Below are 57,671 nucleotides of genomic sequence, written 5' to 3'. Positions count from 1 at the left end.
GCCTGAAGGTGGCCGGCGGCGCTTACCTGACCTATGTCGCGTGGAAGATCTGGCGCGGCGCCAAGCACCCCATCGCCATGGATGAGCGTGTTGCACCGCAGGCCGGCAGCACGCGCAAGTCGTTCTGGACGGGCATCACCACGCAGATGAGCAACCCGAAGACTGCCATCTGGTACGGCAGTATCTTTGCCGCGCTGCTGCCGCAGCATCCGCCGATGTGGTGCTATTTCGTGCTGCCGCCGCTGGTGTTCCTGGTGGAGTTTGGCTGGTACACGGTCGTTGCGCTGTGCTTTTCGAGCCGTGTGCCGCGCGAGATGTATCTGCGTGCCAAGGCCTGGGTGGACCGCGTGGCCGCTGTTGCGATTGCCGCGCTCGGACTGCGCCTGATCCTGACCGCACCCAAGGCGGGGCTGTAACGGCGGGTCTGATTGGCCTCGGGGCGGATTACACCGCCCTCGCTATCATGTCTCGCAGCCATTGATGCCCGGGGTCTCGGTGCACCCGCTCATGCCACAGCATCGACATCTCATACCCCGGCACGTCCACCGGCGGCTCGACCACCTGTAGCGCACCGGCGCCACGCACGAGCCGCTCGGGCAGCATCGCCACCATGTCGGTGCTTGCCACCGCCGTCATCACAAACAGGAAGTGCGGCACCGACAGCACCACGCGCCGCGTGGCACCAGCTGCCTTGAGCGCTTCGTCCGTCACACCGAAGAACCCCCCGCCATCCGGCGACACGATCACGTGATCGAGCGTGCAGAACTGCGTCAGTGTCGGCTTGCGTTTCAGGCGCGGGTGTCCGGCGCGGCCAACCAACACATAGCGCTCGGCAAACAGCGCACGACGGCGCAAGCCGGGTGGGGCGCCGTCGGTGGTGTGGAAGGCGAGATCGATCTCGCCTTGCTCGGCCTGCTTTTCGATACGCGGCGGCGCCAGTTCGAGAATGGCCAGCCGTGCGCCCGGCGCAGCGCTACGCAGTGCGTTGAGCGCCGGTAGCACGATGGTCGACTCACCGTAGTCGGTGGCAGCCACGCGCCAGGTGTTGGCAGCGTGTGCCGGATCAAACGGGCTGGCGGGCGCGACCGCCAGTTCCAGCGCTTCCAGTGCCTGGCGCAACGGCTCGCGCAGCGCTTCGGCACGCGCGGTGGGTCGCATGCCGCGTGGGCCGGGCAGCAGCAGCGGATCACCAAAGATGTCGCGCAGCTTGGCCAGATGCACGCTCACCGACGGCTGCGAAAAGTTCAGCCGCTCCGCTGCCCGTGTGACGTTGTGCTCGGTCAGCAGCACGTCCAGCGTGACCAGCAGGTTGAGGTCCAACCGCCGGAGATTATTCATGGCTATGCCTGGAATACGGATTATTCATTTCCAATATACCTTGGCGACCGCCATTCTGAGGTTCTCTCAGTTTGGATTTGCTGCCATGAATGTCCTGATCGTCTACGCCCACCCCGAACCCAAGTCGCTCAACGGTGCTCTCAAGAACTTTGCTGTCCAGCGCCTGGAGGCCGCCGGCCACACCGTGCAGGTGTCCGACCTGTATGCCATGCAATGGAAAGCACAGCTCGATGTCAACGACAGTACCGTCGCGCCGATCGGCACGCATTTTGATGCGTCGCTCGATTCCAGGCACGCTTTCCAGAATGGTTTTCAGACTGCCGACATTGCTGCTGAACAGGCCAAGCTGCGCTGGGCCGATGCCGTGATCCTGCAATTCCCGATGTGGTGGTTCTCGATGCCGGCCATCCTCAAGGGCTGGGTCGAGCGCGTCTACGCCAATACGTTTGCCTATGGCGTGGGCGAGCACTCCGATACCCACTGGGGTGACCGCTATGGCGAAGGCACACTGGCCGGCAAGCGCGCCATGCTGATGGTCACCACGGGCGGCTGGGAGTCGCACTACAGCCGGCGCGGCATCAATGGCCCGATCAATGACGTCCTGTTCCCGATCCAGCACGGCATCCTGTACTACCCCGGCTTTGACGTGGTGCCACCGTTCGTGACCTTCCGCGCCGGTCGCATGGACGACGCGCGTTTTGCGCAGACCACTCAAGCGCTCGGCGAGCGGCTCGACACGCTGTTCACCGTCGAGCCAATTCCATTCCGCCGGCAGAATGCGGGGGACTACGAGATCCCCGCCCTCACGCTGCGCGCGGAAATTGCGCCTGATCAAGCAGGCTTTGCCGCACACTTCGCTTAGACGGCCGGCGCTACAATTTGCGGCTGGTACTTCCGGCGGCGCGCTGTGTTCTGCATGGCGCGTCGCCGCGTTTGTTTTTCCGCCCCCCTTTTTCTTCGCACGCATGACGTCTCACGCTGTTCTTACAGGCCTGTTCAATCTCCTGCTCGGTATGGGCCTGGGCGTGGCGGGCGGGCTGCTGGGCATCGGCGGCGGACTGATCGCCATTCCCGTTCTCGGGTATCTGTACGGGATGGATCAGCACCTGGCGCAAGGCACTGCGCTGGTGATGATTGCGCCCAACGTGCTGATCGGCTTCCTGCGGTATCACCAGCGGCATCCGGTGCATCTGCGCTCCGTGGCGTTGATCTGCGTGTTCTCCATGGCGGCGACGTACGTGGCGGCGCGCTTCGCGGCGGGGTTGGATGCGCACGATCTGCACACGGCGTTTGCGGTGTTCCTGATCGTGCTGGCGGTGTACTTTGCTTCGCAGCTCAAGGACAAATCAGACGCAACGAAGGATGCTGAGCACGCTGCCCCGCACGCCCTACCTGCTGCTGCCATGCCGTTGATGGGGATTGCCAGTGGTGCGATGTCGGGCATCTTCACCGTGGGCGGCGGGCTCGTGGTCGTGCCAGCACTGGTGACCTTCTTCGGCATGCCGCAGACGCGCGCGCAAGGCATGGCATTGGCGCTGGTCGTGCCGGGTACGCTCATCGCGCTGGCCACGTATGCCCACGCCGAGCATGTGAGCTGGGGCACGGGCATTCCGCTGGCGGTTGGCGGCATGGTCAGCGTGTCGTGGGGTGTGACGCTCGCACACAAGTTCTCGCCGCTGCGCTTGCGGTTGGCGTTCTGCGCGGTGTTGCTGGGTACCGCGTTGATGATGTTGCTGGTCAAGCCGGCTTGATCGGCCTGACACGGGTGTTCAAAACGGAGGACGAATCGTGGCAGAACAGGACAAGGAAGCCGGACGCGCACGCCGCGCACAGGTGATGGGCGAGGCGTTTGTGGAGCGGGCGATGAGCGGGCTCGATGCATTCTCTGCGCCGCTGCAGGATTGGCTCAACGAGCACGCCTGGGGCAGCACGTGGCAGCGCGATGGCATCGACCTCAAGACACGCAGCCTGTGCACCTGCGCCATGCTGGCGGCGCTGGGCCGCAGTACGGAGCTCAAGGGCCACGTGCGTGGCGCCATCAACAACGGCGCAACGGCCGTGGAGATTCGCGAAGTGCTGTTGCACAGCGCCATCTATGCGGGGGCGCCCGCGGCCATTGAGGCCTTCCGCTCCGCGCGCGAGGTGCTCAGCGAACTGGGCATCAGCGTCGAAGACGGCCGCTAGTGTTAACGCGCTTAACACAACTTGCGTGACGAGGGTGGCCTCCCTATGCTCGCGGAGTCTTGCTACAGGGAGCCTGACGTGGACATTTCCGACGACGACCTGACGCGCTTTGCAGCGCAGGGCGCGGCGCATTTGCCGGCAGCCGCAGAGCAAGGCCATGTCGAACATGATGGCGCCCGCATCTGGTACGCGACGTTTGGTGCGGGCACACCGGTGATCCTGCTGCATGGCGGGCTCGGTCATGGCGGCAATTGGGGCCATCAGGTGCCGGCGTTGGTGGCTGCGGGCTATCGCGTCATCGCTATCGACAGCCGTGGACATGGCCGCAGCACGCGCGATGCTCGGCCTTATACGTACGCGTGCATGGCGTCGGACGTGCGCGCCATCATGGATGCGCTAGGCATTGGGTGCGCGGCTTTCGTCGGCTGGAGCGATGGCGCCTGCATTGCACTTATCCTCGCCATGCAAACGCCCGAGCGCGTGGCGGGCGTATTCTTCTTTGGCTGCAACATGGACCCGAGCGGCGCCAAGCCTTTCCAGCCCACGCCCGTGATCGATCGCTGCTTCAGCCGCCACCGGCAGGATTACGCCGCGCTGTCAGCCACCCCTGGCGATTTCGACGCATTCGTCGCCGCCGTCACCGAAATGATGCAGACACAGCCGAACGCCACGGCTGAGGAACTGGCTGCGATTCGCGTGCCTGTAACCATTGCGCAGAGCGAGCATGACGAATTCATCCAGCCCGAGCACGCACAGTACCTCGCGCGGACGATTCCTGGCGCGCGGCTGGTGATGCTGCCGGGCGTGAGCCATTTCGCGCCGTTGCAGCGGCCGGCGGTGTTCAATGAAGCGGTGCTGGATTTTCTGGCGCCGCTTTCCCAACGACCGATTTAGAACCGCATGACGACCGCCCTGATCGTAATTGACGTGCAGACCGGTTTGTTTACGCCGCCGCCGGCCCAGGCCGAGAGCGTGTTGACAGCCATTAACCAACTGATTATCCGCGCGCGTGAAGAGAAGGTGCCGGTGATCTTCGTGCAGCACGAGACGGCAGACGATGAGCTGCCCTACGGCACGCCCGCATGGGGCCTCGTCCAGACCTTGCAGGTGCTTCCCACCGATCCGGTTGTGCGCAAGACCACGCCGAATTCCTTTCTACGCACTCAGTTGACAGAATTGCTTGCGGGCCTCGGTATCGAGCATCTGGTCGTCTGCGGGTACGCCACCGAGTTCTGCGTGGACACCACCGTTCGCCAGGCGGCCGCGCTGGGCTACACCATTACGCTGGTGGCCGATGCCCACACGACGCACGACAAACCGCATGCCAGCGGCGAGTTGATCCGGCGCCATCACAACGCGACGCTGTCGTCGATTTCCAGCTTTGGGAAGCGGATTCTGACGCCATCTGCCGAGATGATGATGTCGGCAGGGTGGGCGCGCAGCTGAGCGCATTTGCGCAAGCCCGATCGGGCGCCGGGTGTTATCCACAGAAACAGTGGGTAAGCCTGTGGATAACGATGGGAGTGCCCGGCGCCATGCGGTTTGCAGTCCATTGCTGACTGCGTAGGCAGACAGCCGCGGCGATGTTGTCTTAGCTGACCGCGTCTGACGTACCCGGCGTGCCGTAGGCGGCCTTGATCGCCTTGTGCCGTGCTTCCATTTCCTGGCGCAGCGCACGACGCTGCTGAGCGGCTTCAAAGCGCTCCTTTTCTTCTGCATTGACGGGCGTAAGCGGTGGCACATCTGCCGGTTTGCCGTCGTCGTCCACCGCCACCATCGTGAAGTAGCAGCTATTGGTATGGCGCACGACCTGGTTGCGGATGTTCTCCGTGATCACCTTGATGCCGATCTCCATGGACGTGCGGCCCGTGTAGTTGACCGACGCCAGGAACGTCACCAGCTCGCCCACGTGGATCGGCTGGCGAAACACTACCTGATCGACCGAGAGCGTGACGACGTAGCGGCCGGCGTAGCGGCTGGCGCACGCGTAAGCCACCTGATCGAGCAGCTTGAGGATGTGGCCGCCGTGCACGTTGCCGGAGAAGTTGGCCATATCGGGCGTCATCAGCACGGTCATGCTGAGCTGGTGGGATTGCGTGTTCATGGGGCGTTGAAACCGGAAGGATGAGGAAAAACGGTGCGCAGAAATGGGTACGCAGTGGCGTGCCATTGTGCCGCGCTCGGGCCATTTTGTGCGGCATCGGGCGAAAATTGATGGTGTCACGCTACAACATGCGCTGCCATGATCGCAATTTCGGCTGCCGTGCCGCGCGCGCTGTCCGTCACCTTCCGCTGCTTCTTGGTACCAGCGGGCGCCGCAGATCAGCGATAAGCCTGATACACGGTCGATTGACCATCGGCGCTGATCAGCAACACGTCGTAGGGCATGCGGCGGCCACCGTAGGCGGGCCCGTCCATCCCGGGCGAGCCAAGCGGCATGCTCGGTACGGCCAGGCCAACTGCTTTTGGCCGCTCGCGCAGCAGCCGTTTGATTTCGCGTGCCGGCACATGGCCTTCCAACGCGTACCCTTGCACCATGCCGGTGTGGCAAGAGGCGTAGCGCTCGGGCATCCGCGTCGCTTTTCTGGCCTCAACAGTGTCTTCAACATCATGCGCAACCACGTCGAAACCGTTGTCGTGCAGGTGTGTGAGCCAATCCTTGCAACAACCGCAGGTGGGGGTTTTCCAAACCTCGACGACAGGTTTGGATGCCGCTTTCTGTGCGATTGCCATGGCAGGCAGGAGCGCCAGCCCGAAGGCGAAAGCGCGTCGGGTTCGAGACAGTGGTTGGGTTGGCAATGTCGTGGGCATGGTGTTGTCGAGCAAGAAGGTCGTCAGGCCCCGGGGGGTGAAAGCACGCCCAGCCAGGACACCAAGGCGAGGACGGCTAAGGCGAGGCTGGTTTCTGTCGTCAGACTTCGGCGCAGCGTTGTCACGGCCGCGGCGTGATCCCCGTTTTGCAATGCGAGCGCCAGGCGTGGGCTCAATCGATACCGGTTGGCGGCGGCCAGCGCCAGCATCCCCGCAAACAGCGCCAGCTTCGCGACCAATAAGCGACCGTAGGCTGTGGTCAGCAAACCGTCTACGGTGGGGCCGACGATCAGCCCGTAGTTGAGCGGCCCTGTTACGACCAACGTCACGACGATTACCGTGCCGACGCGGGCAAAGCCGTCAGCCGTACGGCCAAGCAGTGCAGCGTGCGTGGCAGTGGCGGGCGAGGGCCCTCGCGCGTGTATTGAAAGAACGACGAACGCAAACAACGCACCCACCCATGCACCGGCGGCCAGCAGGTGGGCGATGTCAGACGCGAGATGCAGTGCGCCCAGTGCACCGTCGCTCATCGCCCCGTGCCCCGTCCAGGCGAGCGTTGCCAACGCAATGGCGCCCAGGATGGACAGCGCGCCAAAGCGCAACGCAGGATGTGTGCGCAGCAAGGCGATGGCGGCGAGCACGGCAAACAAGGCCACCACGCGTACCGTCCAGGACAGTCCTACCGGGGTGGCAGTCAAGATCATGTCGAAGACATGGGCCGTCAGCTCGGCGTACGTGTCCACGCCCGCCATCGCCTTGGCCATCACAACCATGCTCGCCAGCGACAGCACGATGCCGAGAGCGGTAGCGAAGCCAACTACGCAAACGTACCGCCGTGCCAACGTTGAGTTGCGATCGTCTGGCTGCATGGCATGGATGCCGAAGAAGGCCACGCCAAACGGGACCGTCAACGCGACGTAAAGCCCAAACCGCAACGCGACAACGAGCCAATCTTCCGGCACGGCTTACTTCACCTGAAACGAGAAAGCGCCCTTCACGTTGTGGGTGTCCGCCGACACGGCACGCCAATCCACGCGGTAGGTGCCAGCAGGCAGCGGCTGCACGGGCGTGATGACCATGGTCTTGTCGTCCTCACCCCTCGACACTTTCGTCTCGACCTTCATCGGTGCGTGGTCTGCCATGCCGGGCATGCCGGTCATCAGCAGATTCGCGCCCGAGAACTGCGGCATGAGGGTCTCGGAGAAATGCAGCTCGATCTTGGCGGGCGCGGCAACTTCTGCGTTGTCCGCCGGTGTGGAAGAGACCAGCTTCGGATGCGCAACCGCCGCCGAAGCCATGACGGCGAAAGCGGCGCCGATGATGGCGCGGCTAGCGAAACGAGACGTGAACATGGGGGCACTCACAAGGTTGGTAGGTAAAAACGTTAGAACCAGAATCGCACACCCGCAACAACGCGGGTTTCGCCACGGCGGCCGCCGGCGGCTTCAATCATGTTGGCCGTCGCACCAAACGACTGGCTGCGCTCAACGCCGATGTACGGGGCAAACTGTCGGCTGAACTCGTAACGCAGCCGCAGGCCTGCCGTTGCGGTGGACAGCCCTGCACCGATTGCCAGATCCGGATCACGCTTGCCGTAGAAGTTGGCTTCAATGCGCGGCTGCAGGATCAGCCGCTGGGTCAGCAGCAGTTCGTATTCGCTGGACAAGCGCAAGGCCGTGCGGCCGTTGGTGCCTACATAGGCGGTTGCTTCCACGTCAAACCAGTATGGCGCCAGACCTTGCACGCCGAACGCTACCCAGTTGCGCGCCGGGCGGCCAAAGCCTGCATCGTTTCGAACGCCGAGCTGCGTATCCCAGAACGTCGATACAGCATGGCTCCATAGCAGCTCGGTGCGCGCCTCTTCAAAGCGCCCCTTTTCGATGTCGCCCTCTGCCTTGAGCACGGCCTTGTCGTACGTCGTGCCGTAGCGAGCCTGCATTTCGTAGGCGGTTGCGTTTGCGTTGTTGGCATGCACCCACTCCAGCCGATCTACCAGCACAGAACCAAACAGGTGTTGATCCGCCATCTTCATCATGTGGTGGCTATCGTCGAGTGCGTATGTGCCAACGCCGACGCGGTACCCGCCTGAATACGCATCAGGATCACGGGCGTCGGGCGGCGCTGAACCGCCTTGCATCTTCATGCTGCCGTGGTCCATGCCCTGCATTGCGCTGTGGTCCATGCCCTGCATTGAACCACCGTCCATGCTCTGCATGGAGCTGTCATCCATGCCCTGCATCGAGCCATGGTCCATGCCCTGCATCGAGCCATGGTCCATGCCCTGCATCGAGCCATGGTCCATGCCCTGCATCGAGCCATGGTCCATGCCCTGCATTGAGCCGTGATCTATCTCATGCGATGGGCGACTGCTTGATGAGGACGCCGGGGCTGGCTCCGCGCTCATCGGTTGATATTCCTGGGCCGAGGCTGTACTGATGCCGGCGGCGGCCAGCGCGACCGTCAGAAGTGTTCGTGCGTGCTTGCGCATGTGTGTTCCGCTATGAAAGTCGAGCATCAGGCCACCACCACTTCGCGGAACATGCCCGCGTCCATGTGCAACATCAGGTGGCAGTGCCATGCCCAGCGGCCTAGCGCGTCTGCGGTGACAAGAAAGCTGATCCGTTGCGCCGGTTGAACTGGGAGCGTATGCCGGCGTGCCAGGAACGTGCCGTCGGGTGCCTCGAGATCGCTCCACATCCCGTGCAGGTGCATGGGGTGCGTCATCATCGTGTCGTTGTGGAGGATGACCCGCAGCCGTTCGCCATAGCGGAAATGCACGGGCGTTGACTTGCCGAACTCCACGCCGTCGATCGACCACGTGTAGCGTTCCATGTTGCCGGTGAGGTGCAGCTCCACTTCACGCTCTGGACCACGTTTGTCGATCGGGCCGCCGACGGTGTGCATATCGGCAAGCACCAGGACGCGCCGTCCGTTGTTGCGCAAGCCGATGCCCGGATCGTCCAGGTTGGTACGCGCCATGTCGACACGCATGTCGGTGCTGGGCCCGTACTCCGTGCGCGCATGCCGTGCGACCTTGCTCGGCACTTTCAGGTCGTCCGGCGAGCCACCGTGCGCGGCATGCTGGCCATGGTCCATACCCGGCATGCTGCCGTGGTCCATACCGCTGTGCCCCATGGCACCCATGTCTCCCATCATGTCCGACATGGAAAGCCACTGCACCTTGTCGAGCGCCGGCACCGCTGCCTGCAAGCCTTGGCGTACCGCCAGCGTGCCGCGCGCATAGCCGCTGCGGTCCATCGACTGCGAGAAGATCGTATAGGCGTCGTCCTTGGGCGCGACCAGCACATCGCAGGTCTCGCCGGGACCGAAGCGGAACTCATCCACCGTCACCGGATCGATGTTCTGGCCATCCACCTGAACGACCTTGAGCTTGAGCCCCGGGATGCGGACGTCATAGAAGGTATTGCCTGACCCGTTGATGAAGCGCAGTCGCACCGTCTCGCCCGGCGAGAACAGGCCCGTCCAGTTGCCGGCGGGCGTGACGCCGTTGGTCAGATAGGTGAGCGTGGCACCGGAGACGTCGGCCAGATCGGTCGGGCTCATGCGCATCTCGTTCCACATCTTCCGTTTGCTCATGGCGGCCTTCCAACCATCGTTGGAGACATCGCGGAAGAAGTCCACCACCGTGGGCTGGTGGTAGTTGTAGTAGTCACCCTGCGTCTTGAGCTTGGCGATCATCCGCATCGGGTCTTCATCCGTCCAGTCCGACAGCAGGACGGTGTGATCACGGTCCGATCGGATCGGGTCGCCGGCGGCGGCGTCAATGATGAGGCCGCCATAGACGCCGGTCATCTCCTGAAAGCCCGAGTGCGAGTGGTACCAGTAGCTGCCGCTTTGCTGCACCTTGAAGCGGTAGGTAAAGGTCTCGCCGGGTGGGATGCCGTTGAAGCTGATGCCGGGTACGCCGTCCATCTGGAACGGCAGGATGATGCCGTGCCAGTGGATCGATGTGTGCTCGCGCAGGCGGTTGGTCACGCGCACGGTGACCGTGTCGCCTTCGCGCCAGCGCAACGTCGGGCCCGGCAGCATGCCGTTGATGGTGGTGGCCATCATCGGCTTGCCGGTGTAGTTCACGGGCGTCTCGTCGATGACCAGATCGAATTCGGTGCCACGCAGCACCGGCGCAGACCCCAGCACAGTGGATGCGGCCGATGTGCCGGATGCCGCCAGCGACGAAGTGAAGCCACCCAGCCCCAGTCCGGTGATCACCCCACCGGCGGCCAGGCCCTGCACGAATCGCCTGCGCGGCAGGTTCGGTAGCACGATGCCTGATGGACCGGATGGACGGTGACTGCGCATGGTCGGGTTTTCCTTTTGTAATGTCCGGTGCAGGTTACTTAGGTGCGGGCTACCCAGACCTGACCAACACATTACAAATCGGTCATGTTCGCGTCAGGTTGCCTCGGGCGGGGTACTCTACCGCCCATGGATAAACCACAGCGCGTGGCATGTGATTTGGGTGCGATATGAAGCTGCTAGTCGTCGAAGACGAAGCCAAAACCGGCGAATACCTCCAGCAAGGCCTGACTGAAGCCGGCTTCGTGGTGGATCTGGCCCGCAATGGCATCGACGGCCGGCACTTGGCCCTGACCGGTGATTACGACCTGCTGATCCTGGACGTGATGCTGCCCGATCTGGACGGCTGGCAGATCGTCCAATCGGTGCGGGCAAGGGACCTCGCCGTGCCGGTGCTGTTCCTCACGGCGCGCGACAGCGTGGCGGACCGGGTCAAAGGGCTCGAACTCGGTGCGGATGATTACCTCGTCAAGCCGTTCGCCTTTGTCGAACTGCTGGCGCGTGTGCGTACGCTGCTGCGCCGGGGGACCAGTGCCGTCACCGCCGATCGGATCCAGGTGGCCGATCTCGTCCTGGACCTGGCCCGTCGACGTGCATCGCGTGCGGGCCAGAAGATTGCGCTGACGAGCAAGGAGTTCTCCTTGCTGGAGCTGCTCGCCCGACGCAGCGGCGAGGTCCTGCCGCGTTCGCTGATTGCCTCGCAGGTCTGGGACATGAACTTCGACAGCGACACCAACGTTATCGACGTTGCCATCCGCCGCCTGCGCGCCAAGATCGACGACAACTTTGAGCCGAAGCTGATCCACACCGTGCGCGGCATGGGCTATGTGCTCGAAGACCCCGAGGATGCGGCGTGATGGAACAAAATCGGGGGCAAGTTCGGGGGCAGCTTTCCCTGACCACGCGGCTGACGGCGTATTTCGCGCTGTGCTCGACCGCCGTCCTGCTCGGCCTGGGCGTGGTGATTGCGCTGGCCATGGACCACCACTTTGCGGTGGAGGACTACACCGCATTGCGCGAGAACGTCAGCGTCATCCAGAAGATCGCTGAGTCGAACCCCGCCCCGCAGGTGCCGGAGCGCATCCGCGAAGCGCTCGTGCATCGCACGGACCTTGTTGCGCGCATCCAGGGGCCAGACGGCAACATTCTGTACGCGACCAAGGACTTCGATTTCCAGGCCGCAACGCAGGCATTGATGGCGCCACGTCACAACAACGACGCGCTGGTCTGGGAGCAAGCTGGCCAGCAGTACCGGGGCATGCACGCGAGCATCCCGCTGCACGATGGATCGTCTGGCGCGCTGGATCTCCTGCTTGGCATCAATACCGACATCCACGCGCACTTCCTGCATACGTTCCGGGGCACGTTGGCGTTCTACATTGCCGTGGCGGCGCTGGCGACCGGCCTGTTCGGATGGTGGGCCGCGCGTCGGGGTCTGGCGCCGCTGCGCACCATGGCCTCGCGTGCGCGCACGGTGACGGCTGACAAACTTGACGAGCGCATGCCGGTTGCGTCCGTGCCGGTTGAGGTTGCCGATCTGGCCGTTACCCTGAACGCCATGCTCGAACGGCTGCAGAACGATTTCCGCCGGTTGTCGGACTTTTCCACCGATATCGCACACGAACTGCGCACACCCATCACCAACCTGCTTACGCAAACCGAGGTCGTACTCGCCCAGCCGCGCGCAAGCACCCAGTATCGCGATGTGCTGACCTCAAACGCGGAGGAGCTGCAGCGTCTGGCGCGGATGGTCTCCGACATGCTCTACCTCGCCAAGATGGAGCACAGCCTGACGCTGCCGAATGCCGAGGCCATCCACATCGACGACGAGATCCGCGCGCTGTTCGAGTTCTATGACGCGCTGGCCGAAGACAAGGCCGTCCAGCTTGATCTGCACGGCGACGGCCACGTGACGGGCGACCGGCTCATGCTGCGTCGCGCGCTGAGCAATCTGTTGTCCAACGCGATCCGGCATACCCCACGCAGCGGCCAGGTGGTCGTTTCGGTCAGCGATGCGCGCGAGGGCGTGACGATTGCCGTGGACAACGACGGCAACGAAATCGCGCCGCAGTTCCTGCCGTTCATCTTTGAGCGCTTCTTTCGCGCAGACAGGTCACGCGCGCGGCCTGAGTCGGAAAGCGCGGGCCTGGGCTTGGCCATTACCAAAGCGATTGTCGTGGCGCACGGCGGCACCATTACCGTGGCGCGTGTCGATGGCCGCACGCGCTTCTCCATTTATCTGCCGCATCCGATTGCTGCGGCTGATGCGGTTGTCTAGCGCCGGTTGATGTTTTCAGCGCGACCGGTAAGTGGAGCACGGGCCGGCATTGCTCATGTGATTGGTGCGGCCCGTGTTGGCCGAGAAGTGTGACGCCATGACAACGGTTAGTTGACCGTGGGCAGGCCCGGCGCCGAAGTCGGCGAATTCACACTAAGAAACAGAATCGCCGCAAGCGACTTACGGTAGAGTGAGGCCCGCCGCAGATGCGAGTGGTAATCGGGGTCAAAGCGCTGCCTGAAGAAGGGAAGCGCGCTTGGCGGCGCGGAGCGTCCATAGAACTCAAGAAAGTGGTTAATGCGCCACTTATAATCGTGTGTGGGCCAGCGACTTCCGTTCAAAAAACAACATCCTCGCATCGCACTCTTTGAGGAAGCGTGTCGGAGCGCTCCATCCTTGGCATCAATTTCCGCGACATCTTGTTTGATTCATGCGTCATCTCAAATATCGCCTGAGTAGGGTCTCCGCAAGAAAGTTCTGGTACTACTTTTCGAATGCCTCCAGCCATTTTCTTGCACGCGCCACGAAAAATGGCCGGGCTGAGACGCTCCTGAAGAAAAACGGCAATCGCGATGGCCTGCAGGACGTATTCACCCGACTGAGCTACTACAACTCGATCTCGGAAGCGTTCGATCCGAGTGGCAATGCAATCGAGTATTCCAAGTTCCTGTTGAAATCCTCAACGAGCACCGTTGTGGACAAGGAACGTCAAATCGGTAGCACGTACTTCTACGATCTTGTTGATCTGATGGACTATTTCGGTCCGGGCTACAACTTTGACTACGATTGCGGAGACGTGACCGCCGAGCCGAAGGTGCCGGCTTTCGTCAAAAGCCGTCCGATCAAGAGCACTGCGCATAACGGCATCTTGTTGAAGCTCGATGCGATTCGGCATTTTGCGCTTGCCGGCGACACGATTGATTTTGCCGATAAGAAGCCGATGGCCGTTTTCCGGGGTCCGTGCCATCAGGAGCATCGCAAGGCGTTTGTCGAGCGGTGCCACGATTTGCCCCACGTCAACATCGGCGATACGCGAAAATCCGAGCTGGGAAAAGCCGCCTACAAAGCGCCCATGACCATTGCCGAGCAACTGCAATACAAGTTCATCGTCAGCGTTGAGGGGAATGATGTTGCCACCAACCTGAAATGGATCATGTCGTCCAATTCGCTGTGCTTCATGCGGCGGCCGAGGTATGAGACGTGGTTCATGGAGGGGCGGCTGATTCCTGACGTTCACTACGTTCTGCTGAAAGATGATTACTCTGATCTCCAGGAAAAAATGGCGCATTACCAAGAATTCCCAGGGGATGCATTGGCGATCGTGCGCAATGCCAATCAGTGGGTGGCGCAATTCCTGAATCGCGATCAGGAGCGCTTGCTCGGTTTGATGGTGATCGCAAAGTATTTTCGTCTCTCGGGCCAACAGGCCTTCTGGTAAAGCGCGGAAAGCGCGGCTAGGTCGACCCGCACAACATTTGATCCAGGGCAGGGCGGTGTGCGGGTTGGTCAGCGGGTAGTGCGGCGGCGCGCTACACTCTTTCTCTTTCGCCGTCTCCGTACGATTCTCCCGCCATGACCGCGTCTGTCGACACGCGCGCACCAGCGCCCACCTCCGCGCATTCGCTTTCCACTGAGCAACAGGCCTTTTTCAACGAGCACGGCTACCTCGTACTGCGGGGTCTGGCCAGTCAGCATGAGTGCGCCACCTTGCTGGCGGCTGCCAAGGACGCGCTGGAGCGCGCCATCCCGCCCGTGGAACTGGAAACCGACGTCGGCTACGCCGGGGCACCCTCCTCGCGCGAGGCGGAAGGCGGCCAGACCGTACGCCGACTGCTCGATGCGGATTCGCGCGGCACACCTTACACAGAATGGGCACGCGATGCGCGTGTTGCCGGGCCGATCGCGCAGCTGATCGGCAGCCCGGTACACCTCTCGCTTGCGCACCACAACTGCGTGATGACCAAGCATCCGGCCTTTGGCACGGCCACCAATTGGCATCGCGACAGCCGCTACTGGTCGTTTGCGCGCAATGCGCTGGTGTCCTCATGGCTGGCACTGGTGGAAGAGACCGTCGACAACGGTTGCCTGTGGGTCATCCCCGGCAGCCACAAGGTCGAACTGCCCGCCGACCGTTTCGACGCCAAGCTCTTTCTGCGCCAGGACCTGCCCGAGAACCGCGAGCTGATCGACACTGCCCGCCCCGTGCCGCTGCTGCCTGGTGACGTGCTGCTCTTCCACTGCAACACCTTCCACGCGGCGCGGGCCAATCAGACTGGTGTGGTCAAGTTCTCTGCCGTCTTTACGTACTACGGCCCTGACAATCACCCGATGCCGGGCACGCGGTCTTCGGCGCGGCCTGATCCGCTGGTCGGTTGAGGCGAAGTGGGGGAGCGTTCAACGTTTGCCTTCCCCCGTTTGTAGGTGTGCGGCGGACAGATTTGTGTCACGGGCCTTTGCTAAGGTGGACTTCCAAAGACCAGAACGGGGGAAACACCATGCCGATTCAGGAAGTGACACACGGCGCGCACGTGATCTTCGTTGATTCACTGCAGCGTGACGACCGCCGATGGACCGCGCGTTTCCAGGTCTGCCGCGCAGGCCATGTCGTGTGTGACTGGGAGGACGTTGAGATGCCAGAGGGATTCATCTCTGCCCAGCTTGCCGTGAGCGCCAGCGTATTGCTGGCCGAGCACCGCCTCTCCAGCCTGTCGTCGCATTAAAGAACGCCCGCCACGCAGCGGGCGTTTTTCTGTGCGGGTGCCTGCGCTTTTCGGGCAGCGTCTGCTCCACGGCGTGACCCGTTCATCGCATGCAGGCGACCGTTTGCACCCCGCAGCCTGCCTTTCGTCGCACCGTGGGCGACGCCCCCAAGGCCCCTGCCTAGACTGCCTCCTGACCGCCGGAACCCTATCCGGCCACGCCAATTCAGGAGATTCCCATGACTGCAGTGTTCTCAACGCCGCTGGTGTCCCGCGCGGGCGTCGCGCTGGTACTGATGCTGGCCGCGGCTGGCGCGTCCGCCGCCACGCTGACGGTTGTTATTGAAGGCGCGCAGGGCCGCCAGGGCGCGGTGCGCGCCGCAGTGTTTCGTGATGCCACCGGTTGGCTCAAGCCCGATGCTGCCGTGCGCGCAGACATTGCCGCGCTCGACAGCGTGTCGGGCAATAGCGTCACCTTTGTCTATCCCGACTTGCCGGCGGGACGCTATGCGCTGTCGGTGTTTCATGACGTCAACAACGACGGCAAGCTCGGCACCAATCCGGCCGGTATTCCTGTCGAGCCCTACGGCTTCAGCCGCGATGCAAAAGGCCGCTTCGGCGCGCCGTCCTTTGACGATGCGGCGATCGACGTGCAAGCCGATCAGCGCGTGACCATCCATCTGCACTGACCATTGATCCGGAGGCCTGCCATGCAACGCCGATCCTTCCTCGCGGCATTGGGTGCCGCACCGTTTGGCCTGACGCTGCAAGACGTGATGGCGGCCAGCGCGGACCCATGGGCTGCAGGGTTTGCTGCCGCCCGTATGCAGTATCCGTGGCTGGCGGGCTACCAGGGCGCCGGTGCGGACATGCCAACCAGCGCGCTCAAGGTGGAGGGCACGTTCCCGCCCGCGCTGCGCGGCGCGTTTTACCGCAACGGCCCTGCGCGGCATGAGATTGGCAGCATGCGCTACCACCATCTGTTCGACGGCGACGGCATGATCCAGCGCTACGACATCAGCGAACAGGGTGTCACGCACTGCGGCGTATTCGTACGCACCGACAAGTTCGTCGCCGACACCGCCGCCGGCAAACCGCTGCGTGCAACCTTCGGTACCGCCAACCCCGATATGGAGCCGGTCAGCACGCCCGACAGCATCAACGTGGCCAACACCAGCCTCGTGATGCACGGCGACGAGATGCTTGCGCTGTGGGAGGGCGGCTCGGCCACGCGCGTCGATCCGGATTCACTGCGCACGCTGGGCGTGCAGACCTGGCGCGACGACTACAAAGGCATGCCGTTCTCCGCCCACCCCAAGGTGGAGCCCGATGGCACGCTGTGGAACTTTGGCGTGAGCAGCGCGGCGGGTTTGCTGACGGTGTACTGCGTGGGCGCAGATGGTGCGCTCAAGCGCGTGCAATCCGTCAAGGTGCCCGACGTGGCGATGGTGCATGACTTTGCCGTGACGCAGCACCATCTGGTGTTCCTGCTACCGTCGTTCATCTATGACGTGGAGCGTTCGCGTGCCGGCATGTCCTTCCTTGACGCGCACGTGTGGCGGCCCGAGCTGGGGATGCGTGTGCTGGTGCTCGACAAGAACGACGTCACGCGCATGCGCTGGTTGCAATTGCCGGCTGGCTTCGTGTTTCACCTCGGCAATGCGTGGTCGTCACCGGATGGGCAGGAAATCCACCTCGACTACGTACGCTCGGACGACGCCACCATCGTCACTACCACGCTGCGTGAGCTGATGCGCGGGCAGATCCGCCCGGCACCCGGCGCGCGCTTGACGCAACTGCATCTGAACCTGCGCACGGGTCGTGCCGATCAGGCGGTGACCGAGCACGTGGCGGAGTTTCCGAAGATCGACCCGCGCCGCACGGCATTGCGCCATCGTGCGTTGTTTACCGTGGCCCGCACGGCGCCAACCGGCAACGGGCAGGCACTGCACGGGTTCGACACGATCCTGCGCTTCGATACGGATTCAGGGCAGGTGCAGCAGTACCGCTTCGCGCAGCACGTGATGGTGGAGGAACATCTGTTCGTACCGGCCTCGGCCAGCGCGCGTGAAGGCGAGGGGTGGCTGATCGGCACAGTGTTCGATGTGGATGCCGGCTGCACCAAGCTGACGGCGTTCGATGCGCGCAACCTGTCGGCAGGGCCGATGGCCGTGGCAAGCCTGAACGGCGTGGCGCCGCTCGGCTTGCATGGGCTGTTTCGTGCGGCCTAGCGGGCGTGCCTGGCCATCCAGCATCAAAGCGGGTGGGTCAGCAGGCTGTAGATCGTGCGCACGCCGCTTACGTAGTTGCCCATCCGCAGGTTCTCGTTGGCGGCGTGCTGGTTGTTATCGGCGTTCACCAGCGGAATGATCGCAAACGGCACCTGCAGCACGCCCACGATTTCTGCGGTGGGCACCGTCCCGCCCATCATGCGGATGCGCACCGGCGCAGGGCTGGTGCCAAAGCTGTCGGTCAGCGACTGATAGGCCCATTTGCCTACTGCCGAGTCGATCGGTGAGCCGGCAGCGTCAGCACCTTCGCTCTGATACGAGAAGCTGGCGAGCTTGTCGTAGCGGCTACGTTCTTCGTCGGTCGGCGCGTCCTTCACAAGGTGATAGCCCTGGCGAACGATGTACTGCTCGATCTGCTTGCCGAGGTAGGCCGCGCTGGAGTCTGGCGTGGTCCGCAGATCCATCTCGGCGACAGCCTTGTCGGGCACGATGTTCGCCACCTTGTCGCCGATGGCTGCGGACGCCATGCCGCGCACGTTCAACGAGGGGTACTGCATCGCTTCCTGGTAGTTGGCGCCGACCTTGTCGGCATGCGCAATGCCCAGGCGCTTGTTGAGCGCAGCCTCATCGTCAGGCACGGCCGCCATGATCTTGCGGTCGGCCTCGCTGATCTTCACGTGGTCGTAGTAGCCCGGCACGGTCACGCGGCCCTGATCGTTCTTCATCGATGCCAGCAGGCTGGCCATCTGCTGCGCCGGGTTGCGGGCGTAGTTGCCGTAGTGCCCGCTGTGCAGCGGCACCTTGCCGCCATACACGGTGAGCCTGGCCTCGGCGACGCCGCGGTTGCCGAAGATCAGCGTCGGCAGATTGCTCGCATGCATGGGGCCGTCGTGGATCACGATGGCATCGGTGCGCAGCAGTTCGCGGTTTGCCTGCATCACCTTGCTGATGGAGGGCGAGCCCTTCTCTTCTTCGCTGTCGAGGATGACCTTGACGTTGACGGCCGGCTGGTTACCACCGGCCTTCAGCGCGTCGATAGCGGCCAGCATCATCATGATCGGGCCCTTGTCGTCAGCCGACGAGCGGCCGAACACGCGCCATTCCGGGTCCAGCGGGCCGCTGAAGAGCTGGGCCGAGTCGATCTCTTCCCAGCTACCCTGCGCCGTCTTGCGTTTGAGCACTGGTGTCCACGGGCTCTTCTGCGCCCACTGCGTGGGGATCACCGGCTGGCCGTCGAGGTGCATATAGAACAGCACCGTCTTGCGCGCGGCATCCGGGTTGGGCAGCTCGGCATACAGCATCGGCTTGCCGTTGTTGGCCAACTGCTTTGTCGTGAAGCCGCGCTTGCGGAACGCCTGCTCCAGCCAATCGACATTCTTGCGGACGTCTTCCGGAACGATGGCGTCATTGGGCAGCGACAGCAGCTCGAAGTACTCGCGATAGGTCGCCTGGGCATGATGTTCGGCGTCTGCCACGGAGAGTTCCGCGGCGCCGGCCAGGCCGGCGGCACCGAGCATCAGCGCCGGCACCAGTGCCAGCAGGCGTTGCGCCGCGCGGGGCGCGAAAGTTTGGCGGTCTGCGAACTGAAGAGGCATGGGCGTACTCAGCTGGTCGAACGGTGCGTAGCAGTCTGAGCACATGTGACCTTTTTGACCATTAGAATTTTCTTGGGATATCTTTGCATTTTCTGCAAAGCAAAAAAGCGCCTCGCCTACATCGCCCATGTCGTCCCATCGCCTGCAGGAAACGTCCCTACGCTATTTTCTCGAGGTTGTTCGCAGCGGCTCGCTGACGGAGGCGGCGGCGCGTTTGCACGTCAGTGCGTCGGCCATTAGCCGGCAGGTCGCGATGCTTGAAGAGCTGCTCGGCGTGCCGCTGTTCGAGCGCCAGCCGCGCGGCATGACACCGAGCGCGGCGGGCGAGCTGCTCGCTGCGCACGCGTTGCGCGGGGCGCTGGAGGCCGAGCGTGTCGTCTCAGATATTCAAGGCTTGCAAGGGCTGCAACGCGGGCGGGTGCGCATTGCGTGCTCCGATGGCTTTGCGATTGAGTTTGTGCCGCGCGTCATCGTGGCGTTTCGCGAGCGGCATCCGGGCATCCAGTTCGACCTCCGCGCCGAAGAGCCCATGCGCGTGACCGAGGCGGTGCTGCGTGGCGACGCGGACATCGGCCTGACCTACAGCCGCGCCGCCGTTCAGGGCATCCGCGTGGAATACCAGCAGCGGGCTTCGGTGTTCGCGATCATGCGGCCCGACCACGCGCTGGCGAAACTGCACAGCGTGACACTGGCGCAGATGCACCCGTTTCCGATTGCGCTTTCGGGGCCCGACAACACAGTGCGCCAGCTATTCGACATGAGTTGCAGCCATCGCGGGCTCGTGTTCGAGCCAGTGCTGGTCAGCAACCGCTTCGACGGGCTCCTGAGCTTCGTGCAGCATGGCGGCGGGCTTGCCATTGCCGGAGAGACCACGGTGCGCGATCGCGTACAGCGCGGCGAGTTGCATGCCGCGGAGATTCGCGAACGCGGCATGCGTGGGCGTGCGGTTGAACTGCAGACGCTGGCCGGCCGCACCTTGCCCGAGGCGGTGCGGGTCTTTCTGGACTTTCTGCGTCAGGCGCTGCCGGCGCCGAAGTAGCGCCGGGGGCTTATCGGAAAGCGGGTTCGTCAAAGCTGCGCAGCTTGCGCGAGTGCAGCGCCTCAACGCCGTTCTCGCGCAGCAGGCGCACGGTTTCCATGCCGATTGCCAAGTGCTGGCTCACGCGCTGGCGATAGAACAGGTTGGCCATGCCGCGCAGCTTCAGCTCGCCGTGCAGCGGCTTGTCCGACACGCACAGCAGGGTGCCGTAGGGCACGCGCAGGCGGAAGCCGTTGGCGGCAATCGTGGCGCTTTCCATGTCGATGGCAATCGCGCGTGACTGGTTGAAGCGGCTGTACAGCGCTTGGTACTTCAGCTCCCAGTTGCGGTCATCGGTGGAGACCACGGTGCCGGTGCGCATGCGCGATTTCATGTCGGCTCCAGACAGCCCCGTGATGCGCGCCACGGACTCCTGCAGCGCCACCTGAATTTCTGCGATGGGCGGCACAGGCACCCACGGCGGCAGGTCCTGATCGAGCACGTGGTCATCACGCACATAGGCGTGAGCGAGCACGTAATCGCCCAACTGCTGCGAGCGGCGCAGGCCACCACAGTGGCCGATCATCATCCAGCAATGCGGACGCAGCACGGCCAGGTGGTCGGTGATGGTCTTGGCGTTGGATGGGCCTACGCCAATGTTGACCAGCGTCACGCCCAGGCGGTCTTCGCGCACCAGGTGGTAAGCGGGCATCTGCGGCAGGCCCTTGATGCGGTGCGCATCGTCGGGTGCCGGGGTGCCGAGTTCGTGCACCGTATCGCCGGGTTCGACAAAGCGGATGTAGCCCTCGTCGTTGCCGTCTTCCATGAGCTTGCGGCCGAGAGCGGCAAACTCATCAACGTAGCGCTGGTAGTTGGTGAACAGCACGAAGCGCTGGAAGTGCTTCGGATGCGTGGCGGTGTAGTGGTACAGGCGCTGCAGGGCCAGGTCGACGCGTTCGGCGGTGAACATCGACAGCGGCTGCGGTTCGTCACCCTCGGGGCGATAAGTGCCGTTGGCGATGGAGTCGTCGATCTGCGCGAGGTCGGGCAGCGTGAACGCGCCACCCAGTGCGCGTGCCTGCTCGGGCGTGATGTCCACCGTGGACGCTTCCACCACGAAGGGCAGCGGAATCGGCCGGTTGCTCACCCCCACCACCACCGGGCTGTTGTGATAGTGCAGCAGGCGCTCGATCTGCACGCGGTAATACTCGCGGAAGAGATCCGGCCGCGTGAGCGTGGTGCCGTACACGCCCGGATACGCCACCGTGCCCCAGGCGGGCCGCGCGTCACTCACCAGCGTTTTGGGGTCGACGGTGATGCCGAGATAGGGGTAGCAGGCGGAGCCGTCTTCGCTGCAATCTTCACCACGTGCGAAGGCGAGGAAGCGGTCGCGAATCGTCTGCGCGGAGCGCTCGTAGATGGCGGTGATGCGCTCGACGGCGGTGTTGGCGTCGGTGCAGATCGCCAGGTCGTGCGCGGGATAGAGATGGGCGGTAGCGCGGGTATCGGTCATAGTCCGATGATACCGACGTTTTGTGAACGCAAGATAGCCGTGTTGCTTACGTCACCGCGTCGGCGATGGGGCGCGCACGCCAGCGCAGGAAGCGCTTCCAGGTCGACATTTGAGCCCGCTGTGGCGTGGGCGTGTTGGATGCCATGCGCAGCCAATTTGGCAGTGCCTCGATCCCGCTGCACAGCAGGAAGTACAGTACGGCAACCGCGCCAAACACTTCTGCCGGATACGCTACCGTGCGGCTGTTGACCTGGCCTGCGGCAGTGGACAGCTCCACCACGCCCACGATGTACGCCAGCGACGTGTCCTTGACCGTCGACACCCACTGATTGGCCAGCGACGGCAGCATGATGCGCCACGCTTGCGGCAGCACGATCGTCAGCAGTGCCTGCATGGGCCGCATGCCCAGCGCCAGCGCCGCATTGCGCTGCCCGGCGCCCACCGCATGCAGGCCGGCTTCCATGCTTTGCGCGATGTAGGCGGCACCCACGGCTGCCAGCGCGGTCACTACCGTAGCCGTTTCCGGCACGGCCACGCCCAGCGCCATCGGGATCAGGAAGTACGCCCAGAACATCAGCATCAGCACGGGAATGGCCCGCAGCGTCGCCAGCACGCCACGCAGGGTGCGAGCCAGCCAACGCCGGTTCGATCTTGCATCCAGCCGATCCAGCAACAATGCGCAGCCAACACCCAGCGCAGTCGCCGCCACGCAGGCCAGCAGCGCCATCCACACAGTGAGCGCCGCGCCTGACAGTGGCCCATTCGGATACGGACCAACCAGCAGATACCGTAGATGCAGGAGGAGGGCTTCTGCAGTCATGCCGCGGCTCCAGCCAGCCCAACTGCTGAAGTGGATACCCAGCCCAACCGCCGCAGCACTAGCGGCGCTGCCCATTGCAGCAGCAGGATCACCACTGCATACAGCACTGTTGCCACGGCAAAGGCCTGGAAGGCGAGCAGCGTGTCGGTCTCGACCTGCCGTGCACTGTAGGAAAGTTCTGCCAGCCCGATGCCCATGGCCAGCGAGGTGTTCTTGATGGTGTTGGCGCATTGCCCGAGCAGCGGCAGCGCCGACACGCGCAGCGCCTGCGGCAGCACCACGCACAAGAATGCTGCCCGCGGCGTGAAGCCGAGCGACAAGGCGGCCTCACGTTGGCCGCGCGGCACCGCCCGGATGCCGGCACGCAACTCTTCCGAGAAGAACGCACCGGCATACAGCGCAATGCCAAATGCGGCCGCCAGGAATTCAAACGATGGCGCTGGCAGCCGCCAGTTGCCCAGCGCGATGCCGCTCAAGCCCGTAATGGCGCCAACCACGTTTTCACCCAGCAACTGCGCGGCCCCGAAATACCAGAAGAACAGCTGCACCAGCAGCGGCGTCTTGCGCAGGAAGGCAACCAGCCCGCGCGCCGACAGGGTCAGCCACGGTTGGTTGCTGGCGCGCAGTGCGGTCAGCAGCAGGCCAAGCGCCAAGCCACCGGCGATAGCCGCTGCCGACACCAGCAGCGTCATCCCGAAGCCCTCCAGCATCCAGCCGAGGTAACGCGGCGGCAGGGGCTGGAGGAAAGCGGGCAGACTCAAGCTCACTTGGTGCTGCCGATCACGAAGTCACGCGGCAGCGGTGCGGTGCTCTTCGGGCCGAACCAGCGGTCATAGATGCGGGCGGCGGTGCCGTCTTTTTCCAAGCCTTGCAGGATCTGGTCGACGGAGGTGGTGAGTTGCGTCTCGCCCTTGGGCACGCCAACGCCCATGTACTCGCGCGTCAGCACGAACGGTGAGATCTCCAGCTCGCTGCGATTGGGCAGCGTTGCCAGCAGCGCGCCAAGCTTGGCACCGTCCTGTGCGAACGCTTGGATGGCACCGCTGCGCAGCGCCGTGAGCGCCAGGGGGGAGTCGTCATAGGCAATCACGCGGGCATTGGGGTAACCCTCGCGCAGCGTCGTCTCCTGCGTGGTGCCCTTGTCCACGCCCAGGCGAATGCCATCCTTCTTCAGATCATCCGGCTGCTTGAGGAAGCCCTTCTTGGCAATGAACTGCAGGCCGCTCGCAAAGTACGGCGTGCTGAAGTCGATCTGCTTCTTGCGCTCGTCGGTAATGGTGAAATTGGCGGCAATCAGGTCGACCTTGCCCGAGGTCAGCAGCGGCACGCGGTTGGCCGGGTTGGTGGCGCGCAGCTCCAGCTTGACGCCCAGTTTCTTGGCGATCTCCTGTGCGTAGTCGACATCCAGGCCAACCGGTTGGCCGGTCTTGGCATCGGCATAGCCGAACGGCGGGTTGGCGTCGAACACGCCCACGCGCAGCACGCCCGCCTTCTTGATGTCATCCAGACGATCGGCCCGGGCGGCCGGCGCGTGCAACACGGCCAGCGCCAGTGCCGCCCCAATGGCCACGCCCACCGCCTGACGCGACGCGCGCGCCAAGCCTTGCAACGAGAAACGCCCCGAGAATCCTGCTTGCATGACTACCCCCTGAAGATTTTGAGGGGCCCAGCGTAAAGTGGATGTTGCACCGCGCAAACGAATTCGTTGGCAGATCGATATGCGTGCCGCCCGATTCTGGTGCACGTAACCTTGCGCAGCGCTTCAGTTTTTACATTTGCCGCCGATAGGGCTTGACAGGTGATCGAGCGTGCACCACGCGATTTACCCATCGCAGCGATGTAGCCGATACACTAGAAAAAAGAAAAAGCAGGCACAAACAGACGGGGGAGTGCAACGTGGACCAACTGGCTGGCGACAACCTCCGCCGGCATTCTCTCGGGCATCGTGGGCGTCGCGAGCGCGGATCATGCTGATCGCCGCGCTGGCCTGTGCCACCCTCGTTTCCATTGCGTTGATCGGCCTGTCTTGGCCGCGCCGCGACGACACGGAAGTCTCCGCCTTCATGCTGCTGGCGCTGGGTACCGCGTTGTGGAGCGGTGCGCGGCTCATGGAGGTCGTCACCTTCGACATGTCCGTGCGCGTGGGCTGGGCCAAGGTGGCCTACCTCGGGATCATGATGGTGCCGGCCGCCTGGCTGCGCCTGGTGCTCGGCCTCACACGGCCCGAGCTGAACGTGTTGCCGATCGTGCGCGCGGGCTGGGTGCTCGCGCTGCTGGTGGCCGCGGCCTTCCTGGGGCTGGTTGCCACCAACGAGCTGCATCACCTGGTCTGGCTTGATGCGCGCTTTGTCCTCATCGACGGCGTGCAGCGGGCGGTCTTTGCCCACGGGCCGATCTTCTGGGTCGGCACCGCCTACAACTACGTGCTGCTGGCAATGAGCCTGGTGCTGTTGACACTGCCCACCAGCGACGCGGTCAACGTGCTGTACGCCCACGCTGCCACGCGCACGCAGGTGCGGCTGGCGCTTGTGGGCGGGCAGTTGCTGCCGCTGGTTGCGCACCTTGCCTATCTGCAACGCTGGACCACCGCCCTGGGCGGCGATCTCACACCCGCTACCTTCGCCGTCAGCACCGCGCTGCTCGGCTGGGTCGTGCTGCGTCCGCGCTTGCGCGATACCGCTGCCTACGCGCGCGGCAAGATCATCGAAGCCATGCGTGATGGCTGTATCGTTCTGGCGCGCGACGGCACTATCGCGAGCATCAACGCGGCAGCACGCTACCTGCTGCCCACTGCACAGCTGCATGCGCTGCCGCCCGATGCGCTGAATGTGCCGAGCATCCTGCGCGAGTTTGAACGCACGCGCCTGCCCAATCGCCACCAGGTTTGGTTGCACGACACCGGTCGCACGCTGGAGATCACGCTTGAGGGGCTGAACGATGCGCGTGGCCGGCACACCGGCGTGTTCCTGCTGTTGCGCGATGTGACGGTCGAACAATTGCAGCGTGCCGGCATGGCCAGCGCCCAAGATGCGCTGCGTGGCGAGTTGCAACGTACGCAGGCCAAGCTCAGCCTGCTCGAGAACGACGTCAACCGTGACTCGCTCACGCACCTGTTCAACCGCCGCTTTTTCGAGACGCAGGCACCGCGCCTGCTGGACCATGCACGCCGCGACAATCGCCCCGTCACGCTCGCGCTGTTCGACATCGATTGCTTCAAGCAATACAACGACACGTACGGTCACCTGCAGGGCGACGACTGCCTGCGCATGGTGGCCGACACGCTGGGCATGGCGTGCCGTCACCCCGATGATTTCATCGCCCGCGTGGGTGGCGAGGAATTCATCGCCATGCTGTTTGACTTGAGCCTGGACGATGCGCGCGGTGCCGTGGCATGCGTAGTGGCCACAGTGGCCGAGCGGGCGCGCCCGCATGCGGCTTCTACCGTGGCGCAATACGTGACGCTGTCAGCCGGCGTGGTGACGGTGACCCCGGACGGTGAGCGCCTGGACGTGCTGTTCGAGCACGCGGATACGGCGCTCTATGAAGCCAAGCGCAGCGGGCGGAATACGTTGCGTTTTCACCATGCTGCGCCGGGGTTGCGCAGTGTTGTGGGTGGGGAATGAGCCAACAGCCGTGATCAGCCTGGCGGTGACTTAGGAACGCGCATCGAGAACAGCGTGTACTCCCCCACCACGGATTCGCACTGAATGCTGCCGTCAAATGCTTGCATCACGCGTCGGCAAAATGTAAGCCCAATTCCCGAGCCCTTGCTGTGCTGCTTGGTGGAGAAGAAAGGATCGAAGATGCGGCGTTGAATCGTGGGTGGAATGCCCGTCGCGCTGTCACGCACTTCCAGTACGTAGCTGTCTTCTGTTTGCCGGCACGCAATCTCGATATGTCCTTTGCGCGCGATCTGAATGGCGTGCAGTGCATTCTTCAGAAGGTTGAACAGTACGTAGACGAGTAGGGTGTCGGAGCCGATGAAACGCCAGTCGGTGCTGAACTCGTGGAGTTCTATGCGCTCTCGTTCACCGGACTGAAATGGATACTGCGCCAGCGCTGTGTCCACGCATTCGCGCAGCGAGTGGGTGGCGAAGGTGCGGCGATCCAGTTGTTCCAGGGTGACCGAAGCGAGTGCCATGTCGATAACACCATGCGCCGAAGCCACCTCGGACGAGATCGTTCCCGCCAGCTTGGACACGCGCTCCAGCATGCCTGGATGCGAAGGCGGTTGGCATAGACCGTGTTCGACCGCCAGTCGGTACCCATGGAAGAGTTCGGGCCACGCGTGTGCGATCTCTGCGGCCTGCAAGCGGATGGTCGTCAGTGGTGTTCGTACTTCGTGTGCGACGGTGGCGGCGAGCGCGTAGGGGCGCATCAGGTCGAACAGGATGATGCCCACAGCAATCGTGCCGGGCGCAATGGCAAGCGGCAACACGCCGGGCGGGTAGATCGCAACGCCATAGTTGGTCGCGTAGTCCACCGCAGATAGCGAAATCAGCCCAACGCCAAATAGGCATGTTCGCAGTCGTTTGCGTTTTTCAGCCGTGGCATTCTGCTGACCCACGTACAGCAGCCACATGCTGCGTGACACCAACGCAATGGTCTGGGCGATGTGCACCGCCTCCAACGGACCGGCCTTTGGATAGAAGCCAAAGTGGAAATGCCGTACGCCGGCAATGACCAGCTCACTACTCAGCAAGAGCGCAATGAGCATCACGTCCAGAGCGTACGCAGCCAGCAACCAGCGGTGGTCCTCTTGATGCTCCGACACGTCCGTTGCGAAGTGATAGAGCGTCGTGGGCAACACGAGAATTGCTACCCAGCCCGCTTTGGCTAGCATCTGTGCGGTGCCGATGTCGCTCGCCTGAAATAGAAACGCCCACAGCCCCTGCCATATACCGATGAGAACGGTCAGGCAGAAAAATACCCGGCCCGCTCGCGTTCGCCATCGTGTCATCAGCACATGGATGCCGCACAGCAGGAAGAGGGACGAAACAAAGATCGGTAACAGCGCGTACATGGAATTTGAGGCCACTCAGAAAGGCAAGATTCACGACGAAAAATGTCGGAAATTCTCAAACGTAGCGGTAATCGCAGGAGCGAGTAGATAAAACGCGTGTGTTTTGTCGATATTCTGTTTGAGTTGAATTTGAGGAGGCTTTAGCGCGCGGTGTTGTGCGTCGAAACAGAAATAGGGTGTATCGCGTGGGGTAATCAATTTATCTGTTACCAAGCCTAACGCGCATCGCAAGAATGGGAGTGTGTGTGGGATTTCCCGCGCATGCGTGGCTGCCGCCTGCAGCCATTTCCATTGACGGAGCACACCATGCCGACAGGCCAATCTATTGACGCAGTGGTTGAACAATACCTGCGCAACGCAGATCTTTCCGCCCCATTTTCGGCACGCCAGACTTTCCACCATGCTTTCGATGTGTATTTGAAAGACTCCAACGCTTTCGCCAACACCTATTTCTCACGCTATTTTGAATGGCAGGGTGTGGCGCGCGAGCGCTGGTTTTACGAGTGCGTCGATGCAAACCTGGTGGGCGGCAACGTGATTTTCATCACAAAGCGGGCACATCAGGAATTCGTGGAAGAAACCTTTCCTTTCCAGCGGGTCGATTGCTATCTGAATACGTTTCGTATTCGGTCGTGCTCGGCCTATCTGGTGTTTCGCTTCATGTCTGGTGGTCGGCTGGTATCGCTTGGCTACCAGCAGATCGTGATTGCCGGCGCTGACCGCAGCATCCAGCGGTTGCCCGAGCACGTCATGCAGCGTGCGAAGGACTACGAGCTGCTGGAAGTGGAGGCGTCGCTGGCAATTGCGTAATGCTGTGTTGAACCGTTGAGGTTTGGGGAAACCGCAAGGAGAACAGCGTGTATTCCCCAACCACCGACTCACATTGAATGCGGCCACCGAACGCCTGCATCACGCGGCGACAGAACATCAGGCCAACGCCGGCCCCCTTGCCGTGATGCTTGGTCGAAAAAAACGGATCGAAGATGCGGCGGAGCACCTCGGGTGGGATGCCGGTCGCGTTGTCTCGAACTTCCAGTACATACACATCGGCATCGCGCCGGACAGAGATCTCGATCTGGCCTTTCCTGGCGATCTGGATGGCGTGTAGGGCGTTCTTGATGAGGTTGAACAGCACATACATCAGCAACGTATCGGACCCAACGAAATGCCAGTCTGGGTCAAATTCACGGACATGAACCCGCTCGCGCTCGCCCGGTTGGAACGGATACTGCGACATCGTCATGGCAACACAATCGTGCAGTGAGTGCGCGCTGAACGTGCGTTTGTCCAGGCGTTCCAGCGTGACCGACGCAAGCGCCATTTCAATGATGCTGTGTGCGCTGGCAACTTCCGCGTTGATGGCGCCAGCCAATTTGGAGACGCGTTCAAGAACGGCTGGCGAAAGTGGCTCACGATCGTTGCACAGGCCATTGTCGACTGCCAGTTGGTAGCCGCGAAACAGATCGGGCCACGCGCGTGCGATCTCGCCAGCTTGCAGCCGGATGGTCGCGAGTGGCGTGCGGACTTCGTGGGCCACCGTGGCAGCCAATGCATACGGATGCATCAGATCGAACTTCACGACGCCCACCGCAATGATGCCCAGGCTGGCTGCAATGAAGATCACGCCGGGTGGATAGAACGCGACGCCATAGTTGACCGCATAGTCCGCAGCGGAAAGGGTATAGAGCCCAAGACCGAACAGGCACACCCACAGGCGTTTGCGCTTTTCCGCTGTCGCGTGCTGTTGCGCCGCATAGAGCAGCCATGCGCTGCGCAGCGCCAGCACCACTGTTTGACCAATATGAACGGCTTCCAGCGGGCCAGCTTTCGGATAGAACCCAAACGGAAAATGCCAGACGCCCGCAATCACCCAATGGGTGCCGAGCAACAGCGTGATCAATACGGCATCCAGCGTGTACGAGGCGAGAATCCAGCGGCGCTCTTCCGCCCGCTCCGCGATCTCTGCCATGAAGTGGTAGAACGCCGTCGGGACGATCAGGATGGCGATCCAGCCGAGTTTCGCCAGGATGTGCGCAACGTTGGCATCACTGGTCTGAAACAGGAACGCCCACAGCCCCTGCCAGAGGCTGGTGAGGACAGTCATGCTGAAGAACGCCAGGCTTGCACGTGTTCGACCGCGTGTGCTCAGCACATACACGCCGTAGAACAAAAACAGCGACGAGACGAAGGCGGGGAAGAGGGCGTACATGTTGGTCGGAAGCCGGCGCGATGCACCGGGCGCCAATACCGACGCAGACTGTCGGCGACCCTCAAGATTACTGGCTTTCCCTGCCTTCGCGCATGGGTTCCGATGTCACATCTTTTTCATTCTGGCTTAAATGAAATCCCAAAAAGGGCGCCCAGTAAGGACAACCCCTCCGACGGATGGGACAAAACGTACTAGACCGCTTCGATCAGCATCGCGTCGATTGCAAACGAATGATCAGGTGCCACGGCAAAGTACTGGCGTGCTTCGTCGGCGGCGCGGTCGAACAGGTCGCGGATGGCATCGGCGCGCACCTGCGGCGTGCGGATGCGGGCAATCCACGAATCAAAGGACATCGTCAGCTTCCAGGTGCGCGGTGTGCCCGGTTGGAAACCGGCTTCGGTCAGCATGGCTTGCCATTCGGAGACACGGTAGTCACGCACGTGCGACGCATCGCGCAGCACCTCGGCGGTTTGCAGCAAGGTGTCGAGCAGCGGGGTTTCCGGCGCAATGATGTCGACGATGACGAGCTTGCCGCCGGGTTTGAGCACGCGGCGCGCCTCGGCCAGCCCGGCGCGTACGTCGTACCAATGGTGGGCGGAGAAACGCGTGGCGACGATGTCGAACGCACCGTCGTCGAAAGGCAGGTGTTCTGCGCGGGCGGCCTGCGTATGCAGTTGCTTGATGCCGTGCTTGGCAGCTTCAGCGGCCACCACGGCCAGCATGTCTTCTGACAGATCGGCAGCCACCAGAGCCGCCACATGCGGTGCCATGGCAAAGCTCACGTGCCCGCCGCCACAGCCGAGGTCGAGCACCTTGGCATGCGGCATCGATTGCGCCAGCGCAGCCAGCGCCTCCAGGTCGGCACCCTGGGCGTGTACGGCGCTGGTCAGATAGGCCTGGGCCACCTGGCCGAATTGCTGGTCGACGAGTCGATGCTGCTGCATGGCTGCTCCTTTGTTCTTGTGGGGACGAGGAGCGGCCAGTGTAGGAGCGTGACCCGTGCAGCGAAATTCGTGATTGGCGAAATGGGGTATCGCGCGAGAACTCCGGGGGAACGCGCGGATTGCCTTAGACGAAGCGGAACAGTTGCGCTGGCGTATCGACCAGCACTTGCTTGCGGTCGGCCGCGTTGGGCAGCAGTACGTCAAGGAAGGCCCACATCTTGTCGTAGCTGATCTGCGATTCGAACTGCGTGTGCGGCCAGTCGCTACCCCAGACCAGACGGTCCAGGCCTAGGGCATCTTTCAGGCGTGGCATGGCGGCTTGGGCGATGGCTTCTCCGCGCCCGTTGGTTCCGTTGCGGTAAGCGCCAGAAATCTTGACCCACACGCGGCGCGTGCGGCCGGCAGCGAGCAATGCACCAAAGCCGGGGTCGTCCACACCCAGCTCGGGGTTGGGGCGGCCAAAGTGGTCGACCACCACGTTGACCTGCGCTTCCAGAAGCGGTTGCAGCAGTGCGGGCAAGCGGCGTGCCTCCACGTGCAGCTCCACATGCCAGCCGAGCGCATGCAGGCGTGCCAACGCGGCCTGCCACACGGGCGATTTCAACTGCGGGTCTGGCGCGCCAATCAGGTTCAGACGGATGCCGACGATGCCCTCGGTATTCATCTGCGTGAGCAAGGTTTCGGGCGCTGTCGGATCGATCACCGCCACGCCGCGCAGACGCTGTGGTGCCTGTTTGAGCGCGGCGAGCAGATAGCTGTTGTCGGTGCCCAGAAAGCTCGGCTGGATCAGCACGCCGTTCGACAGGCCATGCGCGTCGAGTTGTGCGAGATACGCCGACAGCGGTGCGTCATAGCCCGGCGCATAACGGCGCGCATTGGCCAGCGGCAGGCCGCGCTCGAACACGTGCGCGTGGGTATCGATGCCGGTGATGCGTGGTGTGCTCGATGTGGAAACGTCGCGCGTGCCAGTGGCGGCGCATCCGGCGAGGGCGGTGGAACCTAGCATGGCAAGCAACCCGGTGTTGAAGGCACGGCGTGTGGGCATGGGGTCTCCTGGCGGCGACGGGTGAAGAGCGTCGTCATGATCTTGTGATGGGTGTTCAGGCCGTGACAGCGGCGAGATCGCGGCCACGTGTTTCAGGCAGCATCAGCACGGCCAGCGCGACGATCGAATACGCGATGGCCGCATCAATGCCGATGGCGGTGCCGAGCGACATCGACGCGCTCATCTTGCCTACCAGCACCGGAAACGCGGCGGACACCACGCGGCCGAAGTTGTAGCAAAAGCCCACGCCCGTGCCGCGCACGCCGTGCGGATACAGCTCGTTGAACAGCGCGCCCATGCTGGCCGGAATACCGGCGGCAAAGAAGCCCAGCGGAAAGCCCAGCACCAGCATTGCGCCGTCAGACAACGGCACCAGCAGGTACACCAGCACGGTGACCACGCAGCAGCACGAGAACAGCAGGATGTTGCCGCGACGGCCGATCACGTCCAGCAGCCATGCGCTGGCCACACAGCCGCACCAGAACGCGAAGATGATCACCGCCAGATAGCCGCCCGTGCCGAGCACCGACAGGTGGCGCTCCGTCTTCAGATAGGTCGGCAGCCACGTCATCAGCGCGTAGTAGCCGCCGTGCGCGCCCACGCCGAGCAGCCCACCGATCAGCGTCATGCGCAGCACCTGCGGGCGGAAGATGTCGAGCAGCGGAAAGCGTGACACCGGCATTGCGTCTGCTTTCGCTTCCGTTTTGGCAACCACGGGCTCCTGCACGCCCCGGCGGATGTAGATGATGAGTAGCGCCGGCAGCAGACCCGCGGCAAACATCACGCGCCAGGCAAGGTCCGGTTCGATGAAGGAGTACGTGAGCGCATACAACAGCACTGCCGCGCCCCAGCCCACGGCCCATGCACTCTGCACGGTGCCCATGGCTTTGCCGCGGTGGCTGGCGCGAATGCTCTCGGCCATCAGCACGGCGCCCGCGGCCCATTCCCCGCCAAAACCGAAACCCTGGATGGCCTTGAGCACCAGGAATTGCTCAAAGTTCTGCGCAAAGGCCGAGGCGAATGTGGCGATCGAGAACCACAGTACCGTGATCTGCAGCGTGCGCACGCGGCCGAAGCGGTCGGTCAACGCACCGGCAATCCAGCCGCCCAGCGCGGATGCCACCAGCGTGACGCCCGACACCAGCCCGGCTTCGGTCTTGTCGATGTGCCACGCCGCGATGATGGTGGGAATGACGAGGCTGAACATCTGCACGTCGAGCGCATCGAGTGCCCAGCCGCCAAAGCACGCCCAGAAGGTGCGCTTCTCCCCTTTTGAAATCTCTTTGAACCAGCCGAACATGCGGTCTCCTCCGGGTGACGTGGGCAACGCTCAGAAATCGCATTGCTCTAGTCATCTATATGAATAGAGGAATTCTAGGGCTGGCAGTGAGGCGACGCAGTTGGTGTTAACCCGTGCGGAAGAACTAGGCGATGTCGTTGCGGGCGTGGACCAACGTCGCAAGGCGGGCTTGCACGGCCGGATCATCGAGCACCGCATCTGCCGGCCCCGGCAGCCGGCGGCGCCAGTTGGGATGCGTGTGGATGGTGCTCGGCAGGTTCGGCTGCTCCGGCAGGCCGAGCAGGTCTTCCATCGGCACGATGGTGAGCGGCAGGGGCGCCGCGGCGGTATACGCCGTGGCCGCGGTGGCGAAATCGTCTGCCGTGGCGGTGAGGATGGCGGCAGCGTCAGCGGCGTTTGCCGTGCTGGCCGCTTCCAGCGCGGTCAGCAAGGTGGCGGTCGCCAGGTTCTGGCGCGTGAAGGCTTCCACCAGCGCATGCCGATCCGCCATGCGGTGCACGCGGGCCTGCGCTGCATCCACGCCGGCGGGCAGCAGCCCGAGTTTGCTTTGCCACTGCAGGTCGCGGCCGACCCACCAGCCGGCCAGCGTGGAAAGATCGTGCGTGCTGGTCATCGCCACCGAGGTGCGCGCCCAGTCTTGCGGCGGGCGGAACGGGTGATGGGCCACATCCTCCTCGCGCTCGAACCAGAGGATGCGCATGCCGAGCAGGCCGGTGTCGGCCAACTGCCCGCGCAGTCCGCCCGGCACGGTGCCGAGGTCTTCACCGATGACGATGCAGCGGTTGCGCCACGACTCCAACGCAATCAGCCGCAGCAGGTCCTGCAGCGGGTAGCGCAGGTACACACCATCCAGCGCGGATGCCCCCGCCGGAATCACCCACAGTCGCATCAGCCCGAGCACATGGTCAATGCGTACGCCACCGGGCGTGGACATCACCGCGCGCAGCATCTCGATGAAGGCGGAGAAACCCTGTGCGTGCATGGCACGCGGGCTGAACGTGGTGAGGCCCCAGTTCTGCCCTTGCGTGTTGAAGAGGTCGGGCGGCGCGCCCACCGTCACGCCAATCAGCACGTCCTGCTGGCGGCTCCACACATGGCTGCCAGCGCTGTCGGTGCCGATGGCCAAATCGGCAATCAGGCCGATGGCCATGCCGGCGTCTTCTGCACTGCGCTGAGCGGCAGCCAACTGGCGCGCGGCCACCCACTGCAGGAACAGGTGGAAGTTGACGGCATCTGCATGCTCACGGGCAAACGCGTGCGCCGCTGGGTTGGATGGCGATTGGTACGCCGCAGGCCATTGCTTCCAATGCCACGTTTGCGGATCTTGTGCGCGCACGTGAGCATCGAGCGCTTCGCAATGCGCGTGGTCGAGCAGGCTTTGGCCACGCACGGTGCAGAACGTTTGGAAATCTTGGTGCAGCCGCCTGGCGGCTTCATCGCCTGCGGCAATCTGTTGCTGCATCTGTTGATGCAATGCACGCAGCACCGTCAGTCGAGCCGTGGCACTGACGGGCCAGTCGATCAGCTCTGCGGTTTCCAGCCGCGCGTAAATGTCAGTCAGGCCGCAGTCCACGACGGCGTGCCGAACGGCCTGCTCGTCGAACAGCGCGACAGGGTCGATCATCATCGCGTTGAGGAACAGCCGGCTTGACGGCGAATACGGCGAGTAGCGATGTGGGTCTGCGCTGAACATGGCGTGGACTGGGCTCAAGGCCAGCGCATCGGCGCCGCGTTGCGCGAGGCTGCGCGCTAGTGCGCCTGCGTTTGCGTAACTACCCAGCCCGGCAGAGAGCGACGCCAACTCGCTGGCAGCACGAAGCCCATAGAGCTGTGCTGAGCTGCCCCACAGGCGTGCGTCCGGCGCCCGTCCACGCACTTTCAACGCATCGGCCACGGCGTAGCAGCGCGGTGGCGCAATGGCGAGTGTGGCCTCGATGCTGCCGCCCGCTCCCGTGTCGATGCGCAACCGGTGATAGCCGGCTTTGGGGATGGGCGCGAGTTGCAGCATGGTGCGGTTGCGGTTGGCCCCGACGGTACTTTCGACGATGCCGCTGCCGTGTTCGTAGTCGATACGGTAGGGCCGACCCGCCAGCACGGCCTGCCGGTTTGGTGCGGTCTCCAGCTCGATGGGTTGGCCGACCACGCCGGTGATCAGCGCCGGCACGGTCAAGTTGTCGGCTTCGGCCTGCAGATGCGCGTGGCTGTCTGCGACCTCTGCAGCGGTGGTGGCAGGCAGACCCAGGCAGTCCAGCACGGTGCGCAGTACGTCGTCGCTCACGGACATGGTGTTGCCGGCAGCATCTTCCCACTCGACTTGCAGACCCGCCTGCGCAGCGAGCGCATGCAGTGCGTCGTTGGATGCGTAGGGCGCGTGGTTCATGGCGAGGGCTCAGTCCGAGGGCTGCGTTAGCAGGGCGATGCAGGCATGTGCTGGCACTTGATGCGTGGCCAGCGTGGCGGCAGCACCGTCGCGCGATTCATAGAGCAGGTCCGATGGGTTGCCGGCCAATGCCGTCGGCAGCGACACCGGCTGTGCCCCCAGGTTGACCGCGAGTGTCAGCACGCTGCCGTCGCCGAGCCGCCAGCGCCCCATCGCACCTGTGATGCCGAGCGGTACGGCATCCAACGCGCGCGCGCCCACCAGGCGCGGCACGATTTGCGCGTGGCGTAGCGCCAGCAACCGGTGCGTGCGGTTGAGCCAGGCGAGGTGCTCGGGGTTGGTGAGCTCGGCCTCGCCGGGCCAGGACGCCTGGTAGGTGCGCTCGTCGTTCGGGTCGGGAATGCGCTCGCGCTTGAGCGGATCGGAGAACGCAGAGAACCGCCCGAACTCGCGCCGCCGGCCTTCGCGCACCGCATCTGCCAGTGCGCCGTGGTGGCTGGTGAAGTAATAGAACGGCCGCAGACTGCCCCACTCCTCGCCCATGAACAGCAGGGGGATCTGCGGGCAGAGCAGTAGCAGCGCTTGCGCGGCGTGCAAGGCTTCCGGGTGCGCGAGGCGCGTGAGTCGTTCACCGAGCGGCCGGTTGCCGACCTGATCGTGGTTCTGCAGATACAGCACGAAGGCGGTGGGCGGCAGCGTGCCACTGGGCTCGCCACGAGGCGCGCCGTTGTGCAACGGAGATGGCTCGCCCTGGTAGCAGAAGCCTTCTTGCAGCACGCGTGCCAAGCGCTTGGCTGGCGCATCTGCATAGGCGGCGTAATACGCTTCATGCTCACCCGTGAGCAGGGCGTGCAGCGCGTGGTGGCCGTCGTCGTTCCACTGCGCTTCAAACGGGCCAGTCGCATCCACCGCTTGACCACTTGGCGCAGTGGCCAACGTTGTCGTACCCCGCAGTAGTGATGCAGCGTTGTTCTCGTTCTCCAGCACAAGGTGCACGTAGCGCCCGGGCTCCACGGCCTGGCGCACGCGCGCGGCAAGCTCGCCCAGCCAGTCGCGTTCACCAATGGCCTGCACGGCGTCCAGGCGCAGGCCGTCGAAGCGGTATTCCATCAGCCACATCAGCGCGTTCTGGATGAAGAATTCGCGCACGGTCGGCTGGCGGAAATCGAACGCGGCGCCCCAGGGCGTGTGTGCGCCTTTGTGGAAGAAGCGGCGCGCGTAGTGCACCAGGTAGTTGCCGTCAGGTCCGAAGTGGTTGTAGACCACGTCCAGGAAGACCATCAGCCCGAGGCCATGCGCGGTGTCGATCAGCGCCTTGAGTTCGTCGGGCGAGCCGTAGCTGGCGTCCGGCGCGAACGGCAGCACGCCGTCGTAGCCCCAGTTGCGTGCGCCCGGAAACTCCGCCAGCGGCATCAGTTCGATGGCCGTAACCCCCAGGCGCGCCAGCTCGGGCAGCCGCGCACGGACGCCGTTGAAGCCACCCATGGCGCCGACGTGCAACTCGTACAGCACGGTCTCGTGCCAGGGCCGGCCTTGCCAGTCGGCGTGGCGCCAAAGGTAGCGTGCCGGGTCGACCACCAGGCTGGGGCCGTAAAGGTCTTGCCATTGTGCGCGGGCTGCCGGGTCGGGCACGGTGAGGGTCACACCATTACGGTCGGTCACGCGGTATCGGTAGCCCAAGCCGGCGCCGATCGGTGCGACGGCCGCGTACCAGCCGTCGGGTTCAGCCTCCATGCGGATGGTGTTGTCGCCGCTGCGGTCATGGCCGGCGTCGATTTCGATCCACGCCTCGGTGGCGTCGGGTGCCCACAGGCGGAAACGCGTGCGATCCGGCCCGAGGCAGGTGGCGCCAAACGGCAGGTCATGCGTGAAGCGTGCGCGGGGTACGGGTTGTGACATGGGTACTGCAGCATTCATGGCGTGGGTTCCGGGCGATCGTCGATAGGGCCGACAGGGGTGAGCGAGGTGGTGGCGTCGTTTGCAAGCTCAGGTTCTACCCCAAGCAGGCGCCGTGCCGCACGCACAAGGCCGACCAGTGGAACCGGCAGCCAGGCCGGCCGGCTGGCGGTGTCCGCATCAAGGTGGCGGGCCGCGTCTTCCAGCAGGAACAGGTTGAGCAGTTCCGGGTGGATCGGGCATCCGCCGGCAGCCGCGTAGGTCTGCAGGAAGTGCTCCGCAGCGGCGGCGCGAAAGCGTTCGAGCAGTTGATCGCGACGCTCCTGCACTGGCCCCGTTACGTGCTCGGGGCCTTGCCGCATGGCCTCCACGACATCGTCCAGCGAATGGAGCAGGCTGGCCACGTCGCGCAGCGGGCTGTCCTTGCGGCGCCGCACCTCCCCCGGCAATGCCGGGTCGCCGCCAAAGTTGACCAGGAATGCGTCGCCTTGCGAGACGAGGACCTCGTCGAGGTGGAAATCGCCATGCAGGCGCGACAGTGTGGCACCCAGTCCGGCCTGGGCCGATGCGCTGATGGCAGCCGGCAAGGCGTCACGTTGCAGCAGCAACCACTCGGCGGGTTCATGCGGGGCGTGTGCGTCTTGCCACGTCTCCACGTGGTTCAGCGCCTGCGTGACGTGCTCGCGCACGCGCGCTGACCAGTTGCGTACATCGTCGGTATCTGCGGGGCGTGTTCCGAAGCGTGGGTCGTCGCTCGGTTGTGCCAGCAAGGCATGCAGCTCGCCCAGGCGCGTGCCGATGGCGCCGATCTGCGCGAGGTAGCTCGCCAGTGCTTCGTTGGTGTCGGTGCGCGATTCCAGGGCAGCGATGGGCGCCACGGGCGCGACTTCGCCGTCGCCGGTGGACACGGCCTCCGCCTGCACGGCCAACTCGTCGATCGTGCGGCGCAGATAGTCGAGCACCCAGTTCCAGGCATTGCCCTGGTTGGGCACGTAGCGCTGCAAGACCGCCAGCGTGGCAGGTTCGCCCACGGGGCCCGCGTGCGTGATCTCGCCGATGAGTGCGGCGGTGTTGGTGTAGCCGGCGCGGGTGAGGTGGCGCGTCATCTCCGCCTCCGGATGCGTGCCCGGGCAGACGCGCCGCATCAGTTTGACTATCACCACATCGTCGATCACCAATGTGCTGTAAGACTGCTCCGGGGCCAGCCACTGCACGTGCGCGTCGGGTGCCAGCGGCAAGCTGGCCTCGGGTGGGGCGGTTTCGGCCGATTCGGCAATGCCGGGTTCCGGCAGGAAATGCACCGTGCCGTCGCTGGCTTGCAGGGTGGCACCACGCACCAAGTTGGCAAGCAACGCACGGGCGAAGGTTTCGGTGGTGAAGGCATCGGTCAGGTAGCCGACGTGGCGGCCGCGGCGCACGCGGGCAAGCGCCAGTTGCACCGGCAGCGCGGGCAGGGTGGTGGACTCCCACGCAATCGACAGGGGTAGCAGATAGCGCTCGATGCGCTCCACGCCATCCGCGTCGCCCAGCGTGACGACGACTTCGTTGAAGAACACCTCCGGTCGTGTCGCGCCCGCCAGCGGCCGGTTGGTGGACGACGCATCCACCGGCACCGCAGCGCCCCAGGCGAACTGGGCACTGCGTAGCACTTCCCCGTTATGCAGCACATCACCGCCGTGCGGTGCGTTCCCGTGGCCGGCAAACCAGCGGCGCATCGGCAGGTAGGTGGGCAACACCTCGCGTTCGATCGACTGGCGATGGGCTTCGCGCTGGCGCGTGTCGGACAGCGTATCCAGCCCCGAGCGCAAGACCAGTGTGATGAACTCTGGCAACTGCTCGGCGGCCGGTTGCGCCCAGCTCGGGCCCGGCTCGTTTTCACGCAGCTCCAGCCAGAAGAAGGCATAGGGCTGCAGCGTCAGCAGATACGGCAGTTGCCCGACGGGCGGGAACGCCGTGCCGCCAATCAGCTCGATCGGCACGCGCTGCGCGTAGTTCGACAGATCCAGTTCCACCGCCTGCGAAGCGCGGGACAGATTCGCCACGCACAGCATCGGTGGTTCATCTTCCAGCGCGCGAATGTAGGCCAGCACCTTGCGGTTGGACGGCTGGAGAAAGTGGATGCTGCCGCGCCCGAACACGCGATGCTGCTTGCGCGTGGCCAGCAGGCGCCGCGTCCAGTTGAGCAGCGAGTGCGCGTCGCGGCTTTGCGCCTCGACGTTCACCGATTCATACCCATACAGCGAGCCCATGATGGCCGGCAGCACGAGCTGCTCCGGGTCGGCACGCGAGAAGCCGCCGTTGCGGTCAGGCGACCACTGCATCGGCGTGCGCACGCCGTCGCGGTCGCCCAGGTGGATGTTGTCGCCCATGCCGATCTCGTCACCGTAGTACATGACGGGCGTGCCGGGCATCGAGAACAGCAGACTGTTCATCAGCTCGACCCGGCGTCGATCGCGCTCCAGCAGTGGCGCCAGGCGGCGGCGGATGCCCAGGTTCAGGCGTGCGCGGCGGTCGCTGGCGTAGACCTCCCACAGGTAGTCGCGCTCGGCGTCGGTCACCATTTCGAGGGTCAGCTCGTCATGGTTGCGCAGGAAGATCGCCCATTGGCACGTGTTGGGCACCTCCGGCGTCTGCCGCATGATGTCGGTGATCGGGAAGCGGTCTTCGCGCGCAATCGCCATGTACATGCGCGGCATCAGCGGAAAGTGGAAGGCCATGTGGCATTCGTCACCGGCACCGAAGTATTCCTGCGTATCTTCGGGCCACTGGTTGGCCTCGGCCAGCAGCAGGCGGTGCTTGAACTCGGCATCCATGGCGGCGCGCAGCTTGCGCAGCACCTCGTGCGTTTCGGGTAGGTTTTCGTTGGAGGTGCCTTCGCGTTCCACCAGGTAGGGCACGGCATCCAGCCGCAGGCCGTCCACGCCCAGGTTCAGCCAGAACTTCATCACGCCAATCACCGCTTTGAGCACGCGCGGGTTGTCGAAGTTGAGATCGGGCTGGTGGGAATAGAAGCGGTGCCAGTAGTAGGCCTTGGCCACCGGGTCCCACGTCCAGTTGGAGGGCTCGCTATCGATGAAGATGATGCGCGTGCCGGCGTACTTCTTGTCGTGGTCGGACCACACGTAGAAGTCGCGCAGTGCCGAACCCGGCTTGGCGCGCCGTGCACGCTGGAACCACGGGTGCTGGTCCGACGTGTGGTTGATGACCAGCTCGGTGATGACGCGCAGGCCGCGTGCGTGCGCCTCGGTCATGAAGCGGCGCACGTCAGCCATGCTGCCGTAGTCGGGGTGAACTCCGCGGTACTCGGCGATGTCGTAGCCGTCATCGCGCCGCGGCGAAGGGTAGAACGGCAGCAGCCAAATGACGTCCACGCCCAACTCGGCGATGTAGTCGAGCCTGGAGATCAGGCCAGGGAAGTCACCGATGCCGTCGTTGTCCGAATCGCAGAACGACTTGACGTGCAACTGGTAGATGACGGCGTCCTTGTACCAGAGCGGGTCATCCACCAGCAGCGCGGTCGGGTTGCGCGTCATGACAGGAGATCCTCCATGAGCCGGCGCTGCACCAGACGGCGAACGTGCGTTCGACCAGAGAGCGTGATGCGGTCGGCGCGCGGCGGGTTGGCGAATTCAGTACCTGTGCAAATGCCGTGCCTGCAGGGTTGCAGCCCGCGCGTGGCCTGCCAAGCCCGCAGATTTCAAGGGGGGCGGCATGGGTGGCGGCTCGCCTCCAGGGTGCGTCGTGCGCAGCTTGCTCGCGGGTTTGTAATTTTTGGGCCAGAGCGTGCCCAGCAAGCTGTCACCGCATCGGTGTATAATAGAATTTAGTAATCGAATTGATCGTATCAATCAATTTGTACAATATGGCGGGTCACGATACGATCACTCCCGTCGTCAACCCAACCAACCCAACCACTATGTCGCTGATCAATACTCAGGTCCAACCGTTCAAGGCCCAAGCTTTCCACAACGGCAAGTTCATCGAAGTCTCGGATGAGTCGCTCAAGGGCAAGTGGTCCGTGCTGATTTTCATGCCGGCCGCATTCACCTTCAACTGCCCGACCGAAGTGGAAGACGCTGCTGACAACTACGCAGAATTCCAAAAGGCTGGCGCTGAGGTCTACATCGTCACGACCGACACGCACTTCTCGCACAAGGTGTGGCACGAAACGTCGCCGGCCGTGGGCAAGGCCCAGTTCCCGCTGGTGGGCGATCCGACCCACGCCCTGACCAACGCTTTCGGCGTGCACATTCCGGAAGAAGGCCTGGCCCTGCGCGGCACGTTCGTGATCGACCCGCAAGGCACGATCAAGACGCTGGAAGTGCACGACAACGCCATCGCCCGTGACGTGAAGGAAACCCTGCGCAAGCTCAAGGCTGCTCAGTTCGTCGCCAACAACCCGGGCAACGTGTGCCCGGCCAAGTGGAACGAAGGCGCGAAGACCATCAAGCCGTCGCTGGACCTGGTCGGCAAGATCTAAGAGAACCTGCCCACGGTCCTACTGCGCGTCCCGATCTTGGCTCTGCGATGCTCGCCGTACCCACGTACGGCTGCGCTTCTCGAACCAGCCTCGGGCCGCTCGCTACGGACCGTGAACAGGTTCTAAGCGGCTTCGCCGCTTGACCGCAGCGGCCGGCACTGCCGGCCGTTTGCTTAAGGGCGGCGGCATGTGTCGCCTCCCGTTACAGATTCAAAAACGAACAAAGGAAGTCGTCATGCTGGATGCTGATGTCAAGGCCCAACTGAAGGCCTACCTCGAACGCCTCGTGCAGCCCATTGAGCTGGTCGCCAACGTCGATGACAGCGAGGGCTCCGGCGACATGATGGACCTGCTGCGTGATGTGGCCGAGCAGTCCAACATGATCACGCTGACCGAACAACGCGACGCTGCGGAACGCGCGCCGTCGTTCCTGATCCGCCGCACCGGCTCCGATGTGAGCGTGCGTTTTGCCGCGATCCCGACCGGCCACGAGTTCACCTCGCTCGTGCTGGCGCTGCTGCAAGTGGGCGGCTATGCGCCCAAGCTTGAAGCCGACGTCATCGAACAGATTCGCAATATCGAAGGGGATTTCCGCTTCGAGACCTACATGTCGCTCACGTGCCAGAACTGCCCGGACGTGGTCCAGGCGCTGAACGTGATGTCGGTGATCAACCCGCGCATCCAGCACGTCGCCATTGACGGGGCGCTGTATCAGGACGAGATCGAGCAGCGCAAGATCATGGCCGTGCCGACCGTCTTCCTGAACGGCGAAACGTTTGGGTCGGGCCGCATGGGCGTGGAAGAAATCCTCGCCAGGATCGACACCGGTGCCGCTGCGCGTGACGCTGAGAAGCTTGCTGCCAAGGACCCGTACGAAGTGCTGATCGTCGGCGGTGGCCCCGCTGGCGCGGCTGCAGCCGTGTACGCAGCGCGCAAGGGCGTGCGCACCGGCGTGGTGGCCGAGCGCTTTGGCGGTCAGGTGCTGGACACGCTGGCCATCGAAAACTTCGTCTCCGTGCAAGAGACCGAAGGGCCGAAGTTTGCCGCCGCGCTGGAGCAGCACGTGCGCCAGTACGAGGTCGACATCATGAACGCGCAGCGCGCGGTCAAGCTCACGCCGGCCGATGCGCCGGGCGGCTTTGCTGAGGTGACGCTGGCCAATGGCGCGGTGCTCAAGGGCCGTTCGATCATCCTGTCGACCGGTGCGCGCTGGCGCAACGTGGGTGTGCCTGGTGAGCAGGAATACAAGAACAAGGGAGTAGCCTATTGCCCGCACTGCGATGGCCCCCTGTTCAAGGGCAAGCGCGTGGCAGTCATTGGCGGTGGCAACTCGGGCGTGGAAGCGGCCATCGATCTGGCCGGCTTGGTTGCCCACGTCACACTGCTGGAATTCGGTGATCAGCTCCGCGCCGATGCCGTGCTGGTGCGCAAGCTGCAAAGCTTGCGGAACGCGACCATCGTCACCAACGCGCAGACCACCGAGATCACCGGCAACGGTGAGAAGGTCAACGGCCTGCGCTATACGGACCGCACGAACGGCACGCAACATGACGTCGTGCTGGAAGGCGTGTTCGTGCAGATCGGTCTGGTGCCCAACACCGAATGGCTGGATGGTGTGGTGGAGCGCAACCGCTTTGGCGAGATCGTTGTCGATGCACGCGGCCACACCAACGTGCCCGGCGTGTTCGCGGCTGGCGATTCGACCACGACGCCGTACAAGCAGATCATCATTGCCACCGGTGATGGTGCCAAGGCTGCGCTGTCGGCGTTCGACCACCTGATTCGGGTGCCGCTGGCTGAAGCTGCCTAAGGTTCAAAGCACGTCGTACGAAGCCGGACTGCGCGATCAGCGGGTCCGGCTTTTTTCTTTGGCGCGTGCTTGTTCAGCCGGCAGCAGAAAGCAGTGTTTGCGCACGCGCACTGCACATCTCGACAAGGCGATCACGCAGTGCCCGGCCAGCGCTGTCGAGGTCGGGTCGCGCGAAGAGCGTCAACTCCAGCCCACCGATTTCCGGAAAACCATCGGCCGCGGTGAGCACCCGATGTCCCGCCTGCACGGTGCTGGCCGGTAGCAGGCTCACACCCAACCCCGCGCTGACGGCCGCGCACAGGCTTGCCAGGCTCGGGCTCGAATACGTGATGCGCCACGCCTGACCGATCGATTCCAGCGCGTGCAGCATCTCCTGCCGATACAGCGCGCCCACTGGAAACACCACCAACGGCAGCGCAGGTTGCGCCGGCCCCAGCGGCAGGGTGTGCGGCCGCTCGACGCTATCGATCCAGCACACTGGCTCCGCCCAGCGTGCATGGCTGTCGGTATCCGTGCCCCATTGCTTGACCAGCAGCAGGTCCAGGTCGCCATTGCGGTACAGGCGCAGCAGGTGGTGGCTGAGGCCGCTTTCCACTTCCAGCCGCAACTTTGGGCGCTCGCGCGCAAAGCTGGCGATGAGCGGCATCAGGGCGCCGCTGCCCAGGTCTTCCGGTACACCCAGGCGCAGCACGCCCTCGGTGTGTTGGGGGCTGAGCGCCTCGCTGGCCTCGCCGGCCAGACGCAGCAGGCGGCGCGCATAGCCGAGCAGGCGGTCGCCTTCTTCGGTGGGCAGTACCTGCCTCTGGCTGCGATCGAGCAGGCGGCAGTTCAGTTGCTGCTCCAGCCGCAGGATCTGTTGGCTGACCGTCGATTGCGTGAGGTGCAGGTGCTCCGCCGCCCGCGTGAAATTGCCGGTATCCACCACCGTCACGAAGCTGCGCAGCAAGATCAGATCAATCATTCAAGAGTCCACTGAGCGTCATTCAACTATTTAATTTGAAGATGCTTATGGGCGCAACCATAATCGGCCGGATCTGACAGATCCCGTGAATGAGGAAGCCCCACATGTCCGACGAACACTTCATGCGCGAAGCCGTTGAACTGGCCCGCGCCAACATCAACGTCGGTGGCGCGCCGTTCGGCGCCGTGCTGGTGCGCGACGGCAAAGTCGTCGCCCGCGCCGTCAACGAGGTGCACACCACCAACGACCCGACCGCCCATGCGGAAATGCAGGCCATCCGCCAGGCCAGTCACCTGCTGGCCACGCCGGATATGAGCGGCGCGGTCATGTACGCCAGCGGCCATCCGTGCCCGATGTGCTTTGCCGCCATGCACCGCTGCGGCATCCGCGCGGCGTACTTCGCCTATTCGAACGAGGATGGCGAGCCGTTCGGCATGTCCACCGCAGCGATCTACGACGAGCTGAAGCGCGAGCCGCAGGCGCGTGCGCTGCAGATGCGCTCACTGCGCCCAGCAGGCGAGCAGGGCTTGTACGAAGCATGGAAGGCGCATCAATCGTGACCGAGGCTGCCACACAGCAGATCGCGCCGGCTGCGTCTGCCGTATCGCCCACGCGCGCCGATGCCGGCTGGATCGGCGTGCTGGTGGTGATTGCGCTTGGCCTGAACCTGCGTCCCATTCTCACGACCATCGGCCCGCTGCTGGCGGAGATTCGCGCGGGCACGGGGCTCAGTCTGCAAGGCGCGTCGTTGCTGACGGTGATTCCGGTGCTGTGCATGGGCAGCATTGCGCTGTTCCTGCCTTGGCTTGCGCGCTGGGTGAACGAGCATCGCGGCGTGATGTGCAGCCTGTTGGCGATTGCCGGTGCGTGCCTGTGGAGGCTGTGGGCCGGTAGCGGCATCGCGTTGATCGCCAGCGCCGCGTTGGCTGGCACTGGCGTGGCCATCATCCAAGGACTGGTGCCGGGCATCATCAAGCGCTGGTTTCCGCAGCGCGTGCCGGTCACGCTGGGTTTGTACTCCGCCTCGCTCATGGCGGGCGGCGGCATTGCGGCCACGCTCAGCCCACGCATCGTCCACGTGGCGGACTGGCATGTCGGCCTTGGCGTGTGGGTATTGCCAGCTCTGGCGGGGTTGGTACTGTGGGTGACTGCCCGCCCGCGCGAAGCGTTGCCGAGCACGCAACGCGGGCCTGTGCTGAATTTCTTCGGCAACCGCCGCGCGTGGTTGTTGGCCGTCTACTTTGGCGGCGCCAATGGCGGCTACACCAGCATGATTGCGTGGTTGCCGATGTTCTATCGCCAGCTTGGCTGGAGCGCGCAGGATGCCGGCAGCCTGATCGGCGTAATGACGATCTTCCAGGTGACTGGTGCGTTGGGCGCGCCCCTGCTTGCACGGCGCTCGGCGGATCGCCGCCCGTGGCTGATGATGACGATGCTCGCGCAACTCGCGGGATTCAGCGGTCTGCTGCTTGCGCCGCTGGCCGGTACCGCGCTGTGGGTTGCGCTGATCGGCTATGGCCTGGGCGCCATGTTCTCGCTGTGCCTGACACTCACGCTGGACCACCTGCCCGACGCACGCGCCGCGGGCTATCTGGCAGCGTTCGTGCAAGGTGTCGGCTTCATCATCACGGGGATCATTCCCTACGCCGTGGGCTGGCTGCGCGAGTTGACGGGCGGCTTCCAGGTACCTTGGCTGCTGCTGATCGCCATCGTGGTCGCTGCCATGGTTGCAACGCTGCGCTTTGCGCCGGCCGGCTACGCCCGCGCCATGGGGCGCGTTTAATCTTCCCTGCGCGCCTCCTCCCGACCTCGTCTCCACAAGGGGTTTCTGCGGTTTGCAAAAAAGCCTTGTAATGCGAATCATTCGCATTTATAGTTTGTCCATCGACAGCGCTGCAGCCGGTGGACAAACCTCCAGGCACAACGCGTCAAACCGAATTCCGCTGTGAGCGTGCCCGCCAGTCAGTGCAGGGCGCCCCGGCAACCGATCTTTTGTGGGGACCGCTCTGACACACAGAGCGTTTGGCAGTAGCAAGCCGCCCGACAGTCGGGAAAGCACTCAGACCCCGCTTTCCCGACTGCGACTTTCCCGGGCCGCCAGCCATGCCGTCTTTTTTCGGAACCCCCGTCTGCACGATTGCGATGCGGCTTCCGGCCCTGCTGCGTTGTCTACGCTGTACTTCTAGCCTTACGCCCCCAACGCCATGCCAAATTCGAACGACCTGCGCCGTGCCGGGCTCAAAGCCACATCACCGCGCGTCAAGATTCTGGAAATCCTTGCTGCCGGCACGGACCACGGCCGTCACCTGAGCGCGGAAGATGTCTATCGCCAGTTGCTGACGTCGGACCTCGACATCGGCATCTCAACGGTCTACCGCGTGCTCAACCAGTTGGTGGATGCCAGTGTGCTGCTGCGTCATACGTTCGAGGCCGGCCACGCGGTGTATGAGATCAACGAGGGCGCACACCACGATCACCTGATTTGCATGTCGTGCGGCCGCGTGGAAGAGTTTCACGACGATGCCATCGAGGCCCGTCAGGAGCGTGTGGCGAGTGAGCGTGGCTTTGTGCTGCGCGATCACGCGCTGGCGCTGTATGGCGTGTGCCCTGCATGCCAGGCCAGTGCAAGTGCGCCGCAGGCTTCGGAGCGCGCTTCACATTGATGTGATCCCGTAACGCCTGGAAACATCATCGGCGGGATCATGGCGAAACTCATCCGGCACGGGCGGTTCCAACAACCGTGATACCCAGGAGATGCCGATGCAACGCCGTCTGAAGTCCGAAGATGAAATCAAGACCTTGCTGGCCCGCTGCGTTCAGCAACATCCGGAATGCGCCAATTGCGAGCTGCGCGCGATGTGCATTCACCGGCCCGATCACACTGGCTGCAACTGGAGCGCCGAATTCGATTTCCCAAGCGATGACGATGCCGCTGCCATCCGCGGCCTGTCGGTCGCCAAGCGTCTGCTGACGCGGGCGCGCACGCAGTACAACGTGGCGGCGTAACGCGCAGGCGCTAGCCCTTTGCTTGCCGGGCGATACGCTCGAGCAGTGCGCGGGCGCTTTCACCGTGGCCCTGCTGTGCCAGCAGGCGAGCATTCAACACGAGGTTTTCCAGCACCAGTTTGGCGATGCTTGCCGTGAGCGAGACGATCACCTCGTCCTGGCTGAAGTGGGCATCTTCCATTTGCGTGAGCTGGCGCGAGACCAGCTTGCAGACCAGGTCGCGCAACATCTGCTCGTCAAAGGGCAGGTTGGCGAAATCCACTGGGTCTTCCTTCTCGACTTCCGCAATCAACTGAACCAGCAACTCTTCGGTCATGACGCGTCCCCCGTTCAGGTTTGGACCAGTCTACGCCTGCGTTCGCCAAAAATAAAACGGGCCCGCATGGTGCGAGCCCGTAGGTGTTGTGACGCTGCGTCGTTGGTTATTTGCGGCGCATGAAGTGGATCGGTTGTTCAACGGCAGCGGCCGATGACGATTCGCCGGAAGAGCAACCGCTGCAACCGCTGCTGCAGGTGCCAAATGCGGCGCTGCCAGAGAGCGGATCGGAGTGGCACGACGGTGCCTCGCCCGGCGTGAGCAGCCGCTGCCCGAAGGCGCGCATCCAGCCCGGGCGCGATGGGCGATCACACCAGCCTGCCACACGCGCCATCGTGCGCGCACGCATGATCGGCGCATAGCGGCCAGTAATCGACAGCGCGCTCAGCGCCACGACCGTGGCAACGACGCCGGTTTCGACAACGTGATATACGCTCATGTCAGCACCCGTGCGATCTGGTAGGTAGCGAAGGCGGCCAGATAGGCCAGCGCAAACAGATAACCCGCGGTGGCCGCCATGACCTTCCACGAGTTGGTCTCACGGCGGATGGTGGCCAGCGTCGAGATGCATTGCGGTGCGTACACGTACCACGCCAGGAAGGCCAGCGCCGTCGCCAACGACCATTGCTGGGCGATGATCGGCGCCAGCTGCGCAGCCGCATCCTCATGCGTGGCCGACAGCGAATACACCGTTGCCAGTGCACCCACGGCCACCTCGCGTGCGGCCATGCCCGGAATCAGCGCAACGCACATCTGCCACGTGAAGCCGATCGGCGCGAACACGACTTCCAGCGCGCGGCCAATCATGCCGGCAAAGCTGTAGTCGATGGCGGGCAAGGTGGCGTTGGCGGGCGGCGACGGGAAGGTCGACAGGAACCACAGCACCACCATCATCTTCAGGATGACCGTGCCGATGCGGCGCAGGAAGATGCGTGCGCGCTCGATCAGGCCGACGATCAGGTTGCGCACGCTGGGCAGACGATACGACGGCAACTCCAGAATGAGCGGGTGCTCGTTGCGATCGCGCTTGAGGTACTTGAGTACGTAGGCCACGACCAGCGCCGACACGATGCCGGCCATGTACAGCCCGAACAGCACCAGCCCCTGCAGATTGAACAGGCCCCACACCTCACGCACCGGAATGAACGCGCCGATCAACAGCGCATACACCGGCAGCCGTGCCGAGCACGTCATCAAGGGCGCCACCAGAATCGTCACCAACCGGTCGCGCGGGTCCTGGATCGTGCGCGTGGCCATCACACCGGGGATCGCGCAGGCAAAGCTCGACAGCAGCGGAATGAACGAACGCCCCGACAGCCCGGCGCCCGCCATCAACCGGTCGAGCAGGAAGGCCGCGCGCGGCAGGTAGCCGGATTCTTCCAGCGACAAGATGAAGAGGAACAGGATCAGGATCTGCGGCAGGAACACCAGCACGCTGCCCGTGCCGGCAATGATGCCGTTGACCAGCAGGCTCTTGAGCATGCCGTCGGGCATGACCGTGCCAACCCATACGCCCACGGCTTCCACGGCGCCTTGAATGCCGTCCATGAGCGGCTGTGCCCACGAGAACACGGCCTGGAACATGAAGAACATGATCCCGGCCAGCAAGATCAGGCCCAGCACCGGATGCAGCACGATGCGGTCGAGCCGGTCGTCCAGCTCGGCCGTGCTGCGCGGCATGGTGACGGCAGCGTCAAGCAGGCGCTTCACTTCAACGTGCACGTCGGCATCGGCCGGCAGCCCCACCGGCATGGCCGGAAGTTTCTCGTGATCGATATACGCCACCAAGTCGGCCGCGCCGTTGCGCTTGATGGCCACGGTTTGCACCACCGGTATGCCAAGCGCCGCTTCCAGCTTGGCGCGATCGATGCGGATGCCGCGCCGTTCGGCCGCGTCCACCATATTGATCGCAAGCACCATCGGCAGCCCCAGGCGTTGCAGTTCCAGCACGAAGCGCAGGTGCAGGCGCAGGTTGGTGGCATCGACCACGCAGACCAGCAGGTCGGGGCGCTGTTCGTCGCGGAACGTGCCCAGGCAAATGTCGCGCGTGATGGCTTCATCCGGGCTGGTGGCGACCAGGCTATAGGCGCCGGGCAGGTCCAGGATCTGTACGTGCCGGCCCGACGGCGCGGTAAAGCGGCCTTCCTTGCGCTCAACCGTCACGCCTGCGTAGTTGGCCACCTTCTGGCGGCTGCCGGTCAGCAGGTTGAACAGCGCGGTCTTGCCGCAATTGGGGTTGCCGACCAGGGCAACGCGCAATGCCGGCGAGGAAGAGGAGGCGGGGGAAGCGTGCATCTGCATGAAGGCAGGATAAGCGGGGCCGGAAAGTGTCGGCGACGGGCTACGCCGCCTCGCGCACCTGCGCGGGCGGGGCCGTCTCGGTGGCCGTTGTTGTGACATTCGCAGCCGGAGCGGCGGGTTGCGTGGCCGCTTCAGCGCGTACACGAACGCGCGCAGCCTCTTGGCGGCGCAACGCAAAGCGCGTGAAGCCAACCTGCACGACCAGCGGATCACCGCCGAACGGGCCTACGGCCACCACGCGCACCACCTCACCCGTGACGAACCCGAGTTCGCGCAGGCGTTGGCTGATGGGATCGGCGGGCTCACGGTCTTCAACGTGATCCACCACCGCCGTTGCCCGGCGGGAAAGCTCGGAAAGCCGCATCGTGCCTAGTCGTTAACTTGATACTACGTAAATGCGAATCGTTTTCATTATATCGCAACATCAAGCGTGACGGGCTGCGGCACCGGGTCGCCGGGATGGTTATTTCGGACGAGGGATTAACGCGGAGGAAGGGGCGTTGCGTTGAAGGCACAAAAAGGGGCGGGGTGCGCGCAAAACCGCTGCTGGTGCCGGGTTTTTGCCAAATTACCCTATCCTGGGTATTGGCCGGATGGGGGTCATTGCCTATGCTTCAAGTGCGCTGAACTTCCCCGTTCAAAGCGTATTCTTGAAGCCACCGGATACCGCTATCCGGTGGTTTTTTCTTTTGCACCTGCCGAGTGTAGGGCAACTCAGTCGCTGGCGATCGTGCCGCGGCCTTCGCTCTTGGCTCGGTAGCAGGCGGCATCTGCGCGTGCCAGGAAGGCACCGACGTCTGTGTCATCTGCCTGCAGTTCCACCACCCCCTGCGAGAGCCCAATCTCCGCCCGCGCACCGGCGGCCAGCAGCGGCTGCCGTGCCAGCGCTGCGCGGATGCGGTCGGCAAATGTAACGGCAGCCTGCATGTCGCAGTTGGGCAGGATGACCGCAAACTCGTCGCCGCCCAGGCGGGCCACATAGTCTTGCGTGCGCGTGTTCTGCACGACGAGTTCTGCCACGCCGCGCAGCACATCGTCGCCGGCGGCATGGCCGTAGCGGTCGTTGATGATCTTGAAACCGTCCAGGTCGATCATGATGAGCGCCAGTGGGGCGCGCGTGACAGGGTTGCCGCCACGGTGGGCTTCGACCTGCGCGCGCAGGGTTGCGTCAAAACCACGGCGGTTCAGCAGCCCGGTCAGCACATCGTGGGTGGCATCCCAGGCGATGCGCTGCACGGTCTCGCGCGTGGCCGACACATCGCGCAGCACCAGTACGCCGCTGCCCGACGTGCCCGGCAGTGGGCCCCATGACAGTTCCACATCGTGCCGGCGCCCATCGGGGCGCTCCAGCCGCAGGCTGCCCGAGAGCGTGCCGCCCGCGCGCAGCAACTGCGTGGGGATGACGCGCCGGCCGCTGTCGTGCTCCACCAGATGCAGCAGGCGGTTGATCGACTGGCCGACCGCGCGTGCGGGGTGCGTGCCGACGAGTGTTTCAATGGCGCGGCTGGCGTGGGTGACGATGCCATCGCCGTCGATCGTGAGCAGCGGTTCCTGAATGGCATCGAGCACCAGCAGCGCGGCGCGTACCTCTTGTTCGAGCGCCTCCTTGGCGCGTTGCTCGCGTGTGCTGTCGACCACGGCGACGATCCACCCGGCCAGCGGCGCACCCGCCCCACCGATGGGGCGCGCCGTCAGCAACACCGCGCCGATACCGGCACCTTGCCCCGTAGCGATCACCACCGGCTGATCCGCCAGCGCCAGCGGCGCGCGCGGCAGATGGGCAAGCGAGGTGGCCACGGCATGCGCTGCAGGCGAGACGGGGTCACCCGCCTTGGCCTGCAACGCCAGGCTGATGGCCTGCGCACTCGTGCCCAGCAGCCGTTCGAAACGCACGTTGGCAAACGAAACCGCCAGCGCCCGGTCCAGGAATGCCAGCCCGACCGGGGCCTGCTCGGCCAATCCGCGGAAGAAGGCGACGTCCTGCTCGCTGACTTCCAGCGCCTCGTCCCAGTACTTGGCGAGGTGGCCGACACGCACAGCCAGCGCGCCCACCTCGGTGGTCGGGTCGAACGTGGAGACCGTCGGGTCCGCCAATTCCCCCAGGCGTGTGAGCGGGCCAGGTGGGTGGGCATCGTGCAAGGGCGGGCGGCCGGAGGCGGGCGCAACCGGGTGGATTGGCAGGCCGCCTTCCACCTCGTGGCGTAGCCGCTCCAGTGGGCTGACCGCGCGCTCGATCCAGAACCAGGCGAAGAGCAGACAGACGGCTCCAAAGGCAATGCCGGCCGCGATGAGCGTGCGCGTCGTACGCGCAGCGCCCGCGTAGGCCTCCTGCACCGGCCACCAGACGCCTACGCTCCAGGGCACGGCATTCAGCCGGCGATAGCCGACGATGACGGGCGACTGCCCCGGCGGGGTGAATTCAGCGCCCTGGCTCCAGCCCTGCGCGAGCGAACGCGCAGCGGTGGGCAGCGCGGCCAGATCCGGCGCTTGCTGCAGCAGGCGCGAGCGATCCGGCGCAACGATGTACTTGCCGCCTTCCGACACCACCACCAGACGCCCGGTGCGCCCCATCCGGACGGCTTCCAGATCGGCGAGCATCGGATTGCGCGACAGTTCGATCGAGCCGATCACCAGTCCCGCAAAGGCCCCGTCGCTACCGTGCAGCGGCACCGCAAATGAGGCCACCGGGCGCTTGCCGGCCGGCGCCAGAAACGGCTCTGGCATGTAGAGCCGGCGCGTGTCGCGCACGGTCTTGAAGATGGGGTGGTCGGCCATGTTGTCGCCGCGCCGTTCAGGCAACGCCGGCGCGTCGGCCAGGATGGTGCCGTCGGCGCCGACCACCAGAACGTTGTCAAACGCGCCGCGTAAGTCGGCGTGAGTGTCGAGCCAGGTTTGGCCGTCGGCCGGCTTGAGCAGGTTGCTGGAGCTCTCGGCGGCGGCAGAGAGGCGGTCGATGATACTGGCCAGTCGCGCGTCGATCGGGCGGGCCGCTTGTGACATTGCCTGGTCCAGGCGGCTGTCGATCTCCTGCCGCGTGTCGTCGTACACCGTGGAGACGGCCACCCCAATCAACCCCGCAAACGGCACCAGCGCGGCGAACACCACGCCCGGCAGTAGGCGGAACAACAGTCGGCGTGGGGCGTTAGGCGGGGGCGTGTTTGGCATGTGCCCGGATTTTAGAGCGAGTTGGCCCCGTGGAAACCCCAAAACGTCAATAAAACCGCTTAGATTGCAACAGTTGCGTACACACTTTCCACAAGTTGCGTGCGATAGGAATTGCAAGCAAAATGCTTGCGCACTGCGTCAGCCGTTATCCGGCACGATGCCGCAACTGCATCGCGTGCCTTGGCGTACGGTTCCTGAGCCGCATGTCGTGTAGTCACTGAGGTGCAGCCGCAGAGTGCATCCGCTCTCCACACCAAGGCTCTACCGGTCATTCAAGTGCCGAAGCACGCTTTTTTTCCCACCACGTTGCGCGGCCGTTTGCTTGCACTGGCTGCGGTGGCCGCCTTGCCGGCCATTGTCGTGGCGATTGCCGGCGTGGCGCTTTACCGTGACCGGCTCAACGACCATCTTGCCCAGCGCCTGACCCACGAGACCGAGTCCGCCGCCGCGCGCGTCGGGATGGTGCTGTCCAACGCCAATGAACTGCTTTCCGTGCTGGTGGCCGACGATTCGGCGTTGCGCATGGACCAGCAGGAATGCAGCCGCTTCGTCAACCGCGTCTTCCATAACCAGAGCGAGCTATCCAATCTGGGCGTGATCAACGCGCGCGGCACGCTGGTGTGTACGCCCGATCCGGCCAATCTTGGCATCGACGTGTCGGATCGTGAATATGTGCACGAGATCCTGGCGACGGGCCAGCCTGCGCTGTCGACGTTCGTGATTGGGAAGGCGTCCAACCAGGCCGTGATCGTTTCTGCGCGGCCGATGGTGGCCAGCGATGGCGCCATCCGGGGTGTGGTCTACGCGGCCGTGCGACAGAGTGCCCTGATCGCGGCGGCGTCCGGCGGCATGCCGGGTGCGCCGGTCTACCTGATCGACGCGGCCGGCAACGTGCTGTCGATCAACGCCACGATGGCACCTGGGCAGGCGCCCACGATTGCCAAGGGAACGCTCGTGGCCATGGCCGGCCAGCAACCGGGTGACCCCGTGCTGGTGGACGACACCGACGGCGTGCGCCGTGCCTATGCCGCGATGGTGGTGCCGCATGCAGCGGCCGGGCGGTTGCGCATCGTGCGCGGTGTGGACGCTACCGACATCATCCGCCAGCAGCGCGATATCACGCTGGCCGGCGGCGGGGCCATCCTCTTGATGATCGTGTTGCTGCTGGCGCTGATCCAAATGGCGATGCGGCGGCTGGTGCTGCCGCGTGTCGATGCACTGGTGGACGCCGCACGCCACTACGCCGCGGGTGATTTCTCTGCCCGCGTGATCGAGCAGGGCACCACGCGCGATGAATTGTCATTGCTCGAACGCACCTTCAACGAAATGCGCGCGGCCATCCAGCGCCACGACGCCACCGTCCACCGCCTGACAGAACGTTTCCAGCGCGTGGCGCGCGCCACCAACGACTGGATCTTCGACTGGGACATCGCCACCGGAGAGTCGTGGGCCAACGCCAGCCTGCACCGGCTGCTGGGCAGCGACGCGCTGCTCGGCCCCGGCGAGGACGACGGCATGGGCGGCGGCACCTCGCGCACGCTGACCTTCCACCAGTTCGTGCATCCCGACGATGTGGATGCGTTCGGCCAGCAACTGCGTGCGGTGCTGCATTCGGATCAAGACAGCTGGCACTGCGTCTGCCGTGTGATCGACGCCAACCGCGCCACGCGCACCGTGGAGATTCGCGCCAGCATCTATCGCGGCAAAGATGGCCGGGCCGTGCGCATGGTGGGCGGCGTGAGCGATATCTCGCAGCGCTCGGCTATGGAGCAGGAACTGCGTGCCAGCGAAGCCAACCTGAGCGTGGCCGAGCAGATCGCCCAACTCGGTAGCTGGCGCTGGGATGTGCTGCGAGATTCCACCACATGGTCTTCCGGCATGTACGTGTTGACCGGCGTGCCGGCGGGTTCGCCGCCCACCTTTGCGCAGCAAGCGCAGTTCTTTACCGCCGACAGCTTCAACCGCCTGCGCGAAGCCGCCAGCCATGCTGTGACCGAAGGCGAGCCGTACTCGCTGGAGCTGGAGATGATCCGCCGTGACGGCGAGCACCGTTGGGTGCTCTCGCGCGGCAACATCGAGCGCAATGAGCGCGACGAGGTCGTGGCGCTCTTCGGCACCATGCAGGACATCACCGAGCGCCGCGACTCCGATGAGCAGTTGCGTCTGCTGCGCCGCGTGGTGGAGTCCGTGCCGTCGGGCATTACCGTGGCCGACGCGCAGCAGCCGGATATGCCGCTGGTCTACGTGAACCCTGGCTTCGAGCGCATGACCGGCTACCGTGCTGAAGAGGTGCTGGGCCGCAACTGCCGCTTCCTGCATTCCTCCGAGCCGGGGCAGCCGGCGCTGAACGAAGTGCGCACGGCCCTGCGGGATGCGAGCGAGATCCGTGTGTTGTTGCGCAACTTCCGCAAGGACGGCCACGCGTTCCTGAACAACTTCCTGCTCTCGCCGGTGCGCGATGCGAAGGGTGCAGTCACGCACTACGTCGGCATTCAAGACGACGTGACCGAGCAGGAGATGACGCGTGCGCGCCTGGCCCAGCACGCCACGGTCGACCCGCTTACCGGCCTGCCTAATCGCACGCTGTTGGCCGATCGTGTGCAGCAGTCGGTGGAGATGGCCGCGCGCCAGCGCAGCCGCTTCTATGTGGCGCTGGTCAATATCGACCGCTTCAAGGTCATCAACGACAGCCTGGGCCACCTGCTGGGTGATGAGGTGCTGCGCCGTGTGGCGGAGCGCCTGCGCGATGCGGCCGACACCGTCGACACCGTGGCGCGCTTTGGTGGTGACGTGTTTGCGTTGGTGGTCTCGCATGCCGGCTCGCGCGGCGTGGATTTTGGCTTCGACCTGTTTGCCGAGCCCATCCGTGTGGAAGGGCACGAGGTGTTCGTGACGGCGAGCATTGGCGTGGCGGAGTACCCCACGCACGGCTCGGATGCCGACACGCTCATCCGCCATGCCGAGATGGCGATGTACTACGCCAAGCAGAACGGCCGCAACCGGCTGGAGTTCTTCGCGCCCGAGATGGATATCGGCGTGTCGTACCGGTTGAACTTGGAGCACCAGATTCGGGCGGCGCTGGAGCAGGGCCAGTTCCGCCTGCTGTATCAGCCGCAGATCGACACCAAGACCGGCCGCGTGTGCGGGCTGGAGGCACTGATCCGCTGGATTCACCCGACGCGCGGGCTGCTACCGCCGGCGGCGTTCATTCCGGTGGCGGAGGAGAGCGGCCTGATCGTCGACATCGGCAATTGGGTGCTGGCCGAAGCCGCGCACCAGCGCGCCGAATGGCATGCGCGTGGCCTGGCGGACGACCTGACGATTGCCGTGAACGTGTCGCCTCTGCAATTCAAGCGCGGCACCGTGCTGCCGACGCTGCTCAAGCTGCAGCGTCAGTACGGTTTGGGCTCGGGCTTCCTGGAGCTGGAGGTGACCGAATCGATGCTGATGGAAGGCACCGAACGCACCATCGAAGACCTGACCGCCATCCGTCAGCTTGGCGTGCGTATCGCCATTGATGATTTCGGTACCGGGTATTCGAGCCTGGCGTATCTGAAGCGCCTGCCGATCGACCTCATCAAGATCGACCGTGCCTTCGTCAAGGACATCGACCGTGATTCCAACGACGCGGCCATTTGCACGACGGTGGTGGTGCTCGCCCACAACCTGGGCGTGAAGGTGTGTGCTGAAGGCGTGGAAGACCCCGCGCAGGCTGCGTTCCTGACTTCTCACCAGTGCGACGTGCTGCAGGGCTACTACTTTAGCGAGCCGCTGCTGCCGGATGCGGTGGCAGCGCTGCTGGAGCGCGATACGCGCTTTACGGTGTAAGCGCCTCCAGCACATCAGCGCGCGTGATGGCGCCAACGCTAGCACCCAGATGGTGTGGCCGTACCCAGCCCTATGCGGCGCCTTGAATTTCTGTTGCGAGGAGGAAAAAGGAAGGGAAACTGTCTGAGCGCAGCGAGTTTTTCCCTTCCCCTCCTCGCGACATAAATTCAAGGAGTCTTTCGGCGCATCGGGCGCGCCTTTCT

49 protein-coding genes (1 of these 49 running past the window's edge) are annotated in these 57,671 nt (G+C 64.2%); 23 read left to right on the top strand and 26 right to left on the bottom strand.

Features of this window, described 5'->3' with window-relative positions; genetic code table 11:
- Positions 1–416, top strand: partial view of a LysE family translocator gene (locus PI87_RS12135; protein WP_039597964.1) — the 3' portion only. Its footprint begins 223 nt before the window's first position; 416 of the gene's 639 nt are visible here — the last part of the coding sequence; its start codon lies off the left edge, out of view; the stop codon is at positions 414–416.
- A gap of 28 nt (positions 417–444) precedes the next feature.
- Here PI87_RS12135 and PI87_RS12130 read toward each other — a convergent pair whose 3' ends face one another.
- Complete coding sequence (locus PI87_RS12130; protein WP_039597963.1) at positions 445–1,338, bottom strand: LysR family transcriptional regulator; 894 nt, start codon at positions 1,336–1,338, stop codon at positions 445–447.
- 85 nt (positions 1,339–1,423) lie between these two features.
- Between PI87_RS12130 and PI87_RS12125 the strand changes: the two genes are divergently transcribed.
- From PI87_RS12125 to PI87_RS12105, 5 genes are all read left to right on the top strand, one after another.
- Positions 1,424–2,200, top strand: a complete 777-nt coding sequence (locus tag PI87_RS12125; RefSeq protein ID WP_039597962.1) for an NAD(P)H-dependent oxidoreductase — start codon at positions 1,424–1,426, stop codon at positions 2,198–2,200.
- Between the two features lie 103 nt (positions 2,201–2,303).
- The gene (locus tag PI87_RS12120) at positions 2,304–3,089 is read left to right on the top strand and encodes a sulfite exporter TauE/SafE family protein (RefSeq protein WP_039597961.1); all 786 of its coding nucleotides are present in this window, start codon (positions 2,304–2,306) and stop codon (positions 3,087–3,089) included.
- Between the two features lie 37 nt (positions 3,090–3,126).
- Entirely contained in the window at positions 3,127–3,522 is a 396-nt protein-coding gene (locus PI87_RS12115) for a carboxymuconolactone decarboxylase family protein (RefSeq protein WP_039597960.1), read from the top strand.
- Positions 3,523–3,600: 78 nt separating this feature from the next.
- The gene (locus PI87_RS12110; RefSeq protein ID WP_039597959.1) at positions 3,601–4,416 is read left to right on the top strand and encodes an alpha/beta fold hydrolase; all 816 of its coding nucleotides are present in this window, start codon (positions 3,601–3,603) and stop codon (positions 4,414–4,416) included.
- Between the two features lie 6 nt (positions 4,417–4,422).
- Positions 4,423–4,968 carry a cysteine hydrolase family protein gene (locus tag PI87_RS12105; protein WP_039597958.1) on the top strand — a complete coding sequence of 182 codons (546 nt, stop codon included), beginning with the start codon at positions 4,423–4,425 and terminating at the stop codon, positions 4,966–4,968.
- Between the two features lie 145 nt (positions 4,969–5,113).
- Here the strand turns inward: PI87_RS12105 and PI87_RS12100 are convergent, their stop codons facing one another.
- The 6 genes from PI87_RS12100 to PI87_RS12075 all read right to left on the bottom strand — a co-directional run bounded on the left by PI87_RS12100 (position 5,114) and on the right by PI87_RS12075 (position 10,653).
- On the bottom strand, positions 5,114–5,626 hold the full coding sequence (locus PI87_RS12100; protein WP_039597957.1) for an acyl-CoA thioesterase: 513 nt from the start codon (positions 5,624–5,626) through the stop codon (positions 5,114–5,116).
- 218 nt (positions 5,627–5,844) lie between these two features.
- Positions 5,845–6,333 (bottom strand): DUF411 domain-containing protein, encoded by a 489-nt coding sequence (locus tag PI87_RS12095; RefSeq protein WP_039598137.1) that lies wholly within the window; start codon positions 6,331–6,333, stop codon positions 5,845–5,847.
- A 23-nt stretch (positions 6,334–6,356) separates the two neighbouring features.
- Positions 6,357–7,295: a copper homeostasis membrane protein CopD gene (gene copD, locus PI87_RS12090; protein ID WP_039597956.1), complete on the bottom strand. Its 939-nt coding sequence runs from the start codon at positions 7,293–7,295 to the stop codon at positions 6,357–6,359.
- 3 nt (positions 7,296–7,298) lie between these two features.
- Positions 7,299–7,685: a copper homeostasis periplasmic binding protein CopC gene (gene copC / locus PI87_RS12085; protein ID WP_039597955.1), complete on the bottom strand. Its 387-nt coding sequence runs from the start codon at positions 7,683–7,685 to the stop codon at positions 7,299–7,301.
- Positions 7,686–7,717: 32 nt separating this feature from the next.
- Positions 7,718–8,848, bottom strand: a complete 1,131-nt coding sequence (locus PI87_RS12080) for a copper resistance protein B (protein ID WP_157003114.1) — start codon at positions 8,846–8,848, stop codon at positions 7,718–7,720.
- Positions 8,848–10,653, bottom strand: coding sequence for a copper resistance system multicopper oxidase (locus PI87_RS12075; protein WP_039597953.1), 1,806 nt, complete (start codon positions 10,651–10,653; stop codon positions 8,848–8,850). Before PI87_RS12075 ends, PI87_RS12080 begins: the two co-directional genes overlap by 1 nt.
- 167 nt (positions 10,654–10,820) lie before the next feature.
- Here PI87_RS12075 and PI87_RS12070 point away from each other — a divergent pair, with 167 nt between their 5' ends.
- The 7 genes from PI87_RS12070 to PI87_RS12040 all read left to right on the top strand — a co-directional run bounded on the left by PI87_RS12070 (position 10,821) and on the right by PI87_RS12040 (position 17,858).
- Positions 10,821–11,507 carry a heavy metal response regulator transcription factor gene (locus PI87_RS12070; protein WP_039597952.1) on the top strand — a complete coding sequence of 229 codons (687 nt, stop codon included), beginning with the start codon at positions 10,821–10,823 and terminating at the stop codon, positions 11,505–11,507.
- A complete protein-coding gene (locus PI87_RS12065) occupies positions 11,507–12,928 on the top strand; it encodes a heavy metal sensor histidine kinase (protein ID WP_039597951.1) in 1,422 nt (473 codons plus the stop codon). The genes PI87_RS12070 and PI87_RS12065 overlap by 1 nt, the downstream gene beginning before the upstream one ends.
- Positions 12,929–13,358: 430 nt before the next feature.
- Positions 13,359–14,366 carry a glycosyl transferase family 90 gene (locus tag PI87_RS12060; protein ID WP_052321497.1) on the top strand — a complete coding sequence of 336 codons (1,008 nt, stop codon included), beginning with the start codon at positions 13,359–13,361 and terminating at the stop codon, positions 14,364–14,366.
- Positions 14,367–14,500: 134 nt separating this feature from the next.
- On the top strand, positions 14,501–15,304 hold the full coding sequence (locus PI87_RS12055) for a phytanoyl-CoA dioxygenase family protein (protein WP_039597950.1): 804 nt from the start codon (positions 14,501–14,503) through the stop codon (positions 15,302–15,304).
- 119 nt (positions 15,305–15,423) lie between these two features.
- Positions 15,424–15,648: a hypothetical protein gene (locus PI87_RS12050; protein ID WP_039597949.1), complete on the top strand. Its 225-nt coding sequence runs from the start codon at positions 15,424–15,426 to the stop codon at positions 15,646–15,648.
- A 218-nt stretch (positions 15,649–15,866) separates the two neighbouring features.
- Positions 15,867–16,316, top strand: coding sequence for a DUF2141 domain-containing protein (locus tag PI87_RS12045; RefSeq protein ID WP_039597948.1), 450 nt, complete (start codon positions 15,867–15,869; stop codon positions 16,314–16,316).
- Positions 16,317–16,337: 21 nt separating this feature from the next.
- Complete coding sequence (locus PI87_RS12040; protein WP_039597947.1) at positions 16,338–17,858, top strand: carotenoid oxygenase family protein; 1,521 nt, start codon at positions 16,338–16,340, stop codon at positions 17,856–17,858.
- 23 nt (positions 17,859–17,881) lie between these two features.
- Here PI87_RS12040 and PI87_RS12035 read toward each other — a convergent pair whose 3' ends face one another.
- Entirely contained in the window at positions 17,882–19,375 is a 1,494-nt protein-coding gene (locus tag PI87_RS12035; RefSeq protein WP_052321520.1) for a M20/M25/M40 family metallo-hydrolase, read from the bottom strand.
- Between the two features lie 205 nt (positions 19,376–19,580).
- Between PI87_RS12035 and PI87_RS12030 the strand changes: the two genes are divergently transcribed.
- Positions 19,581–20,492, top strand: coding sequence for a LysR family transcriptional regulator (locus PI87_RS12030; RefSeq protein ID WP_039597946.1), 912 nt, complete (start codon positions 19,581–19,583; stop codon positions 20,490–20,492).
- 10 nt (positions 20,493–20,502) lie between these two features.
- Here the strand turns inward: PI87_RS12030 and PI87_RS12025 are convergent, their stop codons facing one another.
- Genes PI87_RS12025 through PI87_RS12010 form a run of 4 tightly spaced genes read right to left on the bottom strand, consistent with a single transcriptional unit; the run spans position 20,503 to position 24,443 of the window.
- Positions 20,503–21,984 carry an AMP nucleosidase gene (locus PI87_RS12025; RefSeq protein ID WP_039597945.1) on the bottom strand — a complete coding sequence of 494 codons (1,482 nt, stop codon included), beginning with the start codon at positions 21,982–21,984 and terminating at the stop codon, positions 20,503–20,505.
- Positions 21,985–22,030: 46 nt separating this feature from the next.
- Positions 22,031–22,804, bottom strand: a complete 774-nt coding sequence (locus tag PI87_RS12020; protein WP_039597944.1) for an amino acid ABC transporter permease — start codon at positions 22,802–22,804, stop codon at positions 22,031–22,033.
- Positions 22,801–23,514: an amino acid ABC transporter permease gene (locus PI87_RS12015; protein ID WP_084209954.1), complete on the bottom strand. Its 714-nt coding sequence runs from the start codon at positions 23,512–23,514 to the stop codon at positions 22,801–22,803. The genes PI87_RS12020 and PI87_RS12015 overlap by 4 nt, the downstream gene beginning before the upstream one ends.
- Positions 23,515–23,567: 53 nt before the next feature.
- Positions 23,568–24,443 (bottom strand): ABC transporter substrate-binding protein, encoded by an 876-nt coding sequence (locus PI87_RS12010; RefSeq protein ID WP_052321496.1) that lies wholly within the window; start codon positions 24,441–24,443, stop codon positions 23,568–23,570.
- A 328-nt stretch (positions 24,444–24,771) separates the two neighbouring features.
- Here PI87_RS12010 and PI87_RS12005 point away from each other — a divergent pair, with 328 nt between their 5' ends.
- Positions 24,772–26,427, top strand: a complete 1,656-nt coding sequence (locus PI87_RS12005; protein WP_039597942.1) for a GGDEF domain-containing protein — start codon at positions 24,772–24,774, stop codon at positions 26,425–26,427.
- A 14-nt stretch (positions 26,428–26,441) separates the two neighbouring features.
- Here PI87_RS12005 and PI87_RS12000 read toward each other — a convergent pair whose 3' ends face one another.
- Positions 26,442–27,827, bottom strand: a complete 1,386-nt coding sequence (locus PI87_RS12000) for a sensor histidine kinase (RefSeq protein WP_039597941.1) — start codon at positions 27,825–27,827, stop codon at positions 26,442–26,444.
- A gap of 306 nt (positions 27,828–28,133) precedes the next feature.
- On the opposite strand from PI87_RS12000, the gene PI87_RS11995 reads away from it, so the two are divergent.
- Positions 28,134–28,637 (top strand): acyl-CoA thioesterase, encoded by a 504-nt coding sequence (locus tag PI87_RS11995; RefSeq protein WP_039597940.1) that lies wholly within the window; start codon positions 28,134–28,136, stop codon positions 28,635–28,637.
- Here the strand turns inward: PI87_RS11995 and PI87_RS11990 are convergent.
- The 7 genes from PI87_RS11990 to treS all read right to left on the bottom strand — a co-directional run bounded on the left by PI87_RS11990 (position 28,576) and on the right by treS (position 41,134).
- On the bottom strand, positions 28,576–30,036 hold the full coding sequence (locus tag PI87_RS11990) for a sensor histidine kinase (protein WP_084209937.1): 1,461 nt from the start codon (positions 30,034–30,036) through the stop codon (positions 28,576–28,578). The genes PI87_RS11995 and PI87_RS11990 overlap by 62 nt on opposite strands.
- 191 nt (positions 30,037–30,227) lie before the next feature.
- Positions 30,228–30,980, bottom strand: a complete 753-nt coding sequence (locus PI87_RS11985) for a class I SAM-dependent methyltransferase (RefSeq protein WP_039597939.1) — start codon at positions 30,978–30,980, stop codon at positions 30,228–30,230.
- Between the two features lie 124 nt (positions 30,981–31,104).
- Positions 31,105–32,025 (bottom strand): amidohydrolase family protein, encoded by a 921-nt coding sequence (locus tag PI87_RS11980; protein WP_039597938.1) that lies wholly within the window; start codon positions 32,023–32,025, stop codon positions 31,105–31,107.
- A gap of 55 nt (positions 32,026–32,080) precedes the next feature.
- Entirely contained in the window at positions 32,081–33,325 is a 1,245-nt protein-coding gene (locus PI87_RS11975; RefSeq protein WP_039597937.1) for an MFS transporter, read from the bottom strand.
- Between the two features lie 124 nt (positions 33,326–33,449).
- Positions 33,450–35,705, bottom strand: coding sequence for a 4-alpha-glucanotransferase (gene malQ, locus PI87_RS11970; RefSeq protein ID WP_039597936.1), 2,256 nt, complete (start codon positions 35,703–35,705; stop codon positions 33,450–33,452).
- Positions 35,706–35,714: 9 nt separating this feature from the next.
- Positions 35,715–37,604: a malto-oligosyltrehalose trehalohydrolase gene (gene treZ, locus PI87_RS11965; RefSeq protein ID WP_039597935.1), complete on the bottom strand. Its 1,890-nt coding sequence runs from the start codon at positions 37,602–37,604 to the stop codon at positions 35,715–35,717.
- A gap of 14 nt (positions 37,605–37,618) precedes the next feature.
- The gene (treS, locus tag PI87_RS11960) at positions 37,619–41,134 is read right to left on the bottom strand and encodes a maltose alpha-D-glucosyltransferase (RefSeq protein WP_052321495.1); all 3,516 of its coding nucleotides are present in this window, start codon (positions 41,132–41,134) and stop codon (positions 37,619–37,621) included.
- 383 nt (positions 41,135–41,517) lie between these two features.
- On the opposite strand from treS, the gene ahpC reads away from it, so the two are divergent.
- Both ahpC and ahpF read left to right on the top strand, forming a co-directional pair.
- Positions 41,518–42,081, top strand: coding sequence for an alkyl hydroperoxide reductase subunit C (gene ahpC / locus PI87_RS11955; RefSeq protein ID WP_039597934.1), 564 nt, complete (start codon positions 41,518–41,520; stop codon positions 42,079–42,081).
- A gap of 235 nt (positions 42,082–42,316) precedes the next feature.
- Positions 42,317–43,891, top strand: coding sequence for an alkyl hydroperoxide reductase subunit F (ahpF, locus tag PI87_RS11950; RefSeq protein WP_039597933.1), 1,575 nt, complete (start codon positions 42,317–42,319; stop codon positions 43,889–43,891).
- Between the two features lie 73 nt (positions 43,892–43,964).
- Here ahpF and PI87_RS11945 read toward each other — a convergent pair whose 3' ends face one another.
- A complete protein-coding gene (locus tag PI87_RS11945; RefSeq protein WP_039597932.1) occupies positions 43,965–44,852 on the bottom strand; it encodes a LysR family transcriptional regulator in 888 nt (295 codons plus the stop codon).
- Between the two features lie 104 nt (positions 44,853–44,956).
- Between PI87_RS11945 and PI87_RS11940 the strand changes: the two genes are divergently transcribed.
- The 4 genes from PI87_RS11940 (at position 44,957) to PI87_RS11925 (ending at position 47,858) form a co-directional block, all read left to right on the top strand.
- Positions 44,957–45,412, top strand: a complete 456-nt coding sequence (locus PI87_RS11940) for a nucleoside deaminase (RefSeq protein WP_039597931.1) — start codon at positions 44,957–44,959, stop codon at positions 45,410–45,412.
- Positions 45,391–46,635, top strand: a complete 1,245-nt coding sequence (locus PI87_RS11935) for a CynX/NimT family MFS transporter (RefSeq protein ID WP_052321494.1) — start codon at positions 45,391–45,393, stop codon at positions 46,633–46,635. Before PI87_RS11940 ends, PI87_RS11935 begins: the two co-directional genes overlap by 22 nt.
- A 421-nt stretch (positions 46,636–47,056) precedes the next feature.
- A complete protein-coding gene (fur, locus tag PI87_RS11930; RefSeq protein WP_039597930.1) occupies positions 47,057–47,515 on the top strand; it encodes a ferric iron uptake transcriptional regulator in 459 nt (152 codons plus the stop codon).
- Between the two features lie 97 nt (positions 47,516–47,612).
- On the top strand, positions 47,613–47,858 hold the full coding sequence (locus PI87_RS11925) for a hypothetical protein (RefSeq protein WP_039597929.1): 246 nt from the start codon (positions 47,613–47,615) through the stop codon (positions 47,856–47,858).
- 10 nt (positions 47,859–47,868) lie between these two features.
- Here PI87_RS11925 and PI87_RS11920 read toward each other — a convergent pair whose 3' ends face one another.
- The 5 genes from PI87_RS11920 to PI87_RS11900 form a co-directional block, all read right to left on the bottom strand.
- Positions 47,869–48,174, bottom strand: coding sequence for a hypothetical protein (locus PI87_RS11920; RefSeq protein ID WP_021192985.1), 306 nt, complete (start codon positions 48,172–48,174; stop codon positions 47,869–47,871).
- A 106-nt stretch (positions 48,175–48,280) separates the two neighbouring features.
- Complete coding sequence (locus PI87_RS11915; protein WP_039597928.1) at positions 48,281–48,613, bottom strand: DUF6587 family protein; 333 nt, start codon at positions 48,611–48,613, stop codon at positions 48,281–48,283.
- The gene (gene feoB / locus PI87_RS11910) at positions 48,610–50,475 is read right to left on the bottom strand and encodes a ferrous iron transport protein B (protein ID WP_039597927.1); all 1,866 of its coding nucleotides are present in this window, start codon (positions 50,473–50,475) and stop codon (positions 48,610–48,612) included. Before feoB ends, PI87_RS11915 begins: the two co-directional genes overlap by 4 nt.
- A 40-nt stretch (positions 50,476–50,515) precedes the next feature.
- Positions 50,516–50,839 carry a FeoA family protein gene (locus PI87_RS11905; protein ID WP_039597926.1) on the bottom strand — a complete coding sequence of 108 codons (324 nt, stop codon included), beginning with the start codon at positions 50,837–50,839 and terminating at the stop codon, positions 50,516–50,518.
- 350 nt (positions 50,840–51,189) lie between these two features.
- Positions 51,190–53,640, bottom strand: coding sequence for a sensor domain-containing diguanylate cyclase (locus PI87_RS11900; RefSeq protein ID WP_039597925.1), 2,451 nt, complete (start codon positions 53,638–53,640; stop codon positions 51,190–51,192).
- 276 nt (positions 53,641–53,916) lie between these two features.
- Here PI87_RS11900 and PI87_RS11895 point away from each other — a divergent pair, with 276 nt between their 5' ends.
- A complete protein-coding gene (locus PI87_RS11895) occupies positions 53,917–57,468 on the top strand; it encodes an EAL domain-containing protein (RefSeq protein ID WP_039597924.1) in 3,552 nt (1,183 codons plus the stop codon).
- The last annotated feature ends 203 nt before the right edge of the window (positions 57,469–57,671 follow it).

Source organism: Ralstonia sp. A12 (assembly GCF_000801955.1).
Taxonomy (GTDB): Bacteria; Pseudomonadota; Gammaproteobacteria; order Burkholderiales; family Burkholderiaceae; genus Ralstonia.
Note: the sequence above shows the minus strand (reverse complement) of the source record. Positions and strands in the feature narration are given on the sequence as shown.

Bases quoted from the DNA above. Each gene is read 5' to 3' on its own strand.
- PI87_RS12130 (WP_039597963.1), bottom strand. From the start codon at position 1,338: ATGAATAATCTCCGGCGGTTGGACCTCAACCTGCTGGTCACGCTGGAC.
- PI87_RS12125 (WP_039597962.1), top strand. From the start codon at position 1,424: ATGAATGTCCTGATCGTCTACGCCCACCCCGAACCCAAGTCGCTCAAC.
- PI87_RS12120 (WP_039597961.1), top strand. From the start codon at position 2,304: ATGACGTCTCACGCTGTTCTTACAGGCCTGTTCAATCTCCTGCTCGGT.
- PI87_RS12105 (WP_039597958.1), top strand. From the start codon at position 4,423: ATGACGACCGCCCTGATCGTAATTGACGTGCAGACCGGTTTGTTTACG.
- PI87_RS12100 (WP_039597957.1), bottom strand. From the start codon at position 5,626: ATGAACACGCAATCCCACCAGCTCAGCATGACCGTGCTGATGACGCCC.
- PI87_RS12095 (WP_039598137.1), bottom strand. From the start codon at position 6,333: ATGCCCACGACATTGCCAACCCAACCACTGTCTCGAACCCGACGCGCT.
- copC (WP_039597955.1), bottom strand. From the start codon at position 7,685: ATGTTCACGTCTCGTTTCGCTAGCCGCGCCATCATCGGCGCCGCTTTC.
- PI87_RS12080 (WP_157003114.1), bottom strand. From the start codon at position 8,848: ATGCTCGACTTTCATAGCGGAACACACATGCGCAAGCACGCACGAACA.
- PI87_RS12075 (WP_039597953.1), bottom strand. From the start codon at position 10,653: ATGCGCAGTCACCGTCCATCCGGTCCATCAGGCATCGTGCTACCGAAC.
- PI87_RS12070 (WP_039597952.1), top strand. From the start codon at position 10,821: ATGAAGCTGCTAGTCGTCGAAGACGAAGCCAAAACCGGCGAATACCTC.
- PI87_RS12065 (WP_039597951.1), top strand. From the start codon at position 11,507: ATGGAACAAAATCGGGGGCAAGTTCGGGGGCAGCTTTCCCTGACCACG.
- PI87_RS12060 (WP_052321497.1), top strand. From the start codon at position 13,359: ATGCGTCATCTCAAATATCGCCTGAGTAGGGTCTCCGCAAGAAAGTTC.
- PI87_RS12055 (WP_039597950.1), top strand. From the start codon at position 14,501: ATGACCGCGTCTGTCGACACGCGCGCACCAGCGCCCACCTCCGCGCAT.
- PI87_RS12050 (WP_039597949.1), top strand. From the start codon at position 15,424: ATGCCGATTCAGGAAGTGACACACGGCGCGCACGTGATCTTCGTTGAT.
- PI87_RS12045 (WP_039597948.1), top strand. From the start codon at position 15,867: ATGACTGCAGTGTTCTCAACGCCGCTGGTGTCCCGCGCGGGCGTCGCG.
- PI87_RS12040 (WP_039597947.1), top strand. From the start codon at position 16,338: ATGCAACGCCGATCCTTCCTCGCGGCATTGGGTGCCGCACCGTTTGGC.
- PI87_RS12035 (WP_052321520.1), bottom strand. From the start codon at position 19,375: ATGCTCGGTGCCGCCGGCCTGGCCGGCGCCGCGGAACTCTCCGTGGCA.
- PI87_RS12030 (WP_039597946.1), top strand. From the start codon at position 19,581: ATGTCGTCCCATCGCCTGCAGGAAACGTCCCTACGCTATTTTCTCGAG.
- PI87_RS12025 (WP_039597945.1), bottom strand. From the start codon at position 21,984: ATGACCGATACCCGCGCTACCGCCCATCTCTATCCCGCGCACGACCTG.
- PI87_RS12020 (WP_039597944.1), bottom strand. From the start codon at position 22,804: ATGACTGCAGAAGCCCTCCTCCTGCATCTACGGTATCTGCTGGTTGGT.
- PI87_RS12015 (WP_084209954.1), bottom strand. From the start codon at position 23,514: ATGCTGGAGGGCTTCGGGATGACGCTGCTGGTGTCGGCAGCGGCTATC.
- PI87_RS12010 (WP_052321496.1), bottom strand. From the start codon at position 24,443: ATGCAAGCAGGATTCTCGGGGCGTTTCTCGTTGCAAGGCTTGGCGCGC.
- PI87_RS12005 (WP_039597942.1), top strand. From the start codon at position 24,772: ATGCTGATCGCCGCGCTGGCCTGTGCCACCCTCGTTTCCATTGCGTTG.
- PI87_RS12000 (WP_039597941.1), bottom strand. From the start codon at position 27,827: ATGTACGCGCTGTTACCGATCTTTGTTTCGTCCCTCTTCCTGCTGTGC.
- PI87_RS11995 (WP_039597940.1), top strand. From the start codon at position 28,134: ATGCCGACAGGCCAATCTATTGACGCAGTGGTTGAACAATACCTGCGC.
- PI87_RS11990 (WP_084209937.1), bottom strand. From the start codon at position 30,036: ATGTACGCCCTCTTCCCCGCCTTCGTCTCGTCGCTGTTTTTGTTCTAC.
- PI87_RS11985 (WP_039597939.1), bottom strand. From the start codon at position 30,980: ATGCAGCAGCATCGACTCGTCGACCAGCAATTCGGCCAGGTGGCCCAG.
- PI87_RS11980 (WP_039597938.1), bottom strand. From the start codon at position 32,025: ATGCCCACACGCCGTGCCTTCAACACCGGGTTGCTTGCCATGCTAGGT.
- PI87_RS11975 (WP_039597937.1), bottom strand. From the start codon at position 33,325: ATGTTCGGCTGGTTCAAAGAGATTTCAAAAGGGGAGAAGCGCACCTTC.
- malQ (WP_039597936.1), bottom strand. From the start codon at position 35,705: ATGAACCACGCGCCCTACGCATCCAACGACGCACTGCATGCGCTCGCT.
- treZ (WP_039597935.1), bottom strand. From the start codon at position 37,604: ATGTCACAACCCGTACCCCGCGCACGCTTCACGCATGACCTGCCGTTT.
- treS (WP_052321495.1), bottom strand. From the start codon at position 41,134: ATGACGCGCAACCCGACCGCGCTGCTGGTGGATGACCCGCTCTGGTAC.
- ahpC (WP_039597934.1), top strand. From the start codon at position 41,518: ATGTCGCTGATCAATACTCAGGTCCAACCGTTCAAGGCCCAAGCTTTC.
- ahpF (WP_039597933.1), top strand. From the start codon at position 42,317: ATGCTGGATGCTGATGTCAAGGCCCAACTGAAGGCCTACCTCGAACGC.
- PI87_RS11945 (WP_039597932.1), bottom strand. From the start codon at position 44,852: ATGATTGATCTGATCTTGCTGCGCAGCTTCGTGACGGTGGTGGATACC.
- PI87_RS11940 (WP_039597931.1), top strand. From the start codon at position 44,957: ATGTCCGACGAACACTTCATGCGCGAAGCCGTTGAACTGGCCCGCGCC.
- PI87_RS11935 (WP_052321494.1), top strand. From the start codon at position 45,391: ATGGAAGGCGCATCAATCGTGACCGAGGCTGCCACACAGCAGATCGCG.
- fur (WP_039597930.1), top strand. From the start codon at position 47,057: ATGCCAAATTCGAACGACCTGCGCCGTGCCGGGCTCAAAGCCACATCA.
- PI87_RS11925 (WP_039597929.1), top strand. From the start codon at position 47,613: ATGCAACGCCGTCTGAAGTCCGAAGATGAAATCAAGACCTTGCTGGCC.
- PI87_RS11920 (WP_021192985.1), bottom strand. From the start codon at position 48,174: ATGACCGAAGAGTTGCTGGTTCAGTTGATTGCGGAAGTCGAGAAGGAA.
- PI87_RS11915 (WP_039597928.1), bottom strand. From the start codon at position 48,613: ATGAGCGTATATCACGTTGTCGAAACCGGCGTCGTTGCCACGGTCGTG.
- feoB (WP_039597927.1), bottom strand. From the start codon at position 50,475: ATGCAGATGCACGCTTCCCCCGCCTCCTCTTCCTCGCCGGCATTGCGC.
- PI87_RS11905 (WP_039597926.1), bottom strand. From the start codon at position 50,839: ATGCGGCTTTCCGAGCTTTCCCGCCGGGCAACGGCGGTGGTGGATCAC.
- PI87_RS11900 (WP_039597925.1), bottom strand. From the start codon at position 53,640: ATGCCAAACACGCCCCCGCCTAACGCCCCACGCCGACTGTTGTTCCGC.